Annotated in this window: 41 protein-coding genes, 1 tRNA gene and 1 riboswitch; of the genes, 31 read left to right on the top strand and 11 right to left on the bottom strand. The window is 51.7% G+C overall.

Features of this window, described 5'->3' with window-relative positions:
• Nucleotides 1-94, top strand: a 94-nt coding sequence (locus tag FYJ62_RS07190) for an IS3 family transposase (RefSeq protein WP_130137146.1), incomplete at its 5' end; no start/stop codon positions are given.
• A 106-nt stretch (nucleotides 95-200) separates the two neighbouring features.
• On the opposite strand, the gene FYJ62_RS07185 is transcribed toward FYJ62_RS07190, so the two are convergent.
• From FYJ62_RS07185 to FYJ62_RS07175, 3 genes are all read right to left on the bottom strand, one after another.
• The gene (locus FYJ62_RS07185) at nucleotides 201-2273 is read right to left on the bottom strand and encodes a KUP/HAK/KT family potassium transporter (RefSeq protein WP_154549030.1); all 2073 of its coding nucleotides are present in this window, start codon (nucleotides 2271-2273) and stop codon (nucleotides 201-203) included.
• Between the two features lie 179 nt (nucleotides 2274-2452).
• The gene (locus tag FYJ62_RS07180; protein ID WP_154549032.1) at nucleotides 2453-2830 is read right to left on the bottom strand and encodes a hypothetical protein; all 378 of its coding nucleotides are present in this window, start codon (nucleotides 2828-2830) and stop codon (nucleotides 2453-2455) included.
• A 164-nt stretch (nucleotides 2831-2994) separates the two neighbouring features.
• Complete coding sequence (locus tag FYJ62_RS07175; RefSeq protein ID WP_154549029.1) at nucleotides 2995-3945, bottom strand: hypothetical protein; 951 nt, start codon at nucleotides 3943-3945, stop codon at nucleotides 2995-2997.
• 232 nt (nucleotides 3946-4177) lie between these two features.
• On the opposite strand from FYJ62_RS07175, the gene FYJ62_RS07170 reads away from it, so the two are divergent.
• From FYJ62_RS07170 to FYJ62_RS07150, 5 genes are all read left to right on the top strand, one after another.
• Nucleotides 4178-4396: a DUF1659 domain-containing protein gene (locus tag FYJ62_RS07170; RefSeq protein ID WP_154549028.1), complete on the top strand. Its 219-nt coding sequence runs from the start codon at nucleotides 4178-4180 to the stop codon at nucleotides 4394-4396.
• A 44-nt stretch (nucleotides 4397-4440) separates the two neighbouring features.
• Nucleotides 4441-4677, top strand: a complete 237-nt coding sequence (locus tag FYJ62_RS07165; RefSeq protein ID WP_154549027.1) for a DUF2922 domain-containing protein — start codon at nucleotides 4441-4443, stop codon at nucleotides 4675-4677.
• Nucleotides 4678-5034: 357 nt separating this feature from the next.
• Nucleotides 5035-6258: a glucosaminidase domain-containing protein gene (locus tag FYJ62_RS07160; RefSeq protein WP_154549026.1), complete on the top strand. Its 1224-nt coding sequence runs from the start codon at nucleotides 5035-5037 to the stop codon at nucleotides 6256-6258.
• Nucleotides 6259-6302: 44 nt separating this feature from the next.
• A complete protein-coding gene (locus FYJ62_RS07155) occupies nucleotides 6303-7607 on the top strand; it encodes an SLAP domain-containing protein (RefSeq protein WP_154549025.1) in 1305 nt (434 codons plus the stop codon).
• A gap of 112 nt (nucleotides 7608-7719) precedes the next feature.
• Nucleotides 7720-9558 (top strand): monovalent cation:proton antiporter family protein, encoded by a 1839-nt coding sequence (locus FYJ62_RS07150; RefSeq protein ID WP_154549024.1) that lies wholly within the window; start codon nucleotides 7720-7722, stop codon nucleotides 9556-9558.
• Nucleotides 9559-9615: 57 nt separating this feature from the next.
• Here the strand turns inward: FYJ62_RS07150 and FYJ62_RS07145 are convergent, their stop codons facing one another.
• Entirely contained in the window at nucleotides 9616-10587 is a 972-nt protein-coding gene (locus FYJ62_RS07145; RefSeq protein ID WP_154549023.1) for a Gfo/Idh/MocA family protein, read from the bottom strand.
• Between the two features lie 31 nt (nucleotides 10588-10618).
• A complete protein-coding gene (locus tag FYJ62_RS07140) occupies nucleotides 10619-11377 on the bottom strand; it encodes a DUF6612 family protein (protein ID WP_229771863.1) in 759 nt (252 codons plus the stop codon).
• A 162-nt stretch (nucleotides 11378-11539) separates the two neighbouring features.
• On the opposite strand from FYJ62_RS07140, the gene FYJ62_RS07135 reads away from it, so the two are divergent.
• The 19 genes from FYJ62_RS07135 (at nucleotide 11540) to FYJ62_RS07045 (ending at nucleotide 36273) form a co-directional block, all read left to right on the top strand.
• Nucleotides 11540-12229, top strand: coding sequence for a 2,3-diphosphoglycerate-dependent phosphoglycerate mutase (locus FYJ62_RS07135; RefSeq protein WP_154549021.1), 690 nt, complete (start codon nucleotides 11540-11542; stop codon nucleotides 12227-12229).
• A 312-nt stretch (nucleotides 12230-12541) separates the two neighbouring features.
• Nucleotides 12542-13816 carry an LCP family glycopolymer transferase gene (locus FYJ62_RS07130; RefSeq protein ID WP_154549020.1) on the top strand — a complete coding sequence of 425 codons (1275 nt, stop codon included), beginning with the start codon at nucleotides 12542-12544 and terminating at the stop codon, nucleotides 13814-13816.
• 2 nt (nucleotides 13817-13818) lie between these two features.
• Nucleotides 13819-14436 carry a glycerol-3-phosphate acyltransferase gene (locus FYJ62_RS07125; RefSeq protein WP_326832012.1) on the top strand — a complete coding sequence of 206 codons (618 nt, stop codon included), beginning with the start codon at nucleotides 13819-13821 and terminating at the stop codon, nucleotides 14434-14436.
• An 85-nt stretch (nucleotides 14437-14521) separates the two neighbouring features.
• Nucleotides 14522-17518, top strand: coding sequence for an LTA synthase family protein (locus FYJ62_RS07120; RefSeq protein WP_154549019.1), 2997 nt, complete (start codon nucleotides 14522-14524; stop codon nucleotides 17516-17518).
• A gap of 80 nt (nucleotides 17519-17598) precedes the next feature.
• A complete protein-coding gene (locus FYJ62_RS07115; protein ID WP_154549018.1) occupies nucleotides 17599-18657 on the top strand; it encodes an acyltransferase in 1059 nt (352 codons plus the stop codon).
• 262 nt (nucleotides 18658-18919) lie between these two features.
• Nucleotides 18920-20182 carry a tyrosine--tRNA ligase gene (tyrS, locus tag FYJ62_RS07110; protein ID WP_154549017.1) on the top strand — a complete coding sequence of 421 codons (1263 nt, stop codon included), beginning with the start codon at nucleotides 18920-18922 and terminating at the stop codon, nucleotides 20180-20182.
• Between the two features lie 93 nt (nucleotides 20183-20275).
• Nucleotides 20276-20348, top strand: a tRNA-Thr gene (locus FYJ62_RS07105).
• Nucleotides 20349-20539: 191 nt separating this feature from the next.
• Nucleotides 20540-20845 (top strand): hypothetical protein, encoded by a 306-nt coding sequence (locus tag FYJ62_RS07100; RefSeq protein ID WP_154549016.1) that lies wholly within the window; start codon nucleotides 20540-20542, stop codon nucleotides 20843-20845.
• 122 nt (nucleotides 20846-20967) lie between these two features.
• Nucleotides 20968-21618: an HD domain-containing protein gene (locus tag FYJ62_RS07095; protein ID WP_154549015.1), complete on the top strand. Its 651-nt coding sequence runs from the start codon at nucleotides 20968-20970 to the stop codon at nucleotides 21616-21618.
• 139 nt (nucleotides 21619-21757) lie between these two features.
• Nucleotides 21758-23383 carry a peptide ABC transporter substrate-binding protein gene (locus FYJ62_RS07090; RefSeq protein ID WP_154549014.1) on the top strand — a complete coding sequence of 542 codons (1626 nt, stop codon included), beginning with the start codon at nucleotides 21758-21760 and terminating at the stop codon, nucleotides 23381-23383.
• Between the two features lie 216 nt (nucleotides 23384-23599).
• A complete protein-coding gene (locus FYJ62_RS07085; RefSeq protein ID WP_154549013.1) occupies nucleotides 23600-25225 on the top strand; it encodes a peptide ABC transporter substrate-binding protein in 1626 nt (541 codons plus the stop codon).
• 311 nt (nucleotides 25226-25536) lie between these two features.
• The gene (locus FYJ62_RS07080; protein ID WP_154549012.1) at nucleotides 25537-27165 is read left to right on the top strand and encodes a peptide ABC transporter substrate-binding protein; all 1629 of its coding nucleotides are present in this window, start codon (nucleotides 25537-25539) and stop codon (nucleotides 27163-27165) included.
• Nucleotides 27166-27491: 326 nt separating this feature from the next.
• Nucleotides 27492-29126, top strand: a complete 1635-nt coding sequence (locus FYJ62_RS07075; protein ID WP_154549011.1) for a peptide ABC transporter substrate-binding protein — start codon at nucleotides 27492-27494, stop codon at nucleotides 29124-29126.
• A gap of 221 nt (nucleotides 29127-29347) precedes the next feature.
• On the top strand, nucleotides 29348-31006 hold the full coding sequence (locus FYJ62_RS07070; RefSeq protein ID WP_154549010.1) for a peptide ABC transporter substrate-binding protein: 1659 nt from the start codon (nucleotides 29348-29350) through the stop codon (nucleotides 31004-31006).
• A gap of 444 nt (nucleotides 31007-31450) precedes the next feature.
• Nucleotides 31451-32371 carry an oligopeptide ABC transporter permease gene (gene opp3b, locus FYJ62_RS07065; RefSeq protein ID WP_154549009.1) on the top strand — a complete coding sequence of 307 codons (921 nt, stop codon included), beginning with the start codon at nucleotides 31451-31453 and terminating at the stop codon, nucleotides 32369-32371.
• A 21-nt stretch (nucleotides 32372-32392) separates the two neighbouring features.
• Nucleotides 32393-33424 carry an ABC transporter permease gene (locus FYJ62_RS07060; protein WP_154549008.1) on the top strand — a complete coding sequence of 344 codons (1032 nt, stop codon included), beginning with the start codon at nucleotides 32393-32395 and terminating at the stop codon, nucleotides 33422-33424.
• An 11-nt stretch (nucleotides 33425-33435) separates the two neighbouring features.
• A complete protein-coding gene (locus FYJ62_RS07055; RefSeq protein WP_154549007.1) occupies nucleotides 33436-34479 on the top strand; it encodes an ABC transporter ATP-binding protein in 1044 nt (347 codons plus the stop codon).
• A gap of 14 nt (nucleotides 34480-34493) precedes the next feature.
• Nucleotides 34494-35447, top strand: a complete 954-nt coding sequence (locus FYJ62_RS07050; RefSeq protein WP_154549006.1) for an ABC transporter ATP-binding protein — start codon at nucleotides 34494-34496, stop codon at nucleotides 35445-35447.
• Nucleotides 35448-35601: 154 nt separating this feature from the next.
• On the top strand, nucleotides 35602-36273 hold the full coding sequence (locus FYJ62_RS07045) for a DUF975 family protein (protein ID WP_154549005.1): 672 nt from the start codon (nucleotides 35602-35604) through the stop codon (nucleotides 36271-36273).
• 85 nt (nucleotides 36274-36358) lie between these two features.
• Here the strand turns inward: FYJ62_RS07045 and FYJ62_RS07040 are convergent, their stop codons facing one another.
• Together FYJ62_RS07040 and FYJ62_RS07035 are read right to left on the bottom strand one after the other, a co-directional pair.
• Nucleotides 36359-37672 carry a C1 family peptidase gene (locus tag FYJ62_RS07040; protein ID WP_154549004.1) on the bottom strand — a complete coding sequence of 438 codons (1314 nt, stop codon included), beginning with the start codon at nucleotides 37670-37672 and terminating at the stop codon, nucleotides 36359-36361.
• A 172-nt stretch (nucleotides 37673-37844) separates the two neighbouring features.
• Complete coding sequence (locus tag FYJ62_RS07035) at nucleotides 37845-38270, bottom strand: Hsp20/alpha crystallin family protein (RefSeq protein ID WP_154549003.1); 426 nt, start codon at nucleotides 38268-38270, stop codon at nucleotides 37845-37847.
• Between the two features lie 263 nt (nucleotides 38271-38533).
• Here FYJ62_RS07035 and greA point away from each other — a divergent pair, with 263 nt between their 5' ends.
• Nucleotides 38534-38998, top strand: a complete 465-nt coding sequence (gene greA / locus FYJ62_RS07030) for a transcription elongation factor GreA (protein WP_154549002.1) — start codon at nucleotides 38534-38536, stop codon at nucleotides 38996-38998.
• Nucleotides 38999-39078: 80 nt separating this feature from the next.
• Here the strand turns inward: greA and FYJ62_RS07025 are convergent, their stop codons facing one another.
• Nucleotides 39079-39360, bottom strand: a complete 282-nt coding sequence (locus FYJ62_RS07025; RefSeq protein WP_154549001.1) for a helix-turn-helix domain-containing protein — start codon at nucleotides 39358-39360, stop codon at nucleotides 39079-39081.
• A 127-nt stretch (nucleotides 39361-39487) separates the two neighbouring features.
• Entirely contained in the window at nucleotides 39488-40777 is a 1290-nt protein-coding gene (locus tag FYJ62_RS07020) for an adenylosuccinate synthase (RefSeq protein WP_154549000.1), read from the bottom strand.
• 181 nt (nucleotides 40778-40958) lie between these two features.
• Here FYJ62_RS07020 and FYJ62_RS07015 point away from each other — a divergent pair, with 181 nt between their 5' ends.
• The 3 genes from FYJ62_RS07015 (at nucleotide 40959) to FYJ62_RS07005 (ending at nucleotide 43954) form a co-directional block, all read left to right on the top strand.
• A complete protein-coding gene (locus tag FYJ62_RS07015) occupies nucleotides 40959-41951 on the top strand; it encodes a GMP reductase (RefSeq protein ID WP_154548999.1) in 993 nt (330 codons plus the stop codon).
• 325 nt (nucleotides 41952-42276) lie between these two features.
• Nucleotides 42277-43584, top strand: coding sequence for a Y-family DNA polymerase (locus FYJ62_RS07010; RefSeq protein ID WP_154549031.1), 1308 nt, complete (start codon nucleotides 42277-42279; stop codon nucleotides 43582-43584).
• Nucleotides 43577-43954: a hypothetical protein gene (locus tag FYJ62_RS07005; RefSeq protein ID WP_154548998.1), complete on the top strand. Its 378-nt coding sequence runs from the start codon at nucleotides 43577-43579 to the stop codon at nucleotides 43952-43954. The genes FYJ62_RS07010 and FYJ62_RS07005 overlap by 8 nt, the downstream gene beginning before the upstream one ends.
• 200 nt (nucleotides 43955-44154) lie before the next feature.
• Here the strand turns inward: FYJ62_RS07005 and FYJ62_RS07000 are convergent, their stop codons facing one another.
• Nucleotides 44155-45453, bottom strand: a complete 1299-nt coding sequence (locus tag FYJ62_RS07000; RefSeq protein WP_154548997.1) for a nucleobase:cation symporter-2 family protein — start codon at nucleotides 45451-45453, stop codon at nucleotides 44155-44157.
• Between the two features lie 72 nt (nucleotides 45454-45525).
• The gene (locus FYJ62_RS06995) at nucleotides 45526-46092 is read right to left on the bottom strand and encodes a xanthine phosphoribosyltransferase (protein WP_154548996.1); all 567 of its coding nucleotides are present in this window, start codon (nucleotides 46090-46092) and stop codon (nucleotides 45526-45528) included.
• Nucleotides 46093-46175: 83 nt separating this feature from the next.
• A riboswitch (purine riboswitch) is annotated at nucleotides 46176-46273 on the bottom strand.
• A 197-nt stretch (nucleotides 46274-46470) separates the two neighbouring features.
• On the opposite strand from FYJ62_RS06995, the gene guaB reads away from it, so the two are divergent.
• A complete protein-coding gene (gene guaB / locus FYJ62_RS06990; protein WP_154548995.1) occupies nucleotides 46471-47628 on the top strand; it encodes an IMP dehydrogenase in 1158 nt (385 codons plus the stop codon).
• Nucleotides 47628-49181, top strand: coding sequence for a glutamine-hydrolyzing GMP synthase (gene guaA / locus FYJ62_RS06985; RefSeq protein ID WP_154548994.1), 1554 nt, complete (start codon nucleotides 47628-47630; stop codon nucleotides 49179-49181). Before guaB ends, guaA begins: the two co-directional genes overlap by 1 nt.
• Nucleotides 49182-49420: the final 239 nt, after the last annotated feature.

Below are 49420 nucleotides of genomic sequence, written 5' to 3'. Positions count from 1 at the left end.
CGATTACTACAACAACGTAAGAATCAAAACAGGACGAAAAAACATGACCCCGATTGAATATCGGAATCATGTTCTAACAACCTTAACGGCGTAATACTAATATGTCCCAATTTTGGGGGTCACATCAGTTTTTCACTTCTAGAAGCCTTTTTTATTTGTTAGAGTCTTTTTTCTCAGACTCTTGCTTATTCGCGTTTTAGCTATTTCTTCTTGAGAAAGCCGCGCTTCTTAGGCTTGGCGGTCTTGTTGGCATTGATGGTCGTCTTGCTGTAGTCGCGAGGAGCAACGCGCTTGATGCGGCTGGTCTTCTGCTTGCCCAGGATCAATGGCACGCGCTCAACGACCGTGTCCGCGAATTCCAGACCGAACCATTGGGCCGGGTTTGGCGACAGGTTCTGCAGGCGGACGCGGGCTTCAACCAGCCACTTCTCGTAAGAGGTCAAGGTGGTTGAAGGAGAGATGACGTCGTTGACGATGACGAACTTGAAGTCGCCGACGTCACGGCCTGGCGTTGTCGTGTATTCTTGTGGCTGCGGCTCAATCGTGTTGTCCTTGATCAGGTCGTGGACGATCTGGCGCAGGTAGACGTTGACGCTGGTCTGCTTCTTGAAGCCCAGGTAGAGCTGAATGTTGATCACGTTCTTGGTGCCGTAAGTGTTGATCGCGTATTCCGCGGTAAACGGCTCGTTGGTGACGTTGACCGTCACGAACCAGTAGGCCCGGGCCCGCTTAGGCCGCTTGTCCAGGATGGAGTACATGATCTCCCGCTTGATGAACTTGTTATATTGAACCTTGGCCATGTAAACCAGGTTGTCAGCGTAAGTTGGGTAGTTGTCGTCATGGCTGAGGTCAGTCAGCATGTCGGTGTATTCATCCAAGCGGACGTAGGCATTGCCTGATTCGTTCTTGTCGCGGACCTTGTTGCCAAAGTACCAAACGACCATGACGGAAGCGATCAGCAGGGTGATCAGCAGGGAAACGTAGCCACCATGAGTGAACTTGCTCAGACTTGACCCCATGAAGAGGATGTTGATGGTGCTGAAGAAGATCACGAAGATCAGGTTGGCCAGGTTGTGGCCTTGCTTGAGCACCAGCCATTCGTACAGCAGGATGGTGGTCGTCAGCATGGAGATGGTGATTGACAGACCATAGGCTGCTTCCATGTGGGCGGAAGTTCTGAAGAAGAGCACCAGGGCAATGGTAGTGATCCCCAGCATCTTGTTGATGGCCGGAATGTAAATCTGCCCTCTTTCATCAGATGGGTAGAGGATGTTCATCCGCGGCAGGAACTTCAGGTTGATTGATTCCGCCACCAGGGTAAAGGAACCGGTGATCAGGGCCTGGGAAGCGATGATCGCGGCTAAGGTAGCCAGGACGATTGACGCCAGCCGGATGTTTTCCGGAATCATGGCATAGAAGGGGTTGATTTCATTGACTGAGTGCATGTGGGTGTTGTTCAGAATCCAAACCCCTTGCCCGAAGTAGTTCAGGGAGAGGCAGACAAAGACAAATGGCCAAGAGCCAATGATGTTGCCTTTGCCGACGTGGCCAACGTCGGAGTAGAGGGCTTCAGCCCCGGTGGTAGCCAGGAAGATGGAGCCCAGGATCGCGAAGCCGGCCTTGTTGTAAGGACTAAAGAGCAGCTTGATTGCATAGTAAGGATTCAAGGCTTGCAGAATCCACCAGTTGCTGCCGATGTTGATGACCCCCATGACGCCCAGGAAGGTGAACCAGACGAACATGACTGGGCCAAAAGCCTTCCCGATGATGCTGGTCCCCATCCGCTGAATGGAGAACAGGACCAGCAGAATGATAATAGTGATAACCAGGACCATGGTCTGGTTGCTGACCGGGACGTTGCCCTTGCCAAATTCCAGCCCTTTCAGACCTTCAATGGCGGTCGTAACCGTCACGGCCGGGGTCAGGGTCCCATCGGCCAAGATGGCCGCCCCACCAATCAAGGCTGGCCAGACCAGCCAGGCGGCCCGCTTTCTGATCAAAGCATAGAGGGCGAAGATCCCACCTTCGCCATGGTTGGTTGCCTTAAGGGCGATGATCACGGTCTGTACCGTCGTAAGCAGGGTCACGGTCCACAGGATCAGGGAAATAGCCCCAATGATCAAATCCCGGCCGACCGTGCTGAGCCCGCCGTTGCCGGCGATTACGGACTTCATGACATAGAGGGGACTGGTCCCAATGTCGCCGTAGACAATCCCAATCGCGATTAAGAGGCCAGCGGCCGTCATGCGATTGCGTTTATTTTCTACTTCCATAGTAATAAAATACTCCTCAAACTTTAAAAGCCTGTGATAGACACAGATAAATTTAAAGACGATTTAAATTTATTAAGTAAAAAAAGAATGCCATGTGACATTCTTTCTTTTCTCTTATTTTCTTATATTTGGGGGCAACTTGCAAGAGCCATTCAGACAAATCGGTCTGATCCTCTGGCTTAGGACAAGCTGCTTTGAATCTTGGCGCGTTGGCCTTCGTACCAGTTTTCCCAGTCTTCGTAGGTCATCATGTCTTCTGGAACCACGCCAGTGGCCTTGGTCATTTCATCAAGGATTGCCTGGAAGTTCTGCGCGTGGTCGATCAAAACGTGCTTAACCAGGTTCTTGCGTGAGAATGGCTGGTTAGCCAGCAGGTAGTGGTTGATGTTGACCATGTTGTGGCCGTCACCATCGTATTCGCTGATGATTTCCAAGTCGTCACGTTCGAAAGAAGCGATATAGAAGTTGGCAAAGTTTACCAAGTAGTCAGGTTGGTCAGGAATTTCGCGTGCAGGCATGGTTACCCGTTCTGGTTCAGGCATGACAATCTTGTACATGTCGTCAATTTCTTGGTTTTTCTTTTCTTCTTCAGCCAAAGTTGTAACTCCTTTTTTCAATTAAAGTCTATAAAGTCAATGATAATTTTAACTACTTTGCCAAAAGAAAGCAAGCGCCACAGCCTGTGGATGTGCTGTTTTTGGCGCTTGCCTTGCTAGCTTATTTATTTCTTTGGCGACAAGTAGCCCTTGACGTCGTCCTTGGTGATGGAGTCGATCGTCGTGTGCCCTTGCTCGTTGGCGTAGCGGAAGAGGTTGATCAGGTCCTGCGGACTCCAGCCAGAGCTGTCTTCGCCCAGGTTTGCCAACTGGTTGCGGATCTGCTGCACGTCGCGGGCAGTGACGGTTTGGCCGCCGACTTGGTCGTTGACGCTTTGGCCGGCCCCTTCAACCTGGCTGGAAGAGCTGGAGCTGCTGGACTTGCTGCTTTCCTTGCTTGAGGAAGCAGCCTTGCTGGAAGATGAGGCAGATGATTCTTTGCTGGAGCTTGTGGAAGAGCTGGAGCTGCTGTCTTCATCTTGGTCTTCGTCTTTGGCCTTCTCCTTGGCTTCCTTTAAGTCTTCCTTGACGTCAGCGCGGACTTTCGCGTAGTAGACCTCGTTGATGTAAGGGAGGTCCAGAATGCTGGCGTAGGTGGAGACGGCCGCGGAGTAGGCGCCGCGGCTCATGGATGAGTCAGCCTTCTTCATCAGCGGCTTGATTTCGCTGTCGTAGTTGTCTTTGACCCCCTTCAAGGTCTTGACCAGCTTGCCGGCCTGGGTGGTCATGACTGAATAGCCGGCAGTCTCGTTCTTGGCCTTTTGGGCCAAAACGATGGCGCTGGCGTACTTGGTGCTGGTCTTGGCCAGGTGGACGCTGTCGCGCAGGCTCTCAGCCTGGCTTTGGCAATGCTTGGCCTCGCTGGTGGCCTTGACCTTATAGGCGCTGGCAAACTTGCTGGCGGCCGCGGCGTACTTCTTGGACTTGGCTGCTTGCTTGCCTTCATTCATGTAGGTCAGGTAGCTTTCAGCCGCGGAATGGTTTTGAGACGATTGATGCTGGGCATAGAAGAAGCCCCCGCCCAAAACAGCGACGGCTACGATCCCAATGATCGTCCAAAGTGTCTTACGTTTCATTGTGTTCCTCCTGAAATAGTTGGGTCAATTATACCAAAGATTCCAAGCTAATGCCGGCACTCCGCGATCTTGTAATAGATCTTTAAACTTCAGTGGCCAAAGCGTGAAAATTTTTCCCGGCAGCCTGGCACACTTGGGCCAGATCCAGCGTTATTAAGGGTGTAAGACAAAGCGCGCGAGACCTCTTACCAAGCATATCACTGCCAGTCAGGCTAGAAAAAGGAGCAAAAAAATGAATTTTGAATTAGCTGACCAAAGCATCCAATACACCTTCAATTCCGAAAAGTACAAGGACGGCAAGCTCGCCCGGACCCTGCCCAACGTGAAGACTGACGCCACCCCAGAAAGCCTGGTCAAGGTGGGTCAGGCCATCAGCAAGCTGCAGGACGATTCCCTGGGCATGCTGACCTTGATCCAAAAGAAGAACCTGATCGTGGACAAGGGTGAATAAGGAACAAGCCAGATTAAGCAATTTATTTAAAGGAGAGAAAAATCATGACAACGACGACTGAACTGCAGCTGACTTTCAAGAACAGCGAAGGCAAGACTAAGAGCATCAGCTTCCCCAACGCGGTCAAGGATCTTGCCGAAGACGTGGTGCGCGGGGCAATGGCTGACATTGCCAAGGAAGACGTCTTCGTCAAAAAAGGAGTGAGCCTCTATCATGAGCCAGTGGCTGCAAAGTACATTGAACGCAACGTCGCAACTGTGTTTGATGATTCTGCTCGTTAAGCAGATCCTGGGCTGCCTGGTCATTTGAGACTAGCAAGCGCTAGTAAATGATCAGGCAAAAAGGACGCCAGATTAAGTTAAGACACAACGCCTTAGGACACTCATCTAACTTAGATGAGTGTTTTTGGCTTAATTTATCCGCTGACTTAACTTAATGATCTTGACCGGCCAGCGCCGTTTTCAGTTCTTATAACAGAGGCTAATTTATTAAACCTGAAAGGGGGTGAAAACGCTGGAATTTAGGTATTTCAGTCAATTATTATTACTTTTCTTTTACAGAATGCGCGTTCGATTGTATCTAAGAGTCATTCCCAATACAATTAAGTATATTATCGAAAAAAGTGTAGGAGGAAATTAATGAAGAGAAGATTTTTCACTGGAATTGCTACCGCTGCGATGCTTGCCTCCATCGCTGTTCCAGTTGCCAACAACCTGTCTTTCTCAAATAACGCGCAAACCAAAGCAGTGCAAGCTTCAACGACGACCACTGCTTTTTTAAACGCGACCGCTTTGCAGGCGGAAAAGTCCGGCAAGAAGTATGGAGTCTACCCGTCTTTGATGCTGGCGCAAGCAGCCTTGGAGTCAGCCTGGGGAGGCTCGACTCTGGCCACTCAGGCCCACAACCTGTTTGGCATGAAGGCTGACAGCACTTGGAGCGGCGCGAGCTACACGGTTCGGACCGCGGAACAGACCAAAAATGGCGCGGTTTACTACATCTACGCGCCATTTAGAAAGTATTCCAGCTACACTGGCTCATTTGATGATTACGGCCGCAAGATGCGGAACACGATTGGCAATGGCGGCCTGCGCTACCGCAAGACCTGGATTGAAAACGCGTCAAGCCCAGCAGTCGCGGCCAAGGCGATCAAGGCTGCCGGCTACGCGACTGACGTCAATTACGCCAGCAAGCTGATCAGCCACATCAATAACTACAATTTGACCAAGTACGATCCAATGATCTCGACTTTGACCTACAAGGCCAAAGTGGCCAAGTCCGGCGCCACCTACTTGTACCCAACTGACCACGCGCTTTCACCAAAGAAGTCCTACGTCAATGCCGGCCGGTCCGTAACGGTTTCCAAGACCGTTACCTACTATAACGGGGCCAAGAGAATGTACCTCAAGGGTCTGGGCTGGGTTAACGGGGATGCCTTGACGACTGGCAGCTCCCAAGCTCCAGCGGGCAACGCGGCTGACGCCCAAACGTCCGCTGGCCAAGCCAAGATCCTGATGCACGACAGCTATGTCTACGACAGCAATGGCCAAAAGACCAAGGACAAGCGCCTGAAGGCCGGCAAGACGGTCGTGACCTACGGTACGGTAACTTTGAATGGCGCGACCTACTACCGGATCAATTCCGCCAGCGCCAACCAGTTCGTCAACGCCACTAATTTTGACGGGACCAAGCGGACTTTGAAGAAGAACGCCTACCTGTACAACAGCACTGGCAAGCGCTACACCCCAGCCAAGAAGTGGAAGAAGGGGACCAAGCACCAGACTTACGGCTGGCAGATCAAGATCAAGGGCAAGTACTACTACGTAGTTGGCTTGAACCAATACGTCAGAAAAGGCAACTTTTAAGTCATAGCCTCGAATCATAAATAAGTAAAGCGAAAGGACATTAAATGAAAATCAAACGCTTATTGTCAACCATTGTCGCTGCCGGGGCTTTGACGGCCTTTGCTGGCGGAGTCAGCCAAAACATTGGCGCCAGCCAGGTCTACGCTTCAATCAACAGTGAGGCCAAGAAGACCAAGTACAGCGGCACCAAGTACCTGGACCAGCTGCTCAAGGCCGCGGGCCTGGTCTACAACCAGTTCAACAGCGTGGCCAACGGCAAAAAGTACGGCAGCCGCTTTGGCTACCGCAACGGCGTTGGCAAGCCAGAAGGGATCGTCGTTCACGAAACGGCCGACCCTGGCGCCAGCGCCTGGGATGAAGGCCGCTACTTCAACAACAACTGGACGAGCGCCTACACTTACGTGCACGCGGTAGTTGACCAAAAACAGGTTATCCAATTGATGACCCCGGACTACGGGGTATGGGGCGCCGGCGCGATCGCCAACAAGCGCTTTATCCAGATTGAACTGTGCGAAGTCAGCACCCGCAAGCAGTTCGTGCAAAGTGTTGCCAACGACGCCTACTACATTGCCTCCCTGCTGCATGCTTACAATTTGACCCCATCCCGGGCCAGCAGCAATGGGACGGGAACGATCTGGTCCCACGCTGACGTCTCCAACTACCTCGGCGGGACCGACCACGGGGACCCAATCGGCTACTTTGCCAAGTGGGGCTACTCCATGAACGACTTTTACAGCTTGATCGTCTACTACTACAACAAGATGGGGACCTCAACCAATGCGGCTGCCAAAGCTTCATCTTCATCTTCAAGTTCTAGTTCATCTTCCAAGGCTTCGTCCAAGAGTGCTAGCTCATCATCCAGTTCATCCAGCTCTTCCGCAAGCCAAAAGAGTGCTTCATCCAAGAGCTCAAGTTCATCAGCGTCAAGCAAGCCGGCTTCTCAGGCCGCGACCGTGAAGACCATGAAGGTGATGCGCAATGCCTACACCTACACCGCTGCCGGCAAGCGCAATGCCAAGATCAAGACGATCAAGGCCACCAGCTACTTGAAGATCTACGGCGGGATCGTCACGATCAAGAAAGCGAAGTACTACAAGTACGGCAACAACAAGTACGTCAGAGCCGGAAACATCACCGGCTATGGCCGCAAGCTGAAGCACAATGCCTGGGTCTACACCCGGACTGGCGCGCGCGACCAGACTATGCCTAAGCAGCTGAAGGGCCGCAAGCTGACCACTTACGGCAGTCAGGTCAAGATCACGGCCAACAAGAAGACCAAGGTCTACTACCTGATCGGCTACACCAGCAGCAACGCGCCGCAATACGTGAAGGCTGTCAACTTTAAATAAGAAATATACAGAAGCAGGAAAAATGCTTGCTCTGCTTCGGGACGTGAGAATTCATCTCACGTCCTTTTTTTGTTATAGTAAATGCAGTTAAAATAAGGAGATAAATTTTATTATGGAAGGATTTTCACTGTTCTTGGTGGTCCTGCTGGCCCTGGTGATTCCCATCGTCATGGCCCGCCTGCAGGTGACCACCGTCCCGACCGCGGTCGCGGAAATCATCGTGGGGATCGTGATGGGGAAGAGCTGCTTCAATGTCATCACCCCCAGTGACCATTTGACCTTCTTGTCCAACTTGGGGGTCATCATCTTGATGTTCCTCTCTGGGATGGAAATCAACTTTGATTTATTGAATCCCAAGAAGCAGAGCAAGGCCAGAAAGTCAGAGAGCGGCAAGCAGGTCAAGCCGCTGCCCGCCGCTATCGCCGCCTTTTCCGGCGTGGCGGTCCTGTCTTTGGCCCTGGCTTACGCCATGAAGGCGGCCGGCTTGTTTGGCGACGTTGCCTTGGCCGCGATCATTTTTATGACGGTAGCCTTGGGCGTGGTCATCGCTACTTTGAAGGAAAAAGAGATCCTGGGCCGGCCAATCGGGCAGACGATCCTGCTGACGGCTGTTCTGGGGGAAGTCATCCCCTTGCTGCTGCTGACGATCTACTCCACGATCAATGGCGGGGATGCCAAGAAATTGTGGCTGATCATCCTGCTCTTTGTGGCCGCGATCATCCTGCTCAAACGCTTCAAGCGGCCATACCTGTGGTTTGCCAAGGTGACCAAGGCAACGACTCAGCTGGACATCCGGCTGGCCTTCTTCTTGATCTTTGCTTTGGTGACGGTGGCGGAAAGCGTTGGGGCCGAGAACATCCTGGGGGCCTTCTTGGCGGGGATGGTCATGAAGCTCTTAGAGCCTACCGAGGCAACCAAGGACAAGCTGACCTCGATCGGCTATGGCTTTTTTATCCCCTTCTTCTTTATTAAGACCGGGGTCAATCTGAACCTGAAGCTGCTTTTTGCCAACCCGCAAGCCTTGATGCTCCTGCCGGTATTGGTGATCTGCTTCTTCCTGGCCAAAGCACCAGTCTCCCTGGTCTACATGCGCTTGTTCAACAAGCGCAACGCCTTTGCCGGCGGCTTCCTGACCGCGACGACGATCACCATTGTCTTGCCGGCCTTGCAGGTCGCGCGGGACTTGAAAGCCATCACGGCGACCCAGTCCAGTGCCTTCATCCTGGCGGCTGTCATCGTCTGCATCGTCTGCCCGATCGTCTTCAACGCCACCTTCGAGCTCTCGCCAGCTGACAAGCTGAAGGACAAGGTCACGATTTTTGGCATGAACGCGTTGACTTCCACGGTCTTCCAAGACTTGCATGACTCTTGGTATTCCGTCCAGATGCTGACCTGCGATCCGGAAAAGTACCGCACCTACCAGTCCAAGGTGCCGGGGCTGAAGCTGTTGGACAAGGTAGAGCCAGCCGTCTTGGAGGCAGCTGGTGCTTTTGACGCTGATATCTTTGTCGCCGGCCACCATGACGACCAGCTCAACTTAGAGCTGGGCCTGGCCGCCAAAAAGGCTGGGGTCAAGCGGGTCATCGTCCGCCAGCGGCAGCCAAATGCCGAAGTCATGGCGCGGCTGGATGAAGCGGGGATTGAGAGCTTCTCAGTCAACAACCTGCGCGGGGCCTTGCTGGCGGCCCTGATCGAATCGCCAGCCGTCTACCACATCATCACCGACGTCAACAACGCCCTGTATGACGTGGTGGTCAAGAACTCGGCCTATACTGGCCGCCAGCTGATGGACTGGGACTTTATCGACCAGATCACCGTTTCGCGGATCAAGCGCGGCAACAAGTGGATCTCCCCGCACGGCTCAACGGTCGTGGAACCGGGGGATGAGCTGATCTACAGTGGCCCTTGGCGGGAAGCGGACAAGATCCATGAGATCCTGAGCCGGAATTAATGACAAGCAAACAGCAAAAAAGGCTGATGCCGAATGGCATCAGCCTTTTTGTATTGCTTAAAGGCAGAACTTCCGGGCGGCCTCCAGGATCCGCAAGACGGCCAGGCTGTGCGCGAAGGCCTGGTCGCTGGCCTTGAAGTCGCGTTCAGCTTCCATGCGGACGAATTCCGTAAATTCTGGAATCATCCGGTGGGGAGCCAGGTTCAGGTTCTTGGCTACGGGCGTCTGCCCCCGCGGGATGAACTGGTAGCCAGCCAATTCGCCGCTGCTGCCGGTGAAGGCAACGGCCCCCTTTTCCCCGGAAATGATGGACTGGTTGCGAAAGCCCGCGTCAGCGTCCTTCGCCGCGATTAGGTCCGCCTGCTTGTCTGGGTAGGTCAGGTGCAGGGAGCCGGAAGTGTCAACGCCCTTTTGCAGGTTAGGGTAGTAGACCAGAGATTCCGGCTCGCCGAACAAGGCCACGGCCAAGTGAACGTTGTAGACGTTCAGGTCCAGCAAGGCCCCGCCGCCCAGCTTAGGGTCAAAGGCCGGCGCGATCTCCCCGCGCAGGAAGGCATCGTAGCGGGAGGAGTATTGGGTATAGTTGAAGATGGCGTTGTGGACGGGACCCAGCTTTTGGACGTCTGCTTTAAGGGCCTTGAAGTTTGGCAGGTAGATGTTGGTGATGGCTTCAACGATCATGACGCCGCGCGCGTCAGCGATCTGCTTCAGCTCGCTGGCCTCAGCCGCGGTGAGGACGAAAGGTTTCTCGCAAATCACGTTCTTGCCGGCCGCCAGGGCATCCTTGCTCATCTGGTAGTGCATGGAGGAGGGGGTCGCCACGTAGACCGTGTCCACGCTTGCCTCCATTAACATTTGCCGGTAGTCGCTGAAGGCGGCCTTGATCCCGTATTTGGCTGCCAGTTCCCGTCCAACTTGGGCTGACCGCTTGGTCGTGGCGATCGCGGCCAGTTCCAGGCCGGTGATGGCATTGGCGCAGGTGAGGAAGTCCTTGACGATCTTCCCGCTGCCGATGATTCCTAGCTTCATTTTGCTTCTCCCTATCTGTGTTGCTTGATTGCTATTTGTTGGCCTGGGTGACGTCGACGGAGTTTTCCAGGACCGCTTTGGGAATGGCCAGCTTCTTTGAACTGTTGACGTCGCTCATGGTCACCTTGGCCTGACCGCTTTTGCCAGCTGTCTTGTACTTAGCCACGATCTTGAAGCCGGTCAGCTGGTATTGCCGATTAACGTAGATTTGCATGTTGATCTTGGTCAGCTTAGAGCCATTCACGTTTTCATCGCCGGAGACGGTGGCCAGCCCGCCGCTTTTATTGATGTCGCGCCAAAGGGACTTGCTTTTGCCCGAGTAGGTAAGGACATAGCCGGTCTTGCCATGTCTGGCGACTTGAAAAAGCCCGCGCGACTTGGCGGAGAGGGTCAGGAGATTCAAATCATTGACGATCTTCTGGAACTGGCTGGCGCTAGTATACTGGCTAGCCTTGGCCTTGTACCAGGCTTGGTGCTGGTCTTTATAGAGGCTTACGTAGGCATAGCGGCTGGCGACCCACATCTTGACGTGCTGGTCGCCGGTCTGCGTGAGGTCGGTCCATAGCACGAAAGGCTGCTTCTGGCAGCGGATCGTGCCGTAGAACGCAACCGGCCGGCCACTTTTGTCATAGTAGCGGTCGTCGACTTGCAGCTGGAAATTGCTGATCTTGGTTTTTTCGGCCTTGCGTAGGACCGTGCTGCTGTTCGGCGTGCTGCAGGCTGCCAGGGTCAAGCAGGCCAGCAGGAGGAAGCCAGCCAATAAATAATGCAGAATTTTGCGGCGCTTCATGGTCAATCACATCCTATCTTTCTTCATTTTAGCAAAAGTTCGGTGATTTGCTTGGGACTGAGCTTTGAAAAGCCAGCTTTTTTTGTTCGGGGTCTTTGAAAAGTGGGCAAGAGGCCGTATAATATTTAGTGAAACGTTTAATTTGCTAAAGGAGATTTATTAATGTCTAAATTAGTTTTAATCCGTCACGGCCAAAGCCAATGGAACCTTTCAAACCAATTTACTGGTTGGGTTGACGTTAACCTTTCAGACAAGGGTGTTGAAGAAGCCAAGAAGGCTGGTAAGCTGATCAAGGAAGCTGGTTTGGAATTCGACCAAGCTTACACTTCAGTATTGACCCGTGCCATCAAGACTTTGCACTTTGCCTTGGAAGAAAGTGGCCAACTTTGGGTTCCAGAAGTTAAGACCTGGAGACTTAACGAACGCCACTACGGTGCTTTGCAAGGCTTGAACAAGAAGGCCACTGCTGAAAAGTACGGTGACGAACAAGTTCACATTTGGCGTCGTTCATACGACGTTTTGCCACCTGTTCTGTCAGACGACTCAGAATTCAGCCAAGCACATGACCGTCGTTACGCAAACCTTGACCCACACATCGTTCCTAAGGCCGAAAACCTTAAGGTAACTTTGGACAGAGTTATGCCATTCTGGGAAGACCGGATTGCTCCAGACCTTTTGGCTGGCAAGAACGTTATCATCGCAGCTCACGGCAACTCACTCCGTGCTTTGACTAAGTACATCGAAAACATTTCTGACGAAGACATCATGAACGTCGAAATGAAGACCGGTGAACCAGTTGTTTACACCTTCGATGACAAGCTGAACGTTGTAAGCAAGGAAAAGCTGGACTAATTTAAGTCTGCTTCTCAGCTGCAAGAAAGCGCAGGATTTCGATCCCGCGCTTTTTTTGTGCTGTAAAAACTGCAAAAATAAAATAACAGTCGTTCGCTAAAATGCCGTTGAAGATTGACATGGACGGCCAGAAGATGGTAGCTTTTAATAGACAGACCTGTTAATCAGTCAATAACAAGCAATCATGATTGGCTGATAAATGAAGCGTTTGCTTTTTTTACAATTTATATAAGAAAGAACGCCGAACGAAATTTGGCATGTTTTTTTGCTATAATACTCACTAATGTGCAAGTTTAGTTAAGGTGTCGAATTATGAACAATGAAGACAGAAACAAAATCCGAAGCACCCGCGTGGGTGCTCAGCATCGCCGGCGCAATAAAGTGATCCGCAACTGGATCATCGGCATCCTGGGCGTCATTTGCATGGTCGCGGTGGGCGTTGGCTTATATGCCCGCCACCTGTACAGCACGGCTGAACAAGCGGCCAACAAGGCCTATGACCAAGAAAACGCCGTAAAGACCACATACGGTGAATTCAACGGTAAGAAGCCGTTCGCGGTTCTGCTTTTAGGGACGGACACGGGGGCCTTGGACCGAACCGACAAGATGGGGAATACCGACACGCTCATCATCGTGGTGGTCAACCCGAAGAAGAAGGGGTACACGATGTACTCCATTCCCCGCGACACCATGGCCGACATGGTCGGCGACAATTCTGGCGACGTGGCCAAGATCAACTCGGCTTATGCCAGAGGCGGGGCCAAGATGACCATGCAGACCGTTTCCGACTTGCTTAACGTGCCAGTCAAGTACTATGCCCTGGTCAACATGGGCGGCTTGATGAAACTGGTCAACTACGTGGGCGGGATCTATGTTACGCCGCCTTTAACCTTTACTTACAGCGGCTTTCCTTTCAAAAAGGGAGTCAAGCAGCACTTGAATGGGCAAGCGGCCCTGGCTTACAGCCGGATGCGCTATGATGACCCTAAGGGCGACTACGGCCGGCAATTGCGGCAGCGGGAAGTGATTACCAAATTGGTAGCCAAGCTGGCCACCACCGCTTCCTTGAAGAACTTTACCAAGATCGCGGACAACCTGTCTTCCAACGTGAAGACCAACTTAAGCTTCCAAGTCCTGAAGTCGATCCTGGCCAACTACTCCAACTGTACTTCCAACGCTTCAAGCGACTACTTGCAAGGCTACAGCGCCTACATTGATGACGCTGCCTACCAGATCGCGCCAACCAGCGAGCTGCAGCGCCTGTCAAACAAGATCCGCAAGGAATTGGGCTTGAAGACGGCTACGGTTTCCAACCGGGAAACGGAGTTGAACAAGCTCAACGAGGCCAATAGCTTTGACTTTACCAGCGGCCAGACCCAGACCTACAAGATCTACTCCAGCTCAACAACGGTCAATGAAGTCAAAGAGAAGAAGGACAGCAAGTCAAGCAGCAAGAAGACGGCAGCCAGTTCTTCAGCTGCTGCCCAGTCTGGGACCGGCACGAATGCAGGGACGTATTCATACTCTAATTCCAACAATTCAATCAGCAGCTATGATACGAATCCGTTCTCTTCAGGAGGTTATTAGCCGTGACTGGGAAATGTGTTGCGCTCGTAATTGGATATTTCTTTGGCAATTTTATCAGTGCCATGTTCGTGGGGAAGTACTACCTGCATAAGGATCCGACCCAATACGGGTCTCACAACCCCGGGACAGCTAATGTCGGGGCGGTTTTTGGCAAGAAAGCCGGCATCATGACCTGCGTTGGCGACTTGCTGAAGACTTTGCTGGCGATTGTGGTCGTCTATGCCATCTACCACAGCCGCTTGCTCATTGCCTACACGGGCTTGGGCGTGGTCTTGGGTCACTGCTTCCCGGTCATGAACCATTTCAGGGGCGGGAAGGCGGTCGCGGTCGCGGCGCTTTTGTCGGTCGCCTACGACTGGCGGGCCGGCCTGCTCACCCTGCTGGTAGCCCTGTTTTTGACTGCCGTCATGCAGAACCTGACGATTCCGCCTTTGGTCTTTATGATCTTGTTCAGCGGCTATGAGCTGACCAAGTCAAGGGAAGCCGGGATCGTCTTCTTCGTGATTGTCGCTATCATGGCCTTTAAGTTCCGCAAGGACATTTATGACTTCTTTACGGGCCATGGCAAGCGGGTGGATATCCTATACTCCATCAAAAAGAAATTAGGAATAAAAAAATAAGTTCTTAAACTATTTTTTAGAAGAGACTACTATAATAAACAGTTGAGAGCTAACGAAATTAGAGAAAGAGGACAGTTTTATAGCTATGAGTGAAAATAAAAAAGCAACTAGAGCTCATAATTTGCTTAAAATTGGATTCCTGGTCCTATTGGGCTTGGTCATTCTGCTGCAGATGTTCAATTTTAAGCACTCTATGCTGAAAAGTCCGGTGACCTACTTGCGCTATCTGCCAGCTACGGCGGAAAGCGTAACCTACTGGTTCGTGCCAATGGTCTTTGGGGCGGTCTACAGCAAGCGCAAGCTGCGCTTCAATGAGGGCTTCCGCGCATGGTGCATTATGGAAGCGACCCTGCTTCTGTACTACATCGCCTTCTTCGCGATGGAGCCATGGCACTTGAACACGTGGCGCTTCTGGGGGATGCTGTTCCCGGTCCTGACGTCAACGGTCGTCATGATGACGGGGATCATCTTTGCCCTGTTGGTGCAGCCGGTCATTTTTGACTGGCAGGAGAAGTTCAGCTACAAGCAAAGCTTGATCATTCTGTCAGCCTTGACTTTCCTGGGTTTTACCCTGACGGCCGGGACTTACCAGATCAATTACTCCCTGTATGGCTTGTACCTGATTCTGCCATTCGCGTGGGGGATGTTCCTGGGCAAGATCCACTTTACGACAAAAATGACGGTGTGGTCGGTCTTGGCCGGCCTGTTCACTTTTGCCTTTGTCCTGGTCGGGGTGCCGGGCTTTAATGCCGTCTATTGGTCACAGATTTTGGCCGGCCACGCCATAACTACTTCCTGGAACTACCAGTTCCTGATCAACGTGACCTCGCCGCTCATCTTTGTGATTGCCCTGGCTGGCTTTGCAGTAACGCGCAAGGCGATCGCCGTTTTGGAGGAAAAAGACCTTGACTTCCTGATTCCGCTGATCGTCTTCATGCAGGCGCCAATTACCTCCAAGTTCGTGACTTCATTTAAGTACGGCACGGGCAGCCGGCAGGCCAACCGCCTGATTACGATGCTGATCATGCTTGGGATTGCCACTTTGTGGCACTGGTTCTACGAGCGTTACCTATTCAGATGGAAGCCAATCAAGCGCTGCAACGCCTTCTTGTACCGGACCAAGAGCTTCGGGGAAGTTGCTGAAGGCTTATTTGACCACTTGTGGAGCTGGATCAAGTACCACCGGACCAACCTGTCCACTTGGGCTTTCTTCTTCGTGGTTTCCTTCGCGTCATTCCTGATTGAATCCGACAAGCTGCGGATTCAGATCTCCACGGCGGCTGACGTCAACGCAATCGTCTGGATTCTGGGGACCAAGTTTGGGACCTTGATCCTGACGATGATCTTTATCGATGCCTTGTTCACGATTCTTTACTTCGTGACGACCCGCTACTGGCTTTCAATGGTTACCACGACGGTCTTCGTGCTTGGCTGGGCAATTGCCAACAAGATCAAGCTGAATCTGCGCGGGGAGCCAATTTATCCAAGCGAATTGTCTGAAGCGGCCAACGCCGGCAGTCTGCTGGACATGATCGGCGGGACCAAGACTTTGATTTTGATCTTGGTTGCTCTGGCCCTGGTGATTGCCTTGATCGTCTTTTTGGAAATCAAGTTCAAGGTCAAGAAGCGGGGCAACTGGAAGCGCCGGGGCTTGTGGGCCTTGGCCTCCCTGGGCTTGTTCATCACGCCTTTGTGGTTCAATCACCAAGGCTCAATCATCTACCGCCTCAACCGGGCTTTTGACGATAAGCAGTCCTTCAGAAATCCGGAAAGAGACATCCAGGTCAACGGGCCAATTTTGAACTTCCTCAACTACATTGACCTGCAGATCATGGATAAGCCGGAGAACTACTCTAAGAGCCAGATCAACAAGATCTACCAAAAGTACGCGAAGCTTGCCCAAACGATCAACAAGACCCGGACCAACGACCTGTCCAAGCAGACGATCGTCTTCAACCTGAGTGAATCCTTCATGGATCCAACCACCTTCCCAACGATCAAGTTCGCCAAGGGGGCCAAGGACCCAATCCCTTACATCCACTCCTTGAAGAAGACAACGACTTACGGGACCATGCTCAGCGCTGGCTACGGCGGCGGTACGGCCAACATGGAATGGGAATCCCTGACCGGCTTCAACATGGGGGCCTTCAGTACTTCTTTGACGCCTTACGTGCAAGTCGTGCCGCAATACAAGTACTACCCAACCATTGGGGCCAACTTCAGCTACTCATCAGCCGTTCACCCGTTCATCGGGACCTACTACTCAAGAATTGAAGACTACAAGCGCTTCAAGTTCAACAAGTTTGTCTACATCGGCTCTAAGTACAAGATCGTTGACCAAAAGAAGCTGGGGACTAACTCATACAACTCCGACTTCACGACTTACGCTAACGGCTTGCGGCAGATCAACTCCCGCAAGGGCGGCCAGTTCATCAATCTGATTTCCATTCAGAACCACATGCCATACAACAACTGGTATCCACACAACCCTTATGCTGGCAAGATCTCCGGTGACCTGTTCAGCGATGGTGACGTCAGAACGCAAGCGGCGACCTACATCATGGGGACCCACTACACTGACGAAGCAGTCAAGAAGTTTCTGAAGCAGATTGACAAGATCAAGAAGCCAATCACTTTGGTCTTCTACGGGGACCACTACCCATCAGTCGTTCCCCAGTCATACACTTCCAAGTACCCGATTCAGATGCACTCAACCCGCTACTTCATCTACTCCAACAAGTACGCGCGTCAGCACGGGGCTAAGGCTAAGCTGGCTTCCAAGACCAACTACGTCAACACCAGTGACTTCATCGCGATGATGCTGGAACAGACCAATTCGAAGGTTACGGCCTACCAGGCATTGCTGACTGAAGTGCACAAGAAGCTGCCAGCCTTGACTATCAGCTACACTGATGACGCTGGCTTCACTCTGGTTGACCAGAAGGGCAAGGAAGTCGATCCAAAGACTTTGACCAGCTCACAGCAAGCCCTCTTGAAGGACTACGAGATGGTTCAATACGACATGACTGCCGGTGAAGCATATGCCTTGAACATCAAGGGCTTCTACACCATGAAGAAGTAATTCAATTGTAATTAATGAACAGGGACCAAGGAGGCTTGGTCCCTGTTTTTGCTTTATTAATCCAAAGACAGGGGACAACGATGAAACGGAAGCAGCGCATCGACTATCTCGATTATCTCCGCTTGGTGGCGATCTTCGGGGTAATTACCGTGCACGTGGCCACGTCGCTTAATTTCTACCATCAGGATTACGCGGGGCTGAACTGGCAGATTCTCAACTTCTGGGACGGACTGAGCCGCTTTTGCGTGCCGGTCTTTATCATGATTTCAGGGGCACTTTTTCTCAATCCTAATTTTGAGCTCAACAGAGACAAGCTGTTTAACAAGTACTTGCGCAGAATCGTGACTGCCTATGTAATTTGGCAGCTGATTTACTGCGGCTGGTACTATTTCGCCAAAGGCAGCGATCTGGTCACCGTGGCCAGGCTTTTGCTGGGAAGCTACGACCATCTCTGGTATTTGCCGATGATTGCCGGTCTTTATCTGGTGACGCCGCTATTGCGGCCGATCGCCAGAAGAAGGCAGCTCTTGGAATACTACCTGCTGCTGACCTTGCTTTTGGCCTGGATTTTGCCGACCTGCCTGGCTTTGGCCCGGCTCTGGCCCAACGCGCCCAAGCATCTGACATTGGCGACAGCCGCGCTGAGCCGCTTGCTGGGCAAGCTGAACGTTAAAATCGTGATGGGCTACGGGGGCTACTACATGGCTGGCTATTACCTCAGCCAGGCGCATCTGGACCGGCGGAATTTGCTCCTTGTCCAAATTCTGGGCTTGGCCGGGGCCGGGGCAACGATTGGCTTGACTGGCTGGCTGACGGCAAAGGCTGGCCATTTGCGACTGGCTTTATACAGCTACAATTCGTTTTTCGTGCTGCTGGAAAGTTGTGCGGTTTTCCTGAGCTTGCAGGCCTTAAAGCCACAGGCTTGGTCTGAGGAAGGCTTAAGAGAGCTGGCGGCTTCGGTCATGGGCATCTACCTGGTCCACCCCCTCTTGATCTACTACTGGGGGAAAAGCCCGGTCTGGCAGCTGGCGGCAGGGAACGCGGCTTGGCTGCCGGTCCTGGTTGCCTTGGTTTTCGCCAGCAGCTTGGTCATCGTCTGGCTGCTGCGGAGGAGCAGTTTTTTGGCCCGCTGGCTTTGATAGGCTTGACCTTGTGTCAAAATCATGTTATTTTTATAAAAACGCGACAGCGAAGTAGCGCCTTGATTCAGCGATCAGAGAACTAGCGGGTGGTGTGAGCTAGACAGGTCAAGGGCAGCGAAATACAGCGCGGGGCGGAAGTCCTCGTTAACAACTTCCAGCTAAAGGCACAAGAGTGCGAACGTGGGTGGTACCACGGCTAAGAATGAGTTTAGTCGTCCCTGGATCATTGGATCCAGGGACTTTTTTATTGGAGGCAGAAATGGCTAATTTTGACATTTTGGAAGATTTGAAGTGGCGCGGGGCCATCAACCAGGAAACTGACCCTGAAGGCTTGCGCAAGTACCTGAAAGAGCATGATGACTTTGCTCTTTACTGCGGGACCGACCCAACCGGCGATTCCCTGCACATCGGCCACTTGATCCCGTTCATGATTTTGAAGAGATTCCAGCTGGCCGGCTACAAGCCAGTCATTATCATCGGCGGGGGCACGGGCTCAATCGGCGACCCATCCGGCCGTTCAACTGAACGGGTGCTGCAGTCAGAAGCAACCATTCACGAAAACGAGGAAAAGCTGACTGCCCAAATGGTCAAGCTGTTTGGCACTGAGAACTTCAAGATCGTCAATAACCGCGAATGGCTGGGCAAGATGAGCCTGCTCGCCTTCCTGCGCGACTACGGCAAGCTCTTCCAGATCAACAACATGCTGAACAAGGAAGTCGTGGCCAGCCGCCTGGAAAACGGGATTTCCTTTACCGAATTCTCCTACCAGATCCTGCAAGCCATCGACTTCTACATTCTGAACCGGGACCATGGGGTGCAGATGCAGATTGGCGGTGCTGACCAATGGGGCAACATCACGGCCGGGATTGACCTGATCCACCGCCTGGAAGGGCAAGAACGCCCAGCCTTTGGCCTGACCATTCCGTTGATGCTGAAAGCCGACGGGACCAAGTTTGGCAAGTCAGCCGGCGGTGCCGTTTGGCTGGACCCAGAAAAGACCAGCCCTTACGAGTTCTACCAGTTCTGGATCAACCAAGACGACCGTGACGTCGTGAAGTACCTGAAATACTTCACCTTCCTCAGCCACGAGGAAATCGATGAACTGGCTGAAAAGGTCAAGGCTGAGCCTTGGAAGCGGGAAGCGCAAAAGCGCCTGGCTGAAGAAGTAACCAAGTTCGTCCATGGCGAAGCTGGGCTGGATGAAGCCAAGACCATTACCGAGGCCCTGTTCTCAGGCAACGTGAAGAGCCTGACCACCAAGCAGGTTGAAAACGCCCTGGCTAAGGCTCCTAGCGCTGACAGCACGAGCGAAAAGAAGAACCTGGTTGACTTCCTGGTTGACGCCAAGATCGAATCATCCAAGCGCCAGGCCCGTGAAGACATCAAGAACGGCGCCATTTACATCAACGGCGACCGCGTGCAGGACGTTGACTTCGTTGTTGACCCGGCGGCTGCCTTTGACGGCAAGTTCGTGATCGTCCGCAAGGGGAAGAAGAAGTACACCCTGGTTCACGTAAAATAAGCAATAATCTTTTAGTATGCAAGACGCGTCTCCTTTAGGGGGGACGCGTTTTTCTCGTTATGAAAAAGCGGGCAAATCTGCTACAATAGATACGCCGCTTTAGCTCAGCAGGTAGAGCACCGCCGTGGTAAGGAGGAGGTCGTCAGTTCAAATCTGACAAGCGGCTTGACAGCAGGCTACTCGGCCTGCTGTTTTGCTTATAACAGCATAAAGAAGGCTAAAAAATGTTGAAATATAAATAAAAAACGTACGTTAGCTAATTGCTGAATAGCAATCCCCGCTGAAGTTAGGCCGCTTTTTCGTACAATATCTATGGTTTCTTCAAGAATTTTCAACTAAAAGAACACAAGATGCGATATGAAATCAGTTATAATTAAAAGCAGTGGTATTAAAGAACACGGACCGGAAAATGGACCACGTCATCTACCTGACCGCCCAAAGGTTAACATGATCGTGGCTCAGGCAGTGGCTAATGTCAACCGCAAGAGCCAGCGCCCGGAAATCATGACCTTTCGTCTTTTGACCAAGGATGGCTGTCCCTTGAAGGTTCTGGCCAAGGGACGGCTGGTTCGGGACCCGCGCGACGGCCTGGTCTTCTACGTCACGATTCTTGACGTGGCAACTGATTTGCTGCTAGATCAAGCAGCTGCATCAAAAGATTAGAATTAGTAAAGCAGACTCCGGCTATTGATTGGCTGGGGTCTTTGTTATATATTGGTGAAATACCTTAGGTCTGAAAAAAGACAGTCTCAAAAAACGAAAATTGCAAGAAACGAGGAGCAAGATTGGACAGACAATTAGTGGCAGATTACATAGAGAAGCAATTAGGCGATGAAATGACTGGGCATGATTTCTATCACGGCCAGCGGGTCGCTAGACTGGCCGAGCGCATGCTGGTGGCCGATCACCCGGAGAGCGGGCAGGAAAGCCGTGACATCGCTTTTGCAGCGGGTTTTATCCATGACGCGATCGATGAAAAGGTCTGCGCTGACCCAAGCCGGGTTCTGGGGGAATTGGCCATGCTGCTTGACCAGGCAGGCATGAGCCGGGAAGCCAAGGAGAATGTCTTTTTTACCATCCAGCACATGTCTTTTTCCAAGAATATCGAGCACCGCTACCAGCTGTCTCTGGAAGGGGAGTACGTCCAAGATGCCGACCGGATCGAGTCCTTGGGCGCGATTGGGATTGCCCGGGCCTTTGTCTACGGCGGCAAGCATGACAACAAGATCTACGATCCCAAGATCAAGCCAGCCAACTTGGTCAGCCACGACCAGTACCGAAGCCATACGGAAACGACCATCAATCACTTTTATGAGAAGCTGTTTAAACTGGAAGGCTTGATGAACACCAAGGCCGCCAAAGTGGAAGCCCACCGCCGAAGCGAGTATATGCGCGCTTTCGTGGACGAATTCCTGCACGAGTGGAATTTGGACTAACTTAAAAGCATTTTTTCTTAATTGAAGATGAAAAAAGATTGCCAAGATTAATAAAATACGATAAAATTTCTGTTAGATATCGTGAGGTTTTAATTCGTGTGTGCAGAAAATCTCATAGTAAAGCTAAGGAGAAAAGATCATGAAATTTAGCAAAGCGTTAGGCGTGGGTGCCACTGTCCTCGCTTCAGCAGCAATGCTGGCAGCATGTGGCGGCAACTCATCATCAAGCTCATCATCCAAGAAGTCCATCAACTGGATGGTTGCTTCAGAAATCCCAACCATGGACCTTTCCAAGGCAACGGACGCGACTTCATTCAACCAAATTTCCAACACCATGGAAGGCTTGTACCGTTTGGGGCCAAACTCTAAGTTGGAAAAGGCTTTGGCAACCAGCGAAAAGGTTTCAAAGGATGGTAAGACTTATACTTATACCTTGAGAAAGTCAAAGTGGAGCGACGGCAGCGAAGTAACTGCCAAGGACTTTGTCTACTCATGGCAAAGAACCGTTGACCCTAAGACTGCTTCCCAATACTCATACCTGTTTTCAGGCATCAAGAACGCCGACGCCATCGTTGCCGGTAAGAAGCCAGTCAGCTCTTTGGGCATCAAGGCCGTTGGCAAGTACAAGCTGGTCGTAACGCTTGACCGCCGGATCGCCTACTTCGACAAGCTGATGGGCTTCGCGGTCTTCTTCCCACAATCAGAAAAGACTGTTAAGAAGTACGGCTCCAAGTACGGTACTGCTTCCAAGTACATGCTGTACAACGGTCCATTCAAGCAAACCGGCTGGACTGGCTCAAACCTGTCCTGGAAGATGGTCAAGAACCAAAACTACTGGGACAAGAAGGACGTCAAGCTTGACGCCATCAACTGGTCAGTGCAAAAGACGCCATCAACCGGCTACAATCTGTACCAATCAAACAAGCTGGACGCTACTGCTCTGGACTCATCACAAACCAAGCAATTAAAGAACCAAAAGGGCTACACTTCACTTAACCAAGGTGCAACCTTCTACATGCAATTCAACGTTGCCAAGAACAAGTACCTGGCTAACGCCAACATCCGCAAGGCCATCTCACTGGCTGTCAACCGGAAGGGCCTGACTTCATCACTGGGCGGCAACAGCGTTCCTGCCAACACTTTGACGCCAACGCAATTGACCAGCGTCAACGGCAAGGACTACACGACCCGGATCGCTAAGTCAGCTGAAGTCTACTACCCAACGACTACCAAGAAGAGCGAAGCCGTTAAGTACCTGAACAAGGGGCTTAAGGAACTTGGCGTAAGCAAGTTCAGCTTCAAGATCCTGTCAGACGACACTGACGCGGGCAAGAAGACGACTGAACTGCTGCAATCAAACATCGAATCAACCTTCGGCGGCAAGGTTTCAGTTTCAGTTCAAAACCTGCCATTCAAGACCCGTCTGTCACGGTCAACTGCCGGCAACTTTGACGTGGTCATCTCAGGCTGGAGCGCCGACTTTGCCGACCCAATCTCCTTCCTGGACCTGTTCACGACTGGCAATGCTGAAAACAACGGTAAGTGGTCAAACAAGGAATACGACAAGCTGATCGCCGACTCCAAGGTTACTGCCTCAGCTTCCAAGCGTTGGGACGACTTGACCAAGGCCGAAAACATCCTGCTTGAAAACACTGGCGTGGCACCTCTGTACTACAACACCAATGTCTGGATGATCCGTCCAAGCGTTAAGGGCGTTATCCAAAACCGTGGTACTTGGAACTTCAAGGACGCTTACGTTAAGTAAAGGCAAGCAGCTTTAAAGCTGAAAAAGAGAAGCAATTTCTGCTTCTCTTTTTCTTTTTGCCAGAATTTAATAAAAATGAAAAAACAATTAATACAGGCTTGTGCAATTCTAAAAATAGGAGTAATATGAATTTAACATTAAAGATTAATTAGTTGGCCAACTTTCTTAATCTCACTTAATACTCGTGTGTCTAAGAAGATAAAGGAGAAAAGTACAATGAAGCTTAGCAAGACTTTAAGTTTAAGCGCAACCGTCTTGGCATCAGCTGCCTTGTTGGCTGCCTGCGGCAATAACGATTCCTCGTCGTCATCATCAAGCAAGACCCTGAAGTGGATGGACGCGGCTGAAATCCCAACAATGGACTTGTCAAAGGCAACTGACGTTACCTCATTCAACCAATTGACCAACACCTTGGAAGGTCTTTACCGTTTGGGCCCTAACTCCAAGCTGGAAAAGGGCTTGGCAACCAGTGAAAAGGTTTCAAAGGACGGCAAGACTTATACCTATACCTTGAGAAAGTCAAAGTGGGACGATGGTACTCCTGTAACAGCCAAGGACTTCGTCTACTCTTGGCAAAGAACGGTCAACCCTAAGACTGCTTCCCAATACTCATACCTGTTCTCAGGCATCAAGAACGCTGACGCCATCGTTGCCGGCAAGAAGCCAGTCAGCTCCTTGGGCGTCAAGGCCGAAGGCAAGTACAAGCTGGTCGTAACGCTTGACCGCCGGATCGCTTACTTCGACAAGCTGATGGGCTTCGCGGTCTTCTTCCCGCAACAAGAAAAGGCTGTTAAGAAGTATGGCTCCAAGTACGGTACTGCTTCCAAGTACATGGCCTACAACGGTCCTTACAAGCAGACTGGCTGGACTGGTTCAAACCTGACCTGGAAGCTGGTTAAGAACAAGAACTACTGGGATGCCAAGGACGTTAAGCTTGACGCCATCAAGTACAGCGTACAGAAGTCACCATCAACCTCATACAACCTGTACCAATCAAAGAAGCTTGACTACACTAGCCTGGATGCTTCACAAACCAAGCAATTGAAGAACGACCCAGCTTACCGTAGCTTGAACCAAGGTGCAACCTTCTACCTGCAATTCAACATTGCCAAGAACAAGTACCTGGCTAACGCCAACGTCCGCAAGGCTTTGTCACTGGCCGTCAACCGGAAGGGCCTGTGCTCAACTCTTGGTGGCTCAAGCACCCCTGCCAACACTTTGACTCCACCGCAATTGACCAACGTCAACGGCGAAGACTACACCAAGGGCATTGCTTCATCAGCTGAAGCCAACTACCCAACCAGCACCAAGAAGAGCGAAGCTGTCAAGTACATGGACAAGGGGCTCAAGGAACTTGGCGTCAAGAGCTTCAGCTTCAAGATCCTGTCTGACGACACTGACGCCGGCAACAAGACGACTGAAGCCCTGCAATCAAACTTTGAATCAACCTTCGGCAAGAGAGTCAGCGTTTCAGTTCAAAACCTGCCATTCAAGACCCGTCTGTCACGGTCAACTGCCGGCAACTTCGACATCGTCGTTTCCGGCTGGAGCGCCGACTTCGCTGACCCAATCTCCTTCCTGGACCTGTTCACTTCAAAGAACCCAGAAAACAACGGGAAGTGGAAGAACAGCGAATACGACAAGCTGGTTGCTGACTCAAAGACTACTTCATCATCATCCAAGCGTTGGGACGATCTGACCAAGGCCGAAGAAATCCTGCTTAAGGACTCCGGCATCTCCCCACTTTACTACCAAAGCTCATCAGTTCTGGTACGCACCAACGTCAAGGACGTTTACCAAAACCGTGGGACTTGGAACTTCAAGGATGCCTACATCAAGTAGTCTGACCGCAGCCTAATTAAAAGCTAGATTTAAATAAAGAAGAGAAGCAAGCTTGCTTCTCTTCTTTTTTGTGGCGATTGATATTTGCCAAAAAAAGGCCTTTTTTAGTTCTGTTGAAGAAAAATGAGAAAGCGCGGGCGAAAATTGTAATTTTTCTCATTTTTTTGCCAAAAAGGTCTTCTCAAAAGGCAAACTTTTGCTATAATTAAACACAACTTAAGTAATTTAATCTTTAGTTAATGTAAGACCTGAAGAAAGACAGCTGGAACGATGTTTCCAGTTTCGTGTGTGCAATGAGTGAGGTATTTAAAATGAGAAAGAGCAGATTATTTGCAGCCAGCTCAGTCCTTTTGGCCTCCGCGGCGCTTTTGGCAGCTTGCGGAAGCAAGTCATCCTCTTCGTCCAGCAAGCCCCAAAAGCTTGCCTGGACTGAAGCGGCCGAATTGACCACGATGGACCCGTCAAAGGCCACTGACCGTTATGACGCCGACCAGTTCAACAACGTCATGGAAGGCTTGATCCGCTTGAGCAACAAGGCCAAGGCTACCCCAGGGATGGCCAAGTCCTGGAAGGAAAGCGCGGACGGCAAGACCTGGACCTTCAACCTGCGCAAGGGGGCTAAGTGGTCCAACGGCGATGAAGTTACGGCCAACGACTTCGTCTACTCTTGGAGGAGAACGGTTGACCCGAAGACGGCTTCAGAATATGCCTACCTGTTCTCAGGCATCAAGAACGCTGATGCCATCGTAGCCGGCAAGAAGAAGGCCACCGCTTTGGGCGTCAAGGCTGATGGCAAGTACAAGCTGGTCGTTACCCTGGACCGGAGAATCCCATACTTCAAGCTGCTGATGGGCTTCTACATCTTCTTCCCGCAAAACCAGAAGTTCGTGGAAAAGTGCGGCTCCAAGTACGGCACCGCGGCCAAGTACGTTCTGTCCAACGGCCCGTTCAAGATGACCGGCTGGACTGGCACCAACTTGAGCTGGAAGCTGAAGAAGAGCAACACTTACTGGGACAAGAAGAACGTCAAGCTTGATGAAGTAAGCATGAGCGTTCAAAAGACCCAAACGACCAGCTACAACCTCTACCAAAGCGGCAAGCTGGACGAAACCAACCTGAACGCTCAGCAAAGCAAGCAGCTGAAGGGCACCAAGGGCTGGACCATCCGGAAGTTTGCTTCGACTAAATACTTGCAATACAACATCGCCAAGGACAAGAACCTGGCTAATGCCAACCTGCGCAAGGCGATCTCACTTTCAATCAACAAGTCCCAATTGGCAACTACTGTTGGTGCCGCCAACGCCCCAGCCGTTTCATTCACGGCAGCCGGCATCACCGACGGCGCGACTGGCAAGGACTTCTCAAGCGAAGTTGAAACTGCCGCAACCAAGGCCGTTCAAGGCTACGACAAGGCCAAGGCCAAGGAATACTACAAGAAGGCTTTGAAGGAACTTGGCAAGAAGTCAATCACCATCCAGCTTTTGGGGGATGACACTGATGATGCCAAGAAGGTTACCGAATTCATCCAATCAGCCCTGGAAACCAACCTGGGGATGAAGGTTGAAGTTTCCAACGTGCCATTCAAGACCCGGCTGTCCCGCGTTTCCGCGCTGAACTTTGACGTGGTCGCAACTGGCTGGACTGCTGACTTCTCAGACCCAATCTCCTTCCTGGACCTGCTTGCCAAGGGCAACGCCTACAACTACGGGAAGTGGCAAAGCAGCAGCTACAACAAGAACCTGACGACTTCAAAGACGACCAGCTCAACTGCTGACCGCTGGAAGGCCCTTGTTGCCGCTGACCAGGCCCTTGTTGAAGACCAAGGCGTAACGCCGCTGTACTACAGCAACGAGGCTACCCTGGTTAAGACTTCAGTTAAGGGCGTCGTCTTCAACGGTGCCGGCGCTCCTTACAACTTCAAGGAAGCCTACATCAAGTAGCCGGAAGCTGAGAATTGAAAACATTGTAAATAAAAAACTCATCATGAAAAGAGGACCCGCGGGTCCTCTTTTTCATGCTCTGCTTGAGGCTCTTTTGCCGAATGATTGTTAAGCATTTTACCGAATTTTCTCGCTTTATTTAGGTCAACCTCCAGTAAGGCTGATGAAAATATCAAATATTGCAAAGTATGAAAACGCCCCTTGTCTGCCTGAAAAAGTCCTCTATAATTGGAGCATACAGGTTTTAAGCAAAAAATAATAAGTGTGTCGTTTCGCGAAAAGAAATGTTTGCTGGATGTGTTGCCAACCGAAGCAAAGGTGAAAACATGAAAACAAGCAAGAAAATTATTTCCGGAACTATTATCGCGGCAAGTATGCTTTTGTTGGCTGCTTGCTCTGGCAAGTCAGCATCAAGCGCAGGAGCCAAGTCCTATGACCGGTCCATCAGCTGGATGACTACCTCCGAACTGGAGAGCCTAGACCCGGCAACCGCCGGGGACACGGCCAGCGAAGAACAGATCGCCAATACCTATGAAGGGCTCTTCCGGCTGGGCAAGAATTCCAAGCTAGAGCCAGGCGTGGCTAAAAAGGCTGTAGCTGCCAAAGACGGGCTGACCTGGACCTTTTACCTGCGCAAGAATGCCAAGTGGTCCAATGGCGATCCAGTAACCGCCCAGGATTTCGTCTATGCCTGGAAGCGGCAGGTTGACCCCAAGACGGCTTCAGGCCAGGTCAACAACTACCAGGGGATCAAGAACGCGATCGCGATTTCTGAAGGCAAGAAAAAGGTCAGCTCCTTGGGCGTCAAGGCAGCTGGCAAGTATAAGCTGGTCGTCCGCTTTGATTACCAGGTCCCGTACTTCAAGGTCGTGACCGCCATCAGCTTGAAGCCGGTTGACTCCAAGGCGGTGGCCAAGTATGGCAAGCGCTACGGGACCAAGTCAGCTTACGCGGTCTACAACGGGCCATTCAAGTCCGTTGGCTGGACCGGGTCCAACCTGACCTGGAAGCTGGTCAAGAATCCGGATTACTGGGACAAGAAACAGGTTAAGCTGGATGAGATCAGCTACTCAGTCCAAAAGACCCCGTCAACCGACTACAACCTCTACCAAAGCGGCAAGCTGGACGCGGCCCTGCTTGATACCCAGGCGGCCAAGCAGCTGAAGGGGAAGACGGGCTACACGGTCTTGACCATGGGCAACACGACCTACTTGACCTACAACTTCAAGTACAAGATGTTCAGAAACGTCAACTTGCGCCGGGCCATTTCCCTGGCCCTGAACCGCAAGCAGCTGATCTCCACGATCGGGGACTACAACACCCAGGCCAAGAGCTTCTCAGCTACCAATGTGGTCTTGGAAGGGCGGAATTTTGCCAAGTACGTGGAAAGCCACGACGCGGCGGGGAACAAGTACCTGGACGTGAACAAGGCCGCGGCCAAGAAGTACTTTGCCAAGGCCTTAAAGGAACTGGGCGTCAAGAAGCTCTCCTTTAACCTGCTTGGCGACGATGACGACGTCTACAAGAAGGAAACGGAGTTCATTCAAAGCGCTCTGTCCCAAACCTTTGGCAGCAAGCTTTCCGTGTCGGTCACCAACCTGCCAAAAGAGACGCGCCTGTCCCGGCAGAGTGCCGGCAACTTCCAGGTCTTCTTGGGCGGGCTGACCTCCGACTTCCCAGACCCATATCACTTCCTGTCCTACTTGACCACGGACCAGCCTTACAACTTTGGTAAGTGGTCCAACGCATCCTATGACCAGGCCATCAAGGCTTCATTGACGATGGACAAGGACAAGCGCCAGGCAGCCCTGCTCAAGGCGGAACGGATCATCGCGGACCAGCAGCCGATCACTACCCTCTTTCACCTGGGTCAGGCTTGGATGATCCGCGCTAACGTTAAAGGCGTGGTCTTTAATGGCGAGTACCCGGACTTCAAGCACGCTTATGCCGTGAAGAACTAGCGTATTTCCTGGGAAATATTGTCCAAAAAGCTAAAGCAAAAATTGAAGTACAAAAGACGGCAGGCTGACCTGCCGTCTTTTTGCGTGCTTGTAAATAGGGAAGGTCTTCGGTATAATCGGCTTATCAGGTTTTAATTATTATTTAATGTGGATTATTTGTTAGCTTTAAGCTTGTTGTGTCATTTTTCGGTTAATTTAGTTTAATAAGAGGAATACATGCCATGAGCAATTTTAAGAAAATCATTTCTGGAACCATGATCGCCGCTAGTGCCTTGCTGCTGGGGGCTTGCACCAAGTCCAGCTCCAATTCCAGTTCATCCAATTCCAAGGCCCCGGTTGGGACGAGTTATGAAAAGTCGATCAACTGGATGACGACTTCCGAATTGGAAAGCCTGGACCCGGCCAAGGCGGACGACACGGCCAGTGAAGAGCAAATTGCCAACACCTATGAAGGGCTTTACCGCTTGGGCAAGAACTCCAAGGTTGAGCCGGGCGTGGCAGTAAGCTCATCCGTTTCCAAGGATGGCTTGACCTGGACCTTCAACCTGCGCAAGAACGCCAAGTGGTCCAACGGCGATCCAGTTACCGCTGACGACTTCGTCTATGCTTGGAGGCGGCAAGTTGACCCGAAGACGGCTTCAAGCCAGGTCAACAACTACCAGGGGATCAAGAACGCCATCAAGATCTCCGAAGGCAAGAAGAAGGTAAAGACCTTGGGCGTCAAGGCCGAAGGCAAGTACAAGCTGGTCGTGCAGTTTGAAACGCCAGTGCCTTACTTCAAGGTCGTGACCGCCATCAGCTTGAAGCCTTTGGACTCCAAGGCTGTCAACAAGTATGGCAAGAAGTACGGGACCAAGTCAGAATACGCCGTCTACAACGGCCCCTTCACGTCTGCCGGCTGGACTGGGTCAAGCCTGACCTGGAAGCTGGCCAAGAACAAGTACTACTGGGATGCCAAGAACGTCAAGCTGGACTCCGTCAACTACTCAGTCCAAAAGACGCCTTCAACCGACTACAACCTTTACCAGACCGGCAAGCTGGATGCCGCGATCCTCGACACCCAGGCCGCCAAGTCCATGAAGGGGAAGAAGGGCTACACGGTGCTGACTTTGGGCAACACCACCTACCTGAGCTACAACTACAAGAAGGAAAAGATGTTCAGAAACGCCAACTTGCGCCGGGCCCTGTCAATGGCCATCAACCGCAAGCAGCTTCTGACCACGATCGGGGACTATAACACCCAGGCCACGACCTTCTCAGCTACCAACGTCGTGCTTGACGACGAAAACTTCGCGGACTACGTGGAAAAGCACGACACGGACAACAACAAGTACGTCGAATACGACAAGACTGAAGCCCAGAAGTACTTCAAGAAGGCGCTGAAGGAGCTCAAGACCAAGAAGATCTCCTTCACTTTGATGGCTGACGACGATGATTCCTACAAGAAGCAGACGGAATTCATCCAAAGTGCCCTGACTGAAGCCTTTGGCGACCAGATCTCAGTCTCCGTTTCCAACCTGCCAAAGACCACCAGAGTTGCCCGCCAACTGGCTGGCAAGTACCAAGTGGTTCTGGGCGGGTTGACTTCCGACTTCCCAGACCCATACCACTTTCTGTCATACATGACCAGTGGCCAGGCCTACAACTTCGGCAAGTGGACCAACAAGTCCTACGACAAGGCAGTCAAGGCCTCATTGACCATGAATAAGCAAAAGCGCAAGGCGGCCCTGCTGAAGGCTGAGCAGATCATCATCAACCAGCAGCCAGTCAGCCCGCTCTACCACATGGGCCAGGCCTGGATGATCCGGCCAAATATCAAGAATCTGGTCTTCAATGGCGAATATCCTGACTTTAAGCACACATATGCGGTGAAGAACTAGGGATATAGGCATAGACCGTGCTATAATATAAAGTCGAGATGCTGTTTCTATAGCACTCGGCTTTTTGTTTTTTAGGTTTTTTAGCGATAATTTTAGGGAGGATGTGGTCAATCGTCCGGAAAAGGGCAGCAACAGCAATTAGTCCACTTAAATTATTAAAGAATTTGTTTTTTAGCTGGCCGCTTGTCTCTGCAAGCTTTAAACGAAAAAAGGCCAAATGGGGTAAAAAGCTAAAAAACTAAGTTTAATTTGGGTTAAAAAGATTAAAACTACAAGTATGATAGTTTTGACAAAGATTTTTTATAGGGCAAAAGCCTTGACAGGCTTGACCTGAAGAGGGTTAGTCCTATATCATCTTATGGTAATTTCTACAATATTTGGTATAATAAGAAAAACATTAAAAATGTAATGTTGATTAAAACAAAAGTGTAAGGGAGCAATAATATGGCTAAATACTTACTTAAACGTATTTTCTACATGATCCTCACTTTGTTCCTCGTTGCGACGATCACCTTCTTCTTGATGAAGATGATGCCTGGTTCACCATACGCAAACGAAGCAAAGATGACGGCAACACAAAAGGCAATCATGAACAAGCAATACGGCTTGGACAAGCCTGTCATTGAACAATACATCACCTACTTGGCGGGCGCGGCTCATGGTGACTTCGGGATTTCCTTCCAATACAGCAACCAGCCGGTTTCAAGCTTGATTGGTGCTCGTTTGGGTGCTTCAGCTCAATTGGGGCTGCAAGCCTTGATCGTCGGCGTGATCCTCGGGATCATCATCGGTTCCATCGCTGCCATGAACCAAGGAACCTGGATCGACTCAACTGCCACGATTCTTTCCATCATCGGCAAGTCTGTTCCTAACTTTGTTTTGGCCGTGCTGCTGCAGTACTACATCGGTCTGAAACTGGGTTGGTTCCCAATCGCCGGCTGGGGGACGGCAGGCGAAACGGTCATGCCAACCATTGCCTTGTCCGTCGGGCCGCTGGCGGAAACAGCCAGATTCATCAGAACGGAAATGGTCGACACTTTGAGTTCTGACTACGTTGAATTGGGGAAGGCCAAGGGCTTGAGCCGGATCGAAGTTATCCGCAAGCACACCCTGCGCAACTCAATGATTCCATTGGTTACCCTGATTGGGCCTTACGCTGTTGCTTTGATGACTGGTTCGATGGTTATCGAAAACATCTTCAACATTCCTGGGATCGGTGAACAATTCACCAAGTCAATCCTGACCAACGACTACCCAACCATCATGGGCGTAAGTATGGTCTACTGCTTCGGCCTGGTTGTCATCCTGCTGATTACCGACATTGTCTACAGCTTGATCGACCCACGGATCAGACTGACTGATTAATAGAAAGAGAGGACAAATAGAATGGATCAAAACGTAAGCGACGTGAAGATCACGGCAGACGCTTTCGAACCTGCTCAAAAGGGCGATACGCAAAGCGCTGAACACATCTCTGGCCCTTCACTTTCCTTCATGCAAAATGTCTGGATCAGATTTAAGCAGAACAAGGCCGCGATGATTTCCGCGGTGATCATCATCGTGATGGTGGTGATTGCCTTTGGCTCCAGCTTCTGGATCAACAACTCCAGTCTGGTTAAGTCAGCTCCGCAATATGCCAACCTGCCAGCCAAGTGGAAAGGCTTTGACTGGCTCAACGGCGTCAACGGGAAGATCAAGCAAAACGGCGTTTGGACTGACGCTTATGCTTCAATTCCTGCCGGCAAGTACTTCGTGGCTGGGACCGACTACCTGGGCCGTTCACTTGCCCAAAGAATTATCTATGGTACCAAGATTTCATTGATCGTTGCCATTGTCGCAGCCTTCTTCGATTTAGCCATCGGGGTTACCTACGGGATCATCTCCGGTTGGAAGGGCGGCATGACTGACAACGTCATGCAACGGATCATCGAAATCATTTCTTCAGTTCCTACCCTGGTTATCGTGGTGCTGATGCTGGTTGTCTTGAAGCCAGGTATCACGTCCATCATCCTGGCCCTGGCCATCTCCTCATGGACGACCATGGCGCGGCAGATCCGGGCCGAGACCTTGTCACTGAAGAATGAAGAATATGTTTTGGCAGCACGTTCGCTTGGTGAATCAACCTTCAAGATTGCCACTAAGCACTTGATTCCAAACCTTTCAAGTATCATCATCATTCAAACCATGTACACGATTCCAAGTGCCATCTTCTTCGAAGCCTTCCTGAGCTTCATCGGTATCGGTATTTCTGCTCCTGAAACTTCCCTGGGTGTACTCTTGAACGAAGGTCAGAAGAACTTCCAGTTCCTGCCATACCAAATGTGGTACCCAGCAACGGTTCTTTGTGTACTGATGATTGCCTTCAACCTGCTTGGCGACGGTTTGCGTGATGCCTTCGACCCTAAGGGCCAAAGATAAGGGAGACGAACATGGCAAAAAGAATTTTAGACGTTAAAAACTTAGCAATTGACTTCCACACTTATGCCGGTGAAGTTAAGGCCATTCGTGACGTATCCTTCCACCTGGATGAAGGGGAAACTTTAGCGATCGTTGGCGAATCCGGTTCAGGCAAGTCAGTTACGACCCGTTCCATCATCGGCCTTTTGGCCAAGAACGCGCAAATCATGAGCGGACAAATCTTGTTCCACGGCAAGGACCTGCTGAAGATTTCTGAAAAGGAATGGCAAGAAATTCGGGGCAACCAGATCGCGATGATCTTCCAGGACCCAATGACTTCCTTGGACCCAACCATGAAGATCGGCCAGCAGATCGCTGAGCCTTTGATCAAGCACAAGGGTGCTTCCAAGAAGGAAGCCTGGGCCAAGGCTTTGGAAATGATGAAGGCCGTTGGGATTCCTAACGCTGAAGAGCGGATCAACGAATACCCGCACCAATTCTCAGGTGGGATGCGGCAAAGAATCGTGATCGCCATTGCCTTGATCTGTGAGCCGGAAATCCTGCTGGCTGACGAACCAACGACTGCCTTGGACGTAACCGTTCAGGCAGAAATCCTGGACTTGATGAAGGACTTGCAAAAGAGAGTCAAGACTTCCATCATCTTCATCACTCACGACCTGGGCGTCGTAGCCGGCATGGCTGACCGCGTCAACGTTATGTACGCTGGCGAATTCCTGGAAAAGGGGACGGTTGACGAAATCTTCTACAACCCACAACACCCTTACACTTGGGGCTTGATCAACTCAATGCCAACCTTGACCAGTGAACGCCTGGAATCAATTCCAGGTACTCCGCCAGACTTGCTGGATCCACCAAAGGGTGACCCATTCGCGCCAAGAAACAAGTACGCGCTGAAGATCGACACGGAACTGAAGCCGCCATTCTTCAAGGTTTCAGAAACCCACTGGGCTGCAACCTGGTTGCTGCACCCAGACGCTCCAAAGGTTACCCCGCCAGCTGAAATTCAACGCCGCTGGGCGCACTACAAAGAGATCCAAGCTGAAAAGAAGGACTAAAGGAGAGCCATAATATGCCAGAAGAAAGAAAAAAGATTTTAGAGGTCAAGCACCTGAAGCAATACTTCAAGAACGGCCGCAACGTCACCAAGGGTGTCGACGACGTCAGCTTTGACATCTATGAAGGTGAAGTCTTCGGCCTTGTTGGTGAATCCGGTTCAGGCAAGACCACCACTGGCCGCGCGATTTTGCAATTGTACAAGCCAACGGCTGGTGAGGTCCTCTTTGAAGGCAAGGACGTGACTAAGCTGCACGGCCGGGAAGAAAACTTGGCCTTCCGCCGGGACGCCCAGATGATCTTCCAGGACCCATACGCTTCCTTGAACCCAAGAATGACCGTTGAAGACATCATTGCTGAAGGGCTGGACATTCACCACTTGGTCAAGAGCAAGGAAGAACGCCGCAAGCGCGTTGAAGACCTGTTGGAAACGGTTGGGCTGAACAGAAACCACGCTTCCCGTTTCCCACACGAATTCTCCGGTGGTCAGCGGCAAAGAATCGGGATTGCCCGGGCTCTGGCCGTTGAACCGAAGTTTATCGTAGCCGACGAACCAATTTCCGCCTTGGACGTTTCCATTCAAGCCCAAGTCGTCAACTTGATGATCGAACTGAAGAAGCAGCGCAACCTGACTTACTTGTTCATCGCCCACGACTTGTCAATGGTTAAGTTCATCTCTGACCGGATCGGCGTTATGCACTACGGCAAGCTGCTGGAAGTCGGCGACGCGGATGAAGTCTACGACCACCCATTGCACGACTACACCAAGAGTTTGATTTCTGCCGTACCACAACCAGACCCAGAAATCGAACGCAACCGTCACCGGATTGACTACGAATACGGCAAGTTCGAAGGCGACGGCAAGGATGACCAACGCTCCATGCACGAGATCCGTCCAGGCCATTTCGTGAAGTGTACTGACGATGAAGTTGCCTACTACGAAAAGGTTGCCCAAAGCTACGAAAAGTAGTCTAGAAAGCAGACCAAAAGTTAAAGAGCGAACCCAGCAGGGTTCGCTCTTTTTGTATACTTAATAGCAAATTTGGTATAATAGCAGCAGAAGAAAAAGCTTACGCAAGTAGGCAGAGCTAGATAAATAATTAATCCAATGGAGGTGTTTAAAGATGGAAGCAGCTAAGAAAATCGACCGGGCGGCCTTGAAGAAAATGGCCAAAGGCCAGTTGAAGGGCAACTGGGGTTGGGCGGTTTGCCTGACTTTGGTCAGCGCCGTGATCTTGGGAGTCCTTAACGGCTGGCCGGCCTTTTTCATGGACTCAGGCGACAATTCGATCAATAATGTGGCTGTGGTTTTAGACGTGTTTGGCGGGATTCTGGGCGGCTTGATTACCGCTGGGATCGCTTATACCTACTTGAAGTTCGTTGATCGCAAAGAGAAGGCCAACGTCTTTTCCGGGGTCTTTGCTGGCTTTACCAAGGGCCGCTTCATCCCGACCTTCCTGACCACTTTCCTGACTGCCCTCTTTGCGGCCCTGTGGACCTTGCTCTTGATCATTCCTGGAATCATCAAGTACTACAGCTATGCCATGGCGCCATATATTCTCAAGGACCTGCTGGACGCGGGCAAGGAGCCGGCGCCGACTGAGGCCATCAGCAAGAGCAAGGAGCTGATGAACGGGCACAAGTGGGAACTGTTCGTTTTGGAATTGAGCTTTATTGGCTGGTACCTGTTGGGCTTCGTGACTTTGGGAATTGGCTTGCTTTGGGTAGTGCCTTACTACAACGCTGTCCACGCGGACTACTACCGTGCTTTAGCCGGCGACCAGTTCAAGAACTAGCGGCAGAATCAAAATAAAAGAGGCATCGCGCGCGATGCCTCTTTTATTGGCTTTAAGCGGCCTTCTGAGCCGTTTGATCATTCTTTTAGTAGAGTGAGTCCCATGGGTCAAGTTCAACTGGCGTAGAGGTCAGCAGGGCTTGTTGGTCCTTGGTCAGATACTTCTTGTGAACTACGACTTCGTAAACATAGTCGTTGAACCAGTCCTGGCTCATCACGAAGAAGCCCTTGGCGCCAATCTTGTCGCCCCATGAGTTTTCGACCTTCCACTGGCGGATGTCGCCGTGGTCTTCGTCAACGCCAACCAGGGTCATGGCGTGGGAAACGGTGCCAACGCCAGTAGCCAGGCGCTCAGCCTTGGTCAGCTGGCTGTTGATGCCGAAGAGTTCGTCCAATTGGTAGAGCTCAGTGTCCAGGTAGCCGGTCTTGCGGTCCATTTGCCGCAGAACGTCGTTGCCGAACCAAACGGCTTCCCCGTCCTTGAGCTGGGCAATGGCTGCCTGGCCCAGGAATTCCATTGGCACGTTCAAGAAGAGGATTGGGGAGCCCCCGTCCACGTTTTCTTGAGAGCTCAAGTGGTAGAGGGTGTTATATTCATGGTCTGGCGCGTTGGTCAAGACTACGTAGTCGTCCAAGTCGACATCGAAGTACTTGTTGAAGAATTCAACTGGGGTCAGGTTCTTCTCCAGGTGGTAGTTCTTGTCGTCGTCCTTGTATTCCAGGTCAAAGGTCTTTGGCGGCTCGCCAACAGCGATTGCCGTCATACGGTAGACTTCGTTCAGGAATTGCTTGCGGGCCTTTTCCAAGCCTTCCTTGTCGCCAGCTTGTGCCAAGCGCCGCAGGGACAAGGCATCCTTTCTTTCCTTGTCAGCCAGGGCAGTCGCGAAGCCACTAGTGGCATTGGTGTTGAAGCTTTCTGGCATCGCGTAGCTTGGCACGACCCCGTACTTCTTGACCAGGGAGACTGCCATGGCCCATTGGCCACCGTCGCCTCCGGCAAAGTCCAGGTAGGCGCGGACTTCCCGGTCATCAAGCGGCTTGTCGGCAGTTTCGATGATCTTTTCGTAGAAGTTGTTGGCCCGTTCGATCTTGTCCCAGAAGAAGTTGTAAGCTTGGGACAAGGTGAAGTTCTTGGCCTTGTGCTTGGCACCAAAGTCGTGCCGCAAGACGTTCAAGGTTGAGAACAGCCAGCAGCGACCGGACTGCTTCTGGTTGGTAACGTTGTCCGTGTCCAGCTCAGTGGAGAAGACGCGGGTCAAGCGACCGGCAACGCGCTCGTTGTATGATGCCTCCAAAACGCCGCTGCGGCCAGCAGCGCGGGCGATGACTTGATTCTTTGGATCAGCGTTGAAGTCGCGGCTGAATTCCGCGATTTCTTGCAGAGTTAATTCATGACTCATATTGTTTTATTCTCCTTTTAATGATGATACTGCTATCTTACCTTGAAATAGGTGATAACACAAATTTTGATCTTAATTAAGCTTCCCGCAGCGAAAACACCAACAGAGGAACATAAAAAGGCAGCAGCTGTTCGGCTGCTGCCTTGTGGTTGATAAAGTGCTTAGCACTCGGTTATTCAATCGTAATTGTGCTGTCGTCTGCTTCAGGGGCAATTTTTGGCAATACCACGGTCAAGACCCCGTCGGTCAATTTGGCATTGATCCCGCTCTTGTCAACGTTTGGCAAGGCAAAGCTTCTGGAGACTGAGCCTTCGCTGCGTTCTTGGCGGACCAAGTTCTTCTTCTTGTCACTGTCGTCCTTGAAAGTGCTGCGGTTGCCTGAGATGGTCAAAACGCCGTCGCTGTATGCCAGGTGGATGTCATCTTTGCTCATGCCTGGAACATCGATCTTGACGGTGTATTCCTTGTCATCTTCAGCGACGTCGGCTTGTAAAATGTTTCTGAATGCGTGGGTGTCCAGAAAGTCTCTTGAGTTGTCAAGCCAGCCACCCATGTGATCGAATAAGTCATTGTAACGGTTCATTAAGTCATTAGCCATAATATAAAACTCCCTTCAACAAAATATTCGTTGATCAAAACAGAAAGCTGACAGGGAAAGACGAGCAACAACGATTGCTTATGTTTCCGCTTCCTCTTTCTCTGTTCAAATTATATTGTAGTTCCTTTTTCCAAAAAATAAAGGGTTAGCACTCGACTTTTTTGAGTGCTAACAAAAGAATTTATAAAATTAAGCAAAATCCTGAAAAAAGCGGCTAAACGGGCTATACTAGACCATGAAAAATTAAGAAAGGCAAGTACGACATGGTTTACTTTCAGAAGATGACGCCAGAAGGCTACAAGCAGATTGAAGACGAGATCGCCGCGCTTAAGGCTGACCGGCCCCGCCGGGTTCAGAACCTCAAGGAGGCCCGGGCGCTGGGCGACTTGTCAGAGAATACGGAATATTCAACCGCCAAGCGGGAGCTGCGCCACCTGGACAGCCGGGTGCGCTACCTTAACAAGCAGCTTAAGTACGCGGAAGTGATCCAGACCAAGAAGGACGGAAAGGTCAACCTGGGCAAGACGGTCACCATCCGCTATGAAGAGGACGGGGAAGAGGAAAGCTACAAAATCGTCGGCCGGATGGAAGAAGCCGTCCTGGACGGGAAGCTGCCCTTTGATTGTCCGATGGGCCGGGCTTTGATGCATCACAAGGCCGGCGACACCGTAACCGTGGAAGCGCCAATTGGCAACTACAAGATCACGATCATTGACGTGGATGAGTAATGGGAAAAAGTTAAATTAACGGAAAAAGGGTCCAAGCAGCTGCTTGAACCCTTTTTGTGGATAACTTATTGAATATCAGGCTATTTAGATGATTGCCGCTTGCCGGCGGGAGTAAAGCTGAGGTGAACCACCAGCCCCAGGCCAGCGGCATAGCGGGCCATGGTCTTCAAGCTGGGCAGCGAGGTCCCCTTTTCGATCTTGGCCAATTGGGGCTGGCTCATGCCGATCCGGTCGGCCAGCTCCTTTTGCGTGATGCCGCGGCGCAGCCGCTCGGCGTGCAGGTAGGTGAGGCTGTCAAGAATGGACATTTCTGTCTCAGTGACAGAGTCAATAGTTGCTTTATAGTCTTTTAAGGTAGCCATAATTATCTGCCTCCCCAAGGCTTATTATACTGCTTTTGCTATTAAAAAAGCCAATCAAAACCCCGCGGGGCACCAAAAAAGAGCAGCTCCTGCTTGGAGCTGCTCTAAGAAATTGAATTTCATTTGATTATAAAGTCCATGGGTCTTGCAGAACGATCGTCTGTTCACGGTCAGGACCAACTGAAACAGTTACGACTGGAACGCCAGTCAATTCGCTGATGCGCTTGACGAACTTTTGGGCGTTTTCTGGAAGGTCTTCCCAGCTCTTGGCGCCGGTAATGTCTTCTTCCCAGGCAGGCAGTTCTTCGTAGACTGGCTTGCATGCTTCAACTTCCTTCAAGTTGGCTGGGTAGTAGTCGATTTCCTTGCCGTTTAAGTCGTAGGCCACGCAGATCTTGATCTTGTCGAAGCCGCTGAAGACATCGAGCAGGTTCAAGCTCAAAGCATTGATGCCGGCAACGCGCTTGGCGTGACGCAGGGCAACTGAGTCAAACCAGCCAACCCGGCGTGGACGGCCAGTAACCGTGCCGTATTCGTGGGCGATGTCACGGATCTTGTCACCGGTAGCGTTGGTCAGTTCGGTTGGGAATGGGCCAGCACCGACACGGGTCGTGTAGGCCTTGCAGATGCCCAGGACAGTGTTCAGACGGTTGGCACCGATGCCGGAGCCTGAGGCAATCCCGCCGGAAACTGAGTTTGATGAGCTGACGAATGGGTAGGTCCCTTGGTCGATGTCCAGCATGATGCCTTGGGCGCCTTCAAACAGAACCTTTTCGTTCTTGTCCAGGGCGTCGTTGACGTAGACTGAAGTGTCAACGACGTACTTCTTGATCCGCTTGCCGTATTCAACGTACTTGCTGTAGATTTCATCGTAGTCCATGGCTGGCTTGCCGTAAACCTTGGTGAACAAGGCGTTCTTGGCTTCCAAATTGAAGTGCAGCTTTTCAGCCAAAGTTTCTGGATCGATCAGGTCGCAAACTCTGATGCCGATTCTTGAAGCCTTGTCCATGTAAGTTGGCCCGATCCCGTTCTTGGTGGTCCCAACCTTCAGGCTGCCCTTAGCTTCTTCTTCGTAAGTGTCTTGCATTACGTGGTATGGCATGATGATGTGCGCGCGGTTTGAGATCTTCAAGCTGCTGGTGTCGATGCCATGCTTTTCCAAGTTGTCCAATTCGCCGAGCAGCACTTCAGGGTTGATTACGACCCCGTTGCCGATTACGGCCCCGTGCTTGGCAGCGAAGATGCCGGATGGGATCAGGCGCATCTTGAATTCCTGGCCATCAAAGTCGATGGTGTGGCCTGCATTGTTGCCACCGTTAGCGCGGACTGAAAGGTCTGCTGTAGTCCCCAGGAAGTCCGTAATCTTACCCTTGCCTTCGTCGCCCCATTGGCTGCCGACAACTGCGATTGATGTCATATTTTCACCTCAAAATAATCTTTAACTGTACCTAAGAAAGATTAGCATTTACCTGTAGATTAGTCAATAAAAAATCCGAATAATATTTTTGGAACGTTCGTGAATGGTTCGAATATGCTTGACTTTTGAGCGGAATGTAAGTAAAGTATCAAAGGTAATTCGAAAAAGGAGCAAGCAATAGATGAGCAACTACTTTAGCATGGAAGCGTTTGACTACGACGATATCCAACTTGTGCCCAACAAGGCAATCGTCAAGAGCCGCAAGGAATGCGACACCAGCGTTAAATTTGGAAACCGAACTTTTAAGATCCCAGTGGTGCCGGCCAACATGGAAAGCGTTATTGATGAGAAGCTGGCCGTTTGGCTGGCGGAAAATGGCTACTACTATGTCATGCACCGCTTTGAACCGGAAAAGCGGGCCGGCTTCATCAAGATGATGCATGACAAGGGCCTTTTTGCCTCAATCTCCGTCGGCATCAAGGATGATGAGTACAAGTTCATCGATGAGCTGGTGGAAAAGGGGCTGATCCCGGAATACACCACCATCGACGTGGCCCACGGGCACTCAGTCTACGTCATCAAGATGATCAAGTACATTAAGGAAAAGATGCCGGAAACCTTCTTGACGGTCGGCAACGTGGCTACGCCAGAAGCTGTCCGTGAGCTGGAAAATGCCGGCGCGGACGCGACCAAGGTTGGCGTTGGCCCGGGCAAGGCCTGCATCACCAAGCTGAAGACCGGCTTTGGGACTGGCGGCTGGCAGCTGGCGGCCCTGCGCATGTGCAGCAAGGTTGCCAGAAAGCCGCTGATCGCTGACGGCGGGATCCGCCACAACGGCGACATCGCCAAGTCAGTCCGCTTTGGCGCAAGCATGGTCATGATCGGCTCAATGCTGGCCGGACATGAAGAATCTCCAGGCAACGTCATCAAGATCGACGGCAAGACCTACAAGCAGTACTGGGGCTCAGCTTCAGAAGTGCAAAAGGGTGCCTACCGCAACGTTGAAGGCAAGCAGATGCTGGTTCCTTACCGTGGCCACATCGCCGACACCTTGGACGAGATGAAGCAGGACCTGCAGTCTTCAATCTCCTACGCCGGCGGCCGGGATCTGGAAGCCATCAAGCGCGTCGACTACGTCATCGTCAAGAACACGATCATGGACGGCGACTACTAAAAGGCTTGAAAAGCTGCCTTGAAAAAATGCAAGCCGCCACGGGCCCTGGACAAAGCTTTTGATCCGAAGATGGGTTATAATAGGAATGTAAAGGGTTACACCTTGGGGGAAGGATGAGAAGCACATCGTTCGTTGTACTCATCTTCTTTCAGGCCCGGCCGCGGGCCTTTAAACGCGGCCAGAAAGTAAGTATCGCCAGAGGTCTTCTCGGGAATTTTCCTGGGAAGATTTCTTTTTTGTCTTTTTGGCCATGTTCGCTTGCTTTTTCGAACAAAGGTTCGGTATAATGATTTCGAACAAACGTTCAAAAAAGAAGTGGATTCAAATGTATGACTACCGCTATGAGCCGCACCGGGTCATTTTCATGATCGACAACAAGTCTTTCTTTGCCTCATGCGAAGCGCTGCGCCTGGGATTGAATCCGATGGAAGCCGTCTTGGCCGTCATGTCCAGCCAGCCGGGAGCCAAGTGGGGCTCTGGTTTGATCATGGCCGCTTCGCCCCTGGCCAAACAGAAGTATGGCCTGCGCAATGTCATGCGGGCCCGGGAGCTGCCAACAAGAAGGCAGGCACCGGATCTGCTGCTGGTTGAGCCCCACATGAACCTCTATATCAAGCGCAGCATGGAGGTGCTGCAGATTTTCCGCAAGTACGCGGCCGATGAGGATATTCACGTCTATTCGATTGATGAAAGCATGATCGACATGACCGAGTCCTGGCACTTGTTTGGGGATGATCCATATTTGGTGGCCCGCAAGATTCAGAAGGACATTCATGACCACCTGGGCCTGTACACGACCTGCGGGATCGGGGAGAACCCGCTTTTGGCCAAGCTGGCGATGGACATTTCAGCCAAGCACCGGACCTCGATGATTGCCTGCTGGCATTACATCGACGTGCCCGACACCATTTGGAAGATCCCCAAGCTGGAGGATGTTTGGGGGATCAATGTCCGGACGGCCAATCGCCTGCGCCGCCTGGGGATCAACAACATGTATGACCTGGCCCACAGCGATCCGGCACTTTTGGAGCGGGAGTTCGGGTTGATTGGCGACCAGCTTTTCGCCATGAGCTGGGGGGTGGACCGGAGCATCATCCGTCACAAGTATCAGCCCAAAAGCAAGAGCTACGGGAACTCCCAGATTCTGAACCGGGACTATGAGGACCAGCGGCAGATTGAGATCGTCATTCAGGAGATCGGCGACCAAGTGGCGGCCAGAATTCGGGCCCACCACCTGCTTGCTGGCCGGGTGGGTCTGTATGTCGGCTATGCTGATTTTGAGGCCGATCCGGCGGGCTTCAGCATCCAGGAAAAGATCACGCCAACTGACGTTTCCAGCGAATTGGTGGCGGAATTGTGGGCCCTGTTCCGGAAGAAGTGGGGTGGCCAGGCCGTGCGGCGCCTGGGCGTGACCTACAGCTGCTTGGTTCCCGACACTGGCCAGCAGCTGCCCTTCTTCCTTTCCCCAGACCAGCAGCTCAAGCGCAAGCAGCGGGACCGGGTGGTCGACAAATTGCGGAAGAAGTACGGCTTTGCCAGCGTCGTGCGGGCGTCCAGCCTGCTGCCAGGCGCGACGGCGCTGGCCCGCAGCCGGCTGGTTGGCGGCCATAACGGGGGCAACGCCTATGAGTAAGGAGTTCGACCGGCGGGTGACCGATTTCTTTGCTCATTATCAGGATCGGGGGATGAAGAAGTGGGCGGGCTTCTTTTTAAGCGATCATACGGCCCGGCTCAAGCAAGCAGCGGCCAAGAGCCGATGGACGGCACCGGAGCGGACGGAGATGACGCGGGAAGAGTGCGACCAAGTGCTTTGCCTGGCTTTCAGCCGCCACCAGCCCGTGACCGTCCAGCTCAAGGAATTGGACGCGAACGGGGCCCGTCCCCAGGAAATCGCGGGCTTCGTTGCCGGCTATACGGAGGACCAGATCATTATTGGCGGTCAGGCCATCGACTTAGCCAATCTGCGGCACGTGGAGCTGCTAACAGGACTGGAAGGACATTAAAACAGCAATAGAACTAACGGTGAAAGAAAGCCCCCCTTCCGGAACGGAAGAGGGGCTTTTTGTCCTCAGCTGAATTAAAAGAGTGCAATAGATGTTAAAGATAGCTTTAAATTGAGATTTAAGAGATAGATTTGAGATGTTGAGCAAGACAGCTGAGGCTAACGGATTAGAAGCAAAAGCGCATGATACGGAAATGGTTTTTAATCCTCATCCAGCCCCTTTTTGCCCTTGAAGATCAGGTTCAAAAGGACTGAGGACAGGCTGGCGATCACGATCCCGTTTTCCAGGAACAGCTGCAAGGATTGCGGCAGGGCTTGGAAGATGTTTGGGTAAACTGACACGCCCAGGCCCAAGCCCATGGAAATAGCGACGATCAAGAGGTTGTGGTTGTCACTGAAGTCAACCTTCAGCAGCATCTTGATCCCTTGCACGGCGATGGATGAGAACATGACTACCATGGCCCCGCCTAAGACGGCCGTTGGCATGATCGTAACCAAGGCCCCGACCTTAGGCAAAAGGCCCATGGCCATCAAGAGACCGGCTGCCCAGTAGATCGGGCGCTTGGAGCGGATGCCTGACAGCTGGAGCAGGCCGACGTTTTGGGAGAAGGTGGTGTAAGGGAAGGTGTTGAACAAGCCGCCCAGGATTTGGGCCAGACCTTCAGCCCGGTAGCCTCGCTTCAAGTCATCTTCAGTGATCTCCTTGCCCAGGAGGTTGCCCAGGGCGAAGAAGACGCCGGTGGATTCAACCATGGAAACCAGGGCGATGATCATCATCGTCAGGCAGGATGACCATTCAAACTTTGGCGTGCCAAAGTAGAAGAATTGCGGGAAGTGGAACCAGGATGCCTGAGCGACGGGCGTGAAGGAAACCATCCCCATGCAGGCTGCCAGCACCGTGCCGACGATCAGACCGATCAAGACGGAAATTGAGGAAATGAAGCCCTTGGCAAAGGCTTGCAAGGCCACGATCACCAAAATGGTGACGAAGCCGACGATCAGGTTCTTGGGATCCCCAAAGTCCTTGGCCGTGGGTGACCCGCCGCCCAGGTTCTGGATGCCGACTGGGATCAGGGTCAAGCCGATCGTGGTGATCAAGGTCCCGGTTACGACTGGCGGGAAGAGCTTCTTGATCTTGGAGAAGACTCCGGCGATCAGGAAGACGAAAATCCCGGCAACGATGATGGCGCCGTACATGGTGCCGATTGAGTACTTCTGCCCGATCAAGATCAGGGGAGCGACCGCCTGGATGGCGCAGCCCAGAACGACCGGCAGGCCGATCCCGAAGTAGCGGTTCTTAAGCAGCTGGACTAAAGTGGCCAGCCCGCACATGAAGATGTCGATGGAGACCAGGTAGGTCATCTGCTCGGAGCTAAAGTGGAGGGCGTTCCCAATCAGGATCGGCACCGCCACGGCCCCTGAGTACATGGCCAGCAGGTGCTGCAAGCCCAGGACAAAGGAACGGGCTTGCGAAGGTTCGGTATTTTTGGCTTGATTCATATTTTGTTAATACTCCCTAAAGTAAAATCAACCTAAAAAACTAATATCAAAATTTAAATAGCTTATTTTATTTTAAAACTCGACTTTGCCGTCCTTGAGGCTCTTGACGCTGGCCAGAGCCTCAAGCCGGTAGCCGTGGTCCAGCAGCCAGTCGTGGCCGCCTTGGAAGGCCTTTTCCACGACGACGCCGACCCCAACGACCTCAGCCCCGGCTTGCTCAGCTAAGGAGATCAGCCCCTTGGCGGCTTCGCCGTTGGCCAGGAAGTCGTCGATAACCAGGACGCGGTCGCCTTTGTGGAGGAACTTGGCTTCCACGGAAATCGTGTTGGTCACGTGCTTGGTGTAGGAGTAGACTTCAGCCGTGTAGACATCGTCAGTCACCGTTGAAGGCTTCTTCTTTCTAGCGAAGACCATTGGCACTTTGAGGCAGTAAGCCGCCATGATGCCCGGCGCGATCCCGCTGGCTTCAGCAGTCAAAACGCGGGTGACCTGGTCATCCTTGAACAGGCGGGCAAATTCTTGGCCCAGGGTCATCATCAGCTGGGGATCGATTTGGTGGTTGAGGAAGGAGTTGACCTTCAGCACGTCGCCAGGCAAAACGATGCCATCTTTCTTGATGCGTTCTTCCAAAATTTTCATTTCGTATGAAACTCCTCTGAAAACAAAAAAATTCTTTTGCCAACGACAGGCAAAAGAAGTTCATGACAAGCATTTAAGCTTTTCTATTTGCTTCTTGTACCTATAGTCCGGAATTTACGGTTCCGGGTAGAGACTGTCAACCTGATTATGACGATATATAAGTAAGAATTATTAATAATGATTAATAAACAGCATACAGCAAAAACCGAATTAATTCAACGAAAAACGGGAAAAAGATCATGAAAAAATGCAAAAATAGACGATCAATTAAAAAATCCCGAGAAAGATTCGTTTTTTGTTGACCGAGTGGGAAAAAACGTGTAAAGTGGTTTAATTAAAAAGTAACCTATCGACATTTTATTTTGAAAGGAAGAAATCATGTCTTTGTGGGAAACCAAATTTGCTAAACAAGGTATCACTTTCGACGACGTATTGCTGATTCCGGCTGAAAGTCACGTTTTGCCAAACGAAGTCGACTTGTCAACCCAACTTGCTCCAAATCTGAAGCTGAACATTCCGCTGATCTCAGCTGGGATGGACACGGTAACGGAAGGCAAGATGGCAGCGGCCATGGCTAAGATGGGCGGCTTGGGCGTAATCCACAAAAACCTTTCAATTAAGGCCCAGGCTGACGAAGTAAGACTGGCCAAGAACACTGAAATCATGCCAGAAGACAAGCACGCGGCCGTTGACGCCAACGGCAAGCTGCTCGTGGCTGCCGCTGTCGGCGTAACCAGCGACACTTTTGAACGGGCTGAAGCTTTGTTTGAAGCTGGTGCCGACGCCATCGTCATCGACACGGCTCACGGTCACTCAGCCGGCGTTTTGCGCAAGATCAAGGAAATCCGCGACCACTTCCCAGAAAAGACTTTGATTGCCGGCAACGTTGCGACCGCTGAAGGCACCCGGGCCTTGTTTGAAGCCGGCGTTGACGTGGTCAAGGTCGGGATTGGGCCTGGCTCAATCTGCACCACCCGTGTCGTTGCCGGCGTTGGCGTTCCGCAATTGACGGCCGTTTACGACGCGGCTAACGTAGCTCGGGAATTTGGCAAGCCAATCATCGCTGATGGCGGGATCAAGTACTCCGGCGACGTGGTCAAGGCTTTGGCAGCCGGCGGCAACGCCGTAATGCTGGGCTCAATGCTGTCAGGGACTGAAGAAGCTCCTGGCGACGTTCAACAAGGCAGCGACGGCCGTCTGGTCAAGTCCTACCGCGGGATGGGCTCAGTTGGCGCCATGGCTCAGCAGCACGGGTCAAGCGACCGCTACTTCCAAGGCGGGGTCAACGAAGCCAACAAGCTGGTCCCAGAGGGGATCGAAGCCGTAGTTTCATACAAGGGGACCGTCCGCAACGTGGTCTACCAAATCCTTGGCGGCCTGCGCTCAGGCATGGGCTACTGCGGGGCTGAAAACATCCAAAAGCTGATCGGCACCGCGCAGTTTGTCCGCATTTCCAACGCTGGCCTGCGTGAATCCCACCCACACGACGTTATGATGAGCAAGCCTGCTCCTAACTACGGAGGCATTGACTTCTAATGGCAAAAATCGACTTAAGCAATTTTGACAAGATCATCGTTCTGGACTTCGGCAGCCAGTACAACCAACTGATTACCCGCCGGATCCGCGATTTTGGCATTTACTCTGAACTGTTGCCGCACACGATTACGGCTGAAGAAGTGAAGCAAATCGCGCCTAAGGGGATCATCTTCTCTGGCGGTCCAAACTCCGTCTACGATGAAAACGCCTTGGACGTTGATCCGGAAATCTTCAAGCTGGGGATTCCAATCCTGGGCATCTGCTACGGGATGCAGCTGATGACCAAGGAATTGGGCGGGAAGGTCGAAAAGGCTGGCGAAGCTGAATACGGCTCAGCCCACATTGAAGTCAAGGAGCCAGAAAGTCCTTTGTACAAGGGGCTGCCGGACAAGCAAGTCGTCTGGATGAGTCACGGCGACTTGGTAACCAAGGTGCCGGAAGGCTTCAAGGTCTTGGCTTCAAGCAAGAACTGCCCAATCGCCTCAATGGCTGATCCAGCCCGCAAGTTCTACGCCATCCAATTCCACGCGGAAGTCCGCAACTCAGAATACGGTCTGGACATCCTGCGCCGCTTTGCTTTTGACGTCTGCGGGGCTAAGGACAACTGGACCATGGATGACTTCATCAAGCTGTCCGTTGACTCAATCAGAGAAGAAGTCGGCGATGCCAACGTCATCTTGGGGATCTCTGGCGGGGTTGACTCTAGCGTTACGGCTACCCTGCTCCACAAGGCAATTGGCAGCCAATTGACGGCGATCTTCGTTGACCATGGCCTGCTTAGAAAGAACGAAAGCGAAGAAGTCATGGCTGCCCTTAAGGAAGGGCTGGGCGTGAACATCGTCAGAGTCGATGCCAAAGAACGCTTCATGTCCAAGCTGGCTGGAGTAACCGACCCAGAAAAGAAGCGGAAGATCATCGGCAACGAGTTCGTGCAGGTCTTCAACGATGAAGCCAAGAAGATCAAGGACGCCAAGTTCCTGGCACAAGGGACGCTGTACACTGACGTCATTGAATCAGGGACCGATACGGCCCACACGATCAAGAGCCACCACAATGTCGGGGGCTTGCCAAAGGACATGCAGTTCAAGCTGATCGAACCCCTGCGGCAATTGTTCAAGGATGAAGTCCGGGTCTTGGGTGAAAAGCTGGGTCTGCCACATGACCTGGTATGGCGGCAGCCATTCCCAGGCCCAGGTCTGGCAATTCGCGTGATCGGCGAAATTACTGAAGAAAAGCTGCGCATTGTTCGTGACGCGGACGCGATCCTGCGGGAAGAAATCAAGAATGCTGGCCTGCAAGAAAGCATCTGGCAATACTTTGTTGCTCTGCCAGGGATGCGGAGCGTCGGCGTCATGGGCGACGGCCGGACTTACGACTACGCCGTTTGCATCCGGGCCGTGACGTCAATTGACGGGATGACTGCTGACTTTGCCCAGATTCCATGGGACGTCTTGCAGAAGATCTCCGTGCGGATCGTCAACGAAGTCAAGCAGGTTAACCGCGTACTGTACGACGTGACGAGCAAGCCGCCGGCAACGATTGAATATGAATAAAAGATAAGCGGATTTTGTCCGTTGGGGAAACTACCTGGTTAGCTGACTGGGTAGTTTTTTGTCGCAAAAATAGGGTAGAAATGCCTATCGAAAGTTGAGTAATGTCTTAATTACTTAAACTTCCCACTTGCAAAAGTGGGCTTGTACCTTGAAAATTCAATAGTTTAGCCAATAAAAAAGCACAAGGCCTTTGTTCGCTTGATATAATTTAGTCAACCACAACATCATCAATATCAAAC

Source organism: Lactobacillus porci (genome assembly GCF_009695985.1).
In the GTDB taxonomy this organism is placed as follows: domain Bacteria; phylum Bacillota; class Bacilli; order Lactobacillales; family Lactobacillaceae; genus Lactobacillus; species Lactobacillus absianus.
The sequence above is the reverse complement of the archived record's forward strand: the minus strand, read 5'-3'. Positions and strand labels throughout refer to the sequence as shown.

Excerpts from the sequence above, each read along its gene's own strand:
- FYJ62_RS07185 (WP_154549030.1), bottom strand. The coding sequence starts at position 2,273 with ATGGAAGTAGAAAATAAACGCAATCGCATGACGGCCGCTGGCCTCTTA.
- FYJ62_RS07180 (WP_154549032.1), bottom strand. The coding sequence starts at position 2,830 with ATGTACAAGATTGTCATGCCTGAACCAGAACGGGTAACCATGCCTGCA.
- FYJ62_RS07175 (WP_154549029.1), bottom strand. The coding sequence starts at position 3,945 with ATGAAACGTAAGACACTTTGGACGATCATTGGGATCGTAGCCGTCGCT.
- FYJ62_RS07170 (WP_154549028.1), top strand. The coding sequence starts at position 4,178 with ATGAATTTTGAATTAGCTGACCAAAGCATCCAATACACCTTCAATTCC.
- FYJ62_RS07165 (WP_154549027.1), top strand. The coding sequence starts at position 4,441 with ATGACAACGACGACTGAACTGCAGCTGACTTTCAAGAACAGCGAAGGC.
- FYJ62_RS07160 (WP_154549026.1), top strand. The coding sequence starts at position 5,035 with ATGAAGAGAAGATTTTTCACTGGAATTGCTACCGCTGCGATGCTTGCC.
- FYJ62_RS07155 (WP_154549025.1), top strand. The coding sequence starts at position 6,303 with ATGAAAATCAAACGCTTATTGTCAACCATTGTCGCTGCCGGGGCTTTG.
- FYJ62_RS07150 (WP_154549024.1), top strand. The coding sequence starts at position 7,720 with ATGGAAGGATTTTCACTGTTCTTGGTGGTCCTGCTGGCCCTGGTGATT.
- FYJ62_RS07145 (WP_154549023.1), bottom strand. The coding sequence starts at position 10,587 with ATGAAGCTAGGAATCATCGGCAGCGGGAAGATCGTCAAGGACTTCCTC.
- FYJ62_RS07140 (WP_229771863.1), bottom strand. The coding sequence starts at position 11,377 with ATGAAGCGCCGCAAAATTCTGCATTATTTATTGGCTGGCTTCCTCCTG.
- FYJ62_RS07135 (WP_154549021.1), top strand. The coding sequence starts at position 11,540 with ATGTCTAAATTAGTTTTAATCCGTCACGGCCAAAGCCAATGGAACCTT.
- FYJ62_RS07130 (WP_154549020.1), top strand. The coding sequence starts at position 12,542 with ATGAACAATGAAGACAGAAACAAAATCCGAAGCACCCGCGTGGGTGCT.
- FYJ62_RS07120 (WP_154549019.1), top strand. The coding sequence starts at position 14,522 with ATGAGTGAAAATAAAAAAGCAACTAGAGCTCATAATTTGCTTAAAATT.
- FYJ62_RS07115 (WP_154549018.1), top strand. The coding sequence starts at position 17,599 with ATGAAACGGAAGCAGCGCATCGACTATCTCGATTATCTCCGCTTGGTG.
- tyrS (WP_154549017.1), top strand. The coding sequence starts at position 18,920 with ATGGCTAATTTTGACATTTTGGAAGATTTGAAGTGGCGCGGGGCCATC.
- FYJ62_RS07100 (WP_154549016.1), top strand. The coding sequence starts at position 20,540 with ATGAAATCAGTTATAATTAAAAGCAGTGGTATTAAAGAACACGGACCG.
- FYJ62_RS07090 (WP_154549014.1), top strand. The coding sequence starts at position 21,758 with ATGAAATTTAGCAAAGCGTTAGGCGTGGGTGCCACTGTCCTCGCTTCA.
- FYJ62_RS07085 (WP_154549013.1), top strand. The coding sequence starts at position 23,600 with ATGAAGCTTAGCAAGACTTTAAGTTTAAGCGCAACCGTCTTGGCATCA.
- FYJ62_RS07080 (WP_154549012.1), top strand. The coding sequence starts at position 25,537 with ATGAGAAAGAGCAGATTATTTGCAGCCAGCTCAGTCCTTTTGGCCTCC.
- FYJ62_RS07075 (WP_154549011.1), top strand. The coding sequence starts at position 27,492 with ATGAAAACAAGCAAGAAAATTATTTCCGGAACTATTATCGCGGCAAGT.
- FYJ62_RS07070 (WP_154549010.1), top strand. The coding sequence starts at position 29,348 with ATGAGCAATTTTAAGAAAATCATTTCTGGAACCATGATCGCCGCTAGT.
- opp3b (WP_154549009.1), top strand. The coding sequence starts at position 31,451 with ATGGCTAAATACTTACTTAAACGTATTTTCTACATGATCCTCACTTTG.
- FYJ62_RS07060 (WP_154549008.1), top strand. The coding sequence starts at position 32,393 with ATGGATCAAAACGTAAGCGACGTGAAGATCACGGCAGACGCTTTCGAA.
- FYJ62_RS07055 (WP_154549007.1), top strand. The coding sequence starts at position 33,436 with ATGGCAAAAAGAATTTTAGACGTTAAAAACTTAGCAATTGACTTCCAC.
- FYJ62_RS07050 (WP_154549006.1), top strand. The coding sequence starts at position 34,494 with ATGCCAGAAGAAAGAAAAAAGATTTTAGAGGTCAAGCACCTGAAGCAA.
- FYJ62_RS07045 (WP_154549005.1), top strand. The coding sequence starts at position 35,602 with ATGGAAGCAGCTAAGAAAATCGACCGGGCGGCCTTGAAGAAAATGGCC.
- FYJ62_RS07040 (WP_154549004.1), bottom strand. The coding sequence starts at position 37,672 with ATGAGTCATGAATTAACTCTGCAAGAAATCGCGGAATTCAGCCGCGAC.
- FYJ62_RS07035 (WP_154549003.1), bottom strand. The coding sequence starts at position 38,270 with ATGGCTAATGACTTAATGAACCGTTACAATGACTTATTCGATCACATG.
- greA (WP_154549002.1), top strand. The coding sequence starts at position 38,534 with ATGGTTTACTTTCAGAAGATGACGCCAGAAGGCTACAAGCAGATTGAA.
- FYJ62_RS07025 (WP_154549001.1), bottom strand. The coding sequence starts at position 39,360 with ATGGCTACCTTAAAAGACTATAAAGCAACTATTGACTCTGTCACTGAG.
- FYJ62_RS07020 (WP_154549000.1), bottom strand. The coding sequence starts at position 40,777 with ATGACATCAATCGCAGTTGTCGGCAGCCAATGGGGCGACGAAGGCAAG.
- FYJ62_RS07015 (WP_154548999.1), top strand. The coding sequence starts at position 40,959 with ATGAGCAACTACTTTAGCATGGAAGCGTTTGACTACGACGATATCCAA.
- FYJ62_RS07010 (WP_154549031.1), top strand. The coding sequence starts at position 42,277 with ATGTATGACTACCGCTATGAGCCGCACCGGGTCATTTTCATGATCGAC.
- FYJ62_RS07005 (WP_154548998.1), top strand. The coding sequence starts at position 43,577 with ATGAGTAAGGAGTTCGACCGGCGGGTGACCGATTTCTTTGCTCATTAT.
- FYJ62_RS07000 (WP_154548997.1), bottom strand. The coding sequence starts at position 45,453 with ATGAATCAAGCCAAAAATACCGAACCTTCGCAAGCCCGTTCCTTTGTC.
- FYJ62_RS06995 (WP_154548996.1), bottom strand. The coding sequence starts at position 46,092 with ATGAAAATTTTGGAAGAACGCATCAAGAAAGATGGCATCGTTTTGCCT.
- guaB (WP_154548995.1), top strand. The coding sequence starts at position 46,471 with ATGTCTTTGTGGGAAACCAAATTTGCTAAACAAGGTATCACTTTCGAC.
- guaA (WP_154548994.1), top strand. The coding sequence starts at position 47,628 with ATGGCAAAAATCGACTTAAGCAATTTTGACAAGATCATCGTTCTGGAC.